This window comes from Actinomadura sp. NPDC047616 (genome assembly GCF_040642915.1).
In the GTDB taxonomy this organism is placed as follows: domain Bacteria; phylum Actinomycetota; class Actinomycetes; order Streptosporangiales; family Streptosporangiaceae; genus Spirillospora; species Spirillospora miaoliensis.
This window is the reverse complement of the sequence record NZ_JBEYTB010000013.1, coordinates 168065-224966: the sequence shown is the minus strand read 5'-3', so window position 1 is coordinate 224966 and position 56902 is coordinate 168065. Positions and strand designations below refer to the sequence as shown.

51 protein-coding genes, 2 tRNA genes and 2 pseudogenes (2 of these 55 cut by a window edge) are annotated in these 56902 nt (G+C 72.1%); 23 read left to right on the top strand and 32 right to left on the bottom strand.

Annotated features, from left to right (window positions below; translation table 11 throughout):
* The 8 genes from ABZ801_RS28955 to ABZ801_RS28920 all read right to left on the bottom strand — a co-directional run.
* Positions 1 to 221: the 5' portion of a DUF3054 domain-containing protein gene (locus ABZ801_RS28955; RefSeq protein ID WP_360703603.1), read on the bottom strand. The gene continues 139 nt to the left of window position 1, outside the view; only the first 221 of its 360 coding nucleotides appear in the window; its start codon is at positions 219 to 221; its stop codon lies beyond the left edge, outside the window.
* A gap of 215 nt (positions 222 to 436) precedes the next feature.
* A tRNA-Met gene (locus ABZ801_RS28950) sits at positions 437 to 513 on the bottom strand.
* 97 nt (positions 514 to 610) lie between these two features.
* Positions 611 to 1165, bottom strand: a complete 555-nt coding sequence (locus ABZ801_RS28945; protein WP_360703600.1) for a DM13 domain-containing protein — start codon at positions 1163 to 1165, stop codon at positions 611 to 613.
* 285 nt (positions 1166 to 1450) lie between these two features.
* A complete protein-coding gene (locus tag ABZ801_RS28940) occupies positions 1451 to 2596 on the bottom strand; it encodes an MBL fold metallo-hydrolase (RefSeq protein WP_360703597.1) in 1146 nt (381 codons plus the stop codon).
* Between the two features lie 86 nt (positions 2597 to 2682).
* On the bottom strand, positions 2683 to 4599 hold the full coding sequence (locus ABZ801_RS28935) for an acyl-CoA synthetase (RefSeq protein WP_360703594.1): 1917 nt from the start codon (positions 4597 to 4599) through the stop codon (positions 2683 to 2685).
* A gap of 17 nt (positions 4600 to 4616) precedes the next feature.
* The gene (locus ABZ801_RS28930) at positions 4617 to 6272 is read right to left on the bottom strand and encodes a bifunctional 3-(3-hydroxy-phenyl)propionate/3-hydroxycinnamic acid hydroxylase (protein WP_360703591.1); all 1656 of its coding nucleotides are present in this window, start codon (positions 6270 to 6272) and stop codon (positions 4617 to 4619) included.
* Entirely contained in the window at positions 6269 to 7231 is a 963-nt protein-coding gene (locus tag ABZ801_RS28925) for a fumarylacetoacetate hydrolase family protein (RefSeq protein ID WP_360703588.1), read from the bottom strand. Before ABZ801_RS28925 ends, ABZ801_RS28930 begins: the two co-directional genes overlap by 4 nt.
* On the bottom strand, positions 7228 to 8364 hold the full coding sequence (locus tag ABZ801_RS28920) for a VOC family protein (protein WP_360703585.1): 1137 nt from the start codon (positions 8362 to 8364) through the stop codon (positions 7228 to 7230). The genes ABZ801_RS28925 and ABZ801_RS28920 overlap by 4 nt, the downstream gene beginning before the upstream one ends.
* A 121-nt stretch (positions 8365 to 8485) precedes the next feature.
* Here ABZ801_RS28920 and ABZ801_RS28915 point away from each other — a divergent pair, with 121 nt between their 5' ends.
* Complete coding sequence (locus ABZ801_RS28915; RefSeq protein WP_360703582.1) at positions 8486 to 9208, top strand: TetR family transcriptional regulator; 723 nt, start codon at positions 8486 to 8488, stop codon at positions 9206 to 9208.
* Here the strand turns inward: ABZ801_RS28915 and ABZ801_RS28910 are convergent.
* Positions 9192 to 9470 (bottom strand): MMPL family transporter, encoded by a 279-nt coding sequence (locus ABZ801_RS28910; RefSeq protein WP_360703580.1) that lies wholly within the window; start codon positions 9468 to 9470, stop codon positions 9192 to 9194. The two genes, ABZ801_RS28915 and ABZ801_RS28910, sit on opposite strands and share 17 nt — an antisense overlap.
* Positions 9471 to 9490: 20 nt before the next feature.
* Between ABZ801_RS28910 and ABZ801_RS28905 the strand changes: the two genes are divergently transcribed.
* Positions 9491 to 9781, top strand: a complete 291-nt coding sequence (locus ABZ801_RS28905) for a hypothetical protein (RefSeq protein WP_360703577.1) — start codon at positions 9491 to 9493, stop codon at positions 9779 to 9781.
* A gap of 63 nt (positions 9782 to 9844) precedes the next feature.
* On the top strand, positions 9845 to 10012 hold the full coding sequence (locus ABZ801_RS28900; RefSeq protein ID WP_360703575.1) for a hypothetical protein: 168 nt from the start codon (positions 9845 to 9847) through the stop codon (positions 10010 to 10012).
* On the opposite strand, the pseudogene ABZ801_RS28895 reads toward ABZ801_RS28900, so the two are convergent.
* A pseudogene (locus ABZ801_RS28895) lies at positions 9955 to 10806 on the bottom strand (LmeA family phospholipid-binding protein); the annotation flags it as partial. The gene ABZ801_RS28900 and the pseudogene ABZ801_RS28895 sit on opposite strands and share 58 nt — an antisense overlap.
* Before the next feature lie 65 nt (positions 10807 to 10871).
* On the opposite strand from ABZ801_RS28895, the gene ABZ801_RS28890 reads away from it, so the two are divergent.
* Positions 10872 to 11474, top strand: coding sequence for a TetR family transcriptional regulator (locus ABZ801_RS28890; RefSeq protein ID WP_360703573.1), 603 nt, complete (start codon positions 10872 to 10874; stop codon positions 11472 to 11474).
* 105 nt (positions 11475 to 11579) lie between these two features.
* Positions 11580 to 12092 carry a nuclear transport factor 2 family protein gene (locus tag ABZ801_RS28885; protein WP_360703570.1) on the top strand — a complete coding sequence of 171 codons (513 nt, stop codon included), beginning with the start codon at positions 11580 to 11582 and terminating at the stop codon, positions 12090 to 12092.
* A 190-nt stretch (positions 12093 to 12282) separates the two neighbouring features.
* Here ABZ801_RS28885 and ABZ801_RS28880 read toward each other — a convergent pair whose 3' ends face one another.
* The 3 genes from ABZ801_RS28880 to ABZ801_RS28870 form a co-directional block, all read right to left on the bottom strand.
* Entirely contained in the window at positions 12283 to 15372 is a 3090-nt protein-coding gene (locus ABZ801_RS28880) for a M14 family zinc carboxypeptidase (protein ID WP_360703567.1), read from the bottom strand.
* A gap of 608 nt (positions 15373 to 15980) precedes the next feature.
* A tRNA-Met gene (locus tag ABZ801_RS28875) sits at positions 15981 to 16057 on the bottom strand.
* Between the two features lie 207 nt (positions 16058 to 16264).
* The gene (locus ABZ801_RS28870) at positions 16265 to 17098 is read right to left on the bottom strand and encodes a sigma-70 family RNA polymerase sigma factor (protein ID WP_344954126.1); all 834 of its coding nucleotides are present in this window, start codon (positions 17096 to 17098) and stop codon (positions 16265 to 16267) included.
* A 68-nt stretch (positions 17099 to 17166) separates the two neighbouring features.
* Here ABZ801_RS28870 and ABZ801_RS28865 point away from each other — a divergent pair, with 68 nt between their 5' ends.
* On the top strand, positions 17167 to 17877 hold the full coding sequence (locus tag ABZ801_RS28865; RefSeq protein ID WP_360703564.1) for an NAD(P)H-binding protein: 711 nt from the start codon (positions 17167 to 17169) through the stop codon (positions 17875 to 17877).
* A gap of 121 nt (positions 17878 to 17998) precedes the next feature.
* On the opposite strand, the gene ABZ801_RS28860 is transcribed toward ABZ801_RS28865, so the two are convergent.
* The 3 genes from ABZ801_RS28860 to ABZ801_RS28850 form a co-directional block, all read right to left on the bottom strand.
* On the bottom strand, positions 17999 to 19045 hold the full coding sequence (locus ABZ801_RS28860; RefSeq protein WP_360703561.1) for a PDZ domain-containing protein: 1047 nt from the start codon (positions 19043 to 19045) through the stop codon (positions 17999 to 18001).
* 120 nt (positions 19046 to 19165) lie between these two features.
* Entirely contained in the window at positions 19166 to 19591 is a 426-nt protein-coding gene (locus ABZ801_RS28855) for a molybdenum cofactor biosynthesis protein MoaE (RefSeq protein WP_360703559.1), read from the bottom strand.
* A gap of 81 nt (positions 19592 to 19672) precedes the next feature.
* Entirely contained in the window at positions 19673 to 20203 is a 531-nt protein-coding gene (locus tag ABZ801_RS28850) for a PPA1309 family protein (RefSeq protein WP_360703556.1), read from the bottom strand.
* 200 nt (positions 20204 to 20403) lie between these two features.
* On the opposite strand from ABZ801_RS28850, the gene ABZ801_RS28845 reads away from it, so the two are divergent.
* The gene (locus ABZ801_RS28845) at positions 20404 to 23334 is read left to right on the top strand and encodes a UPF0182 family protein (RefSeq protein ID WP_360703554.1); all 2931 of its coding nucleotides are present in this window, start codon (positions 20404 to 20406) and stop codon (positions 23332 to 23334) included.
* A 79-nt stretch (positions 23335 to 23413) separates the two neighbouring features.
* Here the strand turns inward: ABZ801_RS28845 and ABZ801_RS28840 are convergent, their stop codons facing one another.
* Positions 23414 to 24445 carry an NAD-dependent epimerase/dehydratase family protein gene (locus ABZ801_RS28840; protein ID WP_344954114.1) on the bottom strand — a complete coding sequence of 344 codons (1032 nt, stop codon included), beginning with the start codon at positions 24443 to 24445 and terminating at the stop codon, positions 23414 to 23416.
* Between the two features lie 140 nt (positions 24446 to 24585).
* Between ABZ801_RS28840 and ABZ801_RS28835 the strand changes: the two genes are divergently transcribed.
* The 3 genes from ABZ801_RS28835 to ABZ801_RS28825 are packed head-to-tail and all read left to right on the top strand — an operon-like array spanning position 24586 to position 26784.
* Positions 24586 to 26022 carry a zinc-dependent metalloprotease gene (locus ABZ801_RS28835; RefSeq protein ID WP_344954113.1) on the top strand — a complete coding sequence of 479 codons (1437 nt, stop codon included), beginning with the start codon at positions 24586 to 24588 and terminating at the stop codon, positions 26020 to 26022.
* Positions 26019 to 26216 carry a hypothetical protein gene (locus ABZ801_RS28830; RefSeq protein ID WP_344954111.1) on the top strand — a complete coding sequence of 66 codons (198 nt, stop codon included), beginning with the start codon at positions 26019 to 26021 and terminating at the stop codon, positions 26214 to 26216. Before ABZ801_RS28835 ends, ABZ801_RS28830 begins: the two co-directional genes overlap by 4 nt.
* Positions 26217 to 26226: 10 nt before the next feature.
* Positions 26227 to 26784 carry an NUDIX hydrolase gene (locus ABZ801_RS28825; protein ID WP_344954109.1) on the top strand — a complete coding sequence of 186 codons (558 nt, stop codon included), beginning with the start codon at positions 26227 to 26229 and terminating at the stop codon, positions 26782 to 26784.
* Here the strand turns inward: ABZ801_RS28825 and ABZ801_RS28820 are convergent.
* Entirely contained in the window at positions 26774 to 27433 is a 660-nt protein-coding gene (locus tag ABZ801_RS28820) for a hypothetical protein (RefSeq protein ID WP_360703549.1), read from the bottom strand. The two genes, ABZ801_RS28825 and ABZ801_RS28820, sit on opposite strands and share 11 nt — an antisense overlap.
* A complete protein-coding gene (locus ABZ801_RS28815; protein WP_360703546.1) occupies positions 27430 to 27969 on the bottom strand; it encodes a M48 family metallopeptidase in 540 nt (179 codons plus the stop codon). Before ABZ801_RS28815 ends, ABZ801_RS28820 begins: the two co-directional genes overlap by 4 nt.
* Before the next feature lie 1082 nt (positions 27970 to 29051).
* Here ABZ801_RS28815 and ABZ801_RS28810 point away from each other — a divergent pair.
* Complete coding sequence (locus tag ABZ801_RS28810) at positions 29052 to 30425, top strand: AarF/ABC1/UbiB kinase family protein (protein WP_360703544.1); 1374 nt, start codon at positions 29052 to 29054, stop codon at positions 30423 to 30425.
* A gap of 324 nt (positions 30426 to 30749) precedes the next feature.
* Here ABZ801_RS28810 and ABZ801_RS28805 read toward each other — a convergent pair whose 3' ends face one another.
* The 3 genes from ABZ801_RS28805 to ABZ801_RS28795 all read right to left on the bottom strand — a co-directional run bounded on the left by ABZ801_RS28805 (position 30750) and on the right by ABZ801_RS28795 (position 31791).
* A complete protein-coding gene (locus tag ABZ801_RS28805; protein ID WP_344954101.1) occupies positions 30750 to 30920 on the bottom strand; it encodes a hypothetical protein in 171 nt (56 codons plus the stop codon).
* Between the two features lie 119 nt (positions 30921 to 31039).
* On the bottom strand, positions 31040 to 31318 hold the full coding sequence (locus ABZ801_RS28800) for a WhiB family transcriptional regulator (protein WP_285492367.1): 279 nt from the start codon (positions 31316 to 31318) through the stop codon (positions 31040 to 31042).
* 122 nt (positions 31319 to 31440) lie between these two features.
* The gene (locus tag ABZ801_RS28795; RefSeq protein ID WP_360703541.1) at positions 31441 to 31791 is read right to left on the bottom strand and encodes a hypothetical protein; all 351 of its coding nucleotides are present in this window, start codon (positions 31789 to 31791) and stop codon (positions 31441 to 31443) included.
* A gap of 430 nt (positions 31792 to 32221) precedes the next feature.
* Here ABZ801_RS28795 and ABZ801_RS28790 point away from each other — a divergent pair, with 430 nt between their 5' ends.
* A complete protein-coding gene (locus tag ABZ801_RS28790; RefSeq protein ID WP_360703538.1) occupies positions 32222 to 33202 on the top strand; it encodes a hypothetical protein in 981 nt (326 codons plus the stop codon).
* A 32-nt stretch (positions 33203 to 33234) separates the two neighbouring features.
* On the opposite strand, the gene tesB is transcribed toward ABZ801_RS28790, so the two are convergent.
* Together tesB and ABZ801_RS28780 are read right to left on the bottom strand one after the other, a co-directional pair.
* Entirely contained in the window at positions 33235 to 34098 is an 864-nt protein-coding gene (tesB, locus tag ABZ801_RS28785; protein ID WP_344954096.1) for an acyl-CoA thioesterase II, read from the bottom strand.
* A gap of 39 nt (positions 34099 to 34137) precedes the next feature.
* Positions 34138 to 36249 carry an ATP-dependent DNA helicase UvrD2 gene (locus ABZ801_RS28780; protein WP_360703535.1) on the bottom strand — a complete coding sequence of 704 codons (2112 nt, stop codon included), beginning with the start codon at positions 36247 to 36249 and terminating at the stop codon, positions 34138 to 34140.
* Between the two features lie 166 nt (positions 36250 to 36415).
* On the opposite strand from ABZ801_RS28780, the gene ABZ801_RS28775 reads away from it, so the two are divergent.
* The gene (locus tag ABZ801_RS28775; protein ID WP_344954092.1) at positions 36416 to 36703 is read left to right on the top strand and encodes a mycoredoxin; all 288 of its coding nucleotides are present in this window, start codon (positions 36416 to 36418) and stop codon (positions 36701 to 36703) included.
* A 54-nt stretch (positions 36704 to 36757) separates the two neighbouring features.
* On the opposite strand, the gene nudC is transcribed toward ABZ801_RS28775, so the two are convergent.
* The gene (gene nudC, locus ABZ801_RS28770) at positions 36758 to 37675 is read right to left on the bottom strand and encodes an NAD(+) diphosphatase (RefSeq protein ID WP_360703532.1); all 918 of its coding nucleotides are present in this window, start codon (positions 37673 to 37675) and stop codon (positions 36758 to 36760) included.
* A 56-nt stretch (positions 37676 to 37731) separates the two neighbouring features.
* Positions 37732 to 39114, bottom strand: coding sequence for a dipeptidase (locus tag ABZ801_RS28765; protein WP_360703529.1), 1383 nt, complete (start codon positions 39112 to 39114; stop codon positions 37732 to 37734).
* Between the two features lie 74 nt (positions 39115 to 39188).
* Between ABZ801_RS28765 and ABZ801_RS28760 the strand changes: the two genes are divergently transcribed.
* Positions 39189 to 39452 (top strand): DUF4031 domain-containing protein, encoded by a 264-nt coding sequence (locus tag ABZ801_RS28760; RefSeq protein WP_360703526.1) that lies wholly within the window; start codon positions 39189 to 39191, stop codon positions 39450 to 39452.
* An 8-nt stretch (positions 39453 to 39460) separates the two neighbouring features.
* Here ABZ801_RS28760 and ABZ801_RS28755 read toward each other — a convergent pair whose 3' ends face one another.
* Complete coding sequence (locus ABZ801_RS28755; protein ID WP_360703524.1) at positions 39461 to 40069, bottom strand: HD domain-containing protein; 609 nt, start codon at positions 40067 to 40069, stop codon at positions 39461 to 39463.
* Between the two features lie 106 nt (positions 40070 to 40175).
* Here ABZ801_RS28755 and ABZ801_RS28750 point away from each other — a divergent pair, with 106 nt between their 5' ends.
* The 7 genes from ABZ801_RS28750 to ABZ801_RS28720 all read left to right on the top strand — a co-directional run bounded on the left by ABZ801_RS28750 (position 40176) and on the right by ABZ801_RS28720 (position 47521).
* Entirely contained in the window at positions 40176 to 41342 is a 1167-nt protein-coding gene (locus tag ABZ801_RS28750; protein WP_360703522.1) for a siderophore biosynthesis protein, read from the top strand.
* Positions 41339 to 42916 (top strand): IucA/IucC family protein, encoded by a 1578-nt coding sequence (locus ABZ801_RS28745; RefSeq protein ID WP_360703520.1) that lies wholly within the window; start codon positions 41339 to 41341, stop codon positions 42914 to 42916. The genes ABZ801_RS28750 and ABZ801_RS28745 overlap by 4 nt, the downstream gene beginning before the upstream one ends.
* Positions 42907 to 44571 (top strand): IucA/IucC family protein, encoded by a 1665-nt coding sequence (locus tag ABZ801_RS28740; RefSeq protein ID WP_360703517.1) that lies wholly within the window; start codon positions 42907 to 42909, stop codon positions 44569 to 44571. The genes ABZ801_RS28745 and ABZ801_RS28740 overlap by 10 nt, the downstream gene beginning before the upstream one ends.
* A gap of 28 nt (positions 44572 to 44599) precedes the next feature.
* Positions 44600 to 45745, top strand: a complete 1146-nt coding sequence (locus ABZ801_RS28735; protein ID WP_360703514.1) for a type III PLP-dependent enzyme — start codon at positions 44600 to 44602, stop codon at positions 45743 to 45745.
* A 99-nt stretch (positions 45746 to 45844) separates the two neighbouring features.
* Complete coding sequence (locus ABZ801_RS28730) at positions 45845 to 46246, top strand: NUDIX domain-containing protein (protein ID WP_360703511.1); 402 nt, start codon at positions 45845 to 45847, stop codon at positions 46244 to 46246.
* A 139-nt stretch (positions 46247 to 46385) separates the two neighbouring features.
* Positions 46386 to 46613, top strand: a complete 228-nt coding sequence (locus ABZ801_RS28725) for a hypothetical protein (protein WP_360703508.1) — start codon at positions 46386 to 46388, stop codon at positions 46611 to 46613.
* Between the two features lie 659 nt (positions 46614 to 47272).
* Positions 47273 to 47521, top strand: coding sequence for a hypothetical protein (locus ABZ801_RS28720; RefSeq protein WP_344954072.1), 249 nt, complete (start codon positions 47273 to 47275; stop codon positions 47519 to 47521).
* 372 nt (positions 47522 to 47893) lie between these two features.
* Here the strand turns inward: ABZ801_RS28720 and ABZ801_RS28715 are convergent, their stop codons facing one another.
* Complete coding sequence (locus ABZ801_RS28715) at positions 47894 to 48241, bottom strand: hypothetical protein (RefSeq protein WP_360703505.1); 348 nt, start codon at positions 48239 to 48241, stop codon at positions 47894 to 47896.
* A 148-nt stretch (positions 48242 to 48389) separates the two neighbouring features.
* On the opposite strand from ABZ801_RS28715, the gene ABZ801_RS28710 reads away from it, so the two are divergent.
* Both ABZ801_RS28710 and ABZ801_RS28705 read left to right on the top strand, forming a co-directional pair.
* Entirely contained in the window at positions 48390 to 50123 is a 1734-nt protein-coding gene (locus ABZ801_RS28710; RefSeq protein ID WP_360703502.1) for an AMP-binding protein, read from the top strand.
* Positions 50124 to 50262: 139 nt separating this feature from the next.
* Positions 50263 to 50400 (top strand): annotated as a pseudogene (locus ABZ801_RS28705) (DUF4253 domain-containing protein); the annotation flags it as partial.
* A 24-nt stretch (positions 50401 to 50424) separates the two neighbouring features.
* On the opposite strand, the gene ABZ801_RS28700 reads toward ABZ801_RS28705, so the two are convergent.
* From ABZ801_RS28700 to ABZ801_RS28685, 4 genes are all read right to left on the bottom strand, one after another.
* On the bottom strand, positions 50425 to 50793 hold the full coding sequence (locus ABZ801_RS28700) for a hypothetical protein (protein WP_344954057.1): 369 nt from the start codon (positions 50791 to 50793) through the stop codon (positions 50425 to 50427).
* 174 nt (positions 50794 to 50967) lie between these two features.
* Complete coding sequence (locus ABZ801_RS28695) at positions 50968 to 51747, bottom strand: methyltransferase domain-containing protein (RefSeq protein WP_360703500.1); 780 nt, start codon at positions 51745 to 51747, stop codon at positions 50968 to 50970.
* Positions 51748 to 52041: 294 nt separating this feature from the next.
* Positions 52042 to 55452, bottom strand: coding sequence for an ATP-dependent DNA helicase (locus tag ABZ801_RS28690; protein WP_360703497.1), 3411 nt, complete (start codon positions 55450 to 55452; stop codon positions 52042 to 52044).
* Between the two features lie 130 nt (positions 55453 to 55582).
* On the bottom strand, positions 55583 to 56902 hold the final stretch of the coding sequence (locus ABZ801_RS28685) for an ATP-dependent DNA helicase (protein WP_360703494.1). It continues 1806 nt past the right edge of the window; 1320 of the gene's 3126 nt are visible here — the last part of the coding sequence; the start codon falls outside the window, past its right edge — the gene reads right to left on this strand; its stop codon occupies positions 55583 to 55585.

The window sequence follows — 56902 nt, the reverse complement described above, 5'->3', positions numbered from 1 at the left end:
GCCACGGTCGACACCCAGATCCCCACACCGGCGGGGACGAACGCCTCCGGCCGCCGCCACGCCCGCGTCACCAGCCAGCCCACCGCCAGCCCCACCAGGAACGGCCACGCCGTGCCCGCGAACCCGGCCAGGCTCGCCGCCTCCTCATGCGACGCCCGCCCGATCGCCACGAACACCAGCACACACGCGACATCCAGCGCCGCCGCCCCAAGATTCCGCACGTCCCCCAGCATAAGAAGCCCCCACCGCTCCCCCATACACACCCTCTCGGACGGCACACACGACAAGCCCCGCGTTCCAGCTTGTGATCCGGACCACGGCCGACTTGTCCAGGCCGCAAGAAGGGCCGGACGGGGGTTCCAAGGGGTCGCCCTCCTGGGAGAAAAGCGAAAAGGTCCCGGGTGCAAGCCGAAGACTTACACCCGGGACCTCTACCTGGTAGCGGGGGCAGGATTTGAACCTGCGACCTCTGGGTTATGAGCCCAGCGAGCTACCGAACTGCTCCACCCCGCGGCGACGCCTTAACTCTATGGGTCCTGGGGGTGGCGCGCAAACCAATTCGTCCGTGCCGCGCGGGACGGCGGGTGCGGGACCCGCCCGGCGGGGACGGTCAGGCCCGGAGTTCGGCGGCCCCGAACGACACCTTGAACCGCTTGCACCAGATGCTCACGCTGGTGAGTTCGTCCAGGTCGGCGTCGGCGGGGATGGCGTAGTTCTGGTCGCCCTTGTTGCCCTTGAGCTTGCCGAGCTCCACGTAGGCGCCGTCGTCGAACACGCCCCACCCGGCGGTGCCGCCCTTGACCGGCTGGTCCGACAGCCACACCCGCAGGTCGGGCCCGTTGGAGGTGTCAAGCTCCTCCAGCCGCAGCACCCGCCTGCCGTCCGCCAGCCGGATCACCTTCACCATGCCGGACGTCTCGTGCTCGTGCGAGATGAACGCCCCCGACGCCAACACCCGCGGCCCCACGTCCTGCCCCTGAGCCTGCCCGGTCGCCGTCGGCGTCGCGGCCGCCCCCGGCGAACTCACCACCGCCGGCCCGGCCTCGTTGACCTCCTCGTCCACGAACAGCAACCACGGCTGGAACAACGCCAGTCCCACGGCCGCCCCGACCACGAGCACCCCGCCTACGACCCACACCACCGGCCTGCGCAACAACGTGCCCATCGTTCCTCCCGCAACGAACGACCCCGTCCACGATCTCCGTCACGGCCCATCCCACCGGAAAACAGCCCGCCCAACCCTTACCAACCGATGACGCTTCCCGCGAGCCTCGGCACCGCGGCCTTGGCGGCATGCCCAGCGAGCCGCTCAGGGCGCCGTGCACTGGTGGAGCACAGAGGTGTGCCCCTCGTCCCGGGGCCGGTCACAGCCCCGCCCGACGGTGTCAGACCGGCCACGCTGACCATGCCCAGCACACGGCCGCCCCGAAAGGCCACCGTCCGGCGGCGGTCAGACGCGGATGCGCATGCCGTCGTTTCCGACGATGACACGGCCGTCGTAGCCCTTGCTCGCCTTGAGCTTCCACACCGCGTCCGGGACGAGCCGCTTGTCGCCCGGGGCCAGGTGGCTGAGGACGAGCCGCTCGACACCGGCCTTCTGCGCGACCTCCCTGCCGACCCGCGTCACGTCGCTGTGGCTGTTCATGTGGTGCTCGATCTGGTCGGGCGTGAGGCCGGGGGCGGCTTTGACGATCTGCAGGTCGATGACCTCGTGGACGAGGATGTCGGCGCCGCGCGCCAGGGTGACCGTGTTGGGGGTGATGGTGGTGTCGCCGCTGAAGACGACCGATCCGTGCTCGGTGTCGAAGCGGAAGGCGAAGGACGGGAACACCGGCGGGTGCTGGACGAGGATGGCGCTGACCTTGACGTTGTCGTCGGACATCACGGTGAACGGTCGCATCGGCGGGGCCATCGGGCCGTGCGGTCCCGCGCCGACCGGCGGCACGGCGATGTCGTGGGGGCGGACCAGGCCGCGGATGTCGGGCCAGCCCTCGTCGCGCATGCGCAGGTTGAGGTCGTAGGCGGTGGCGGCGATCTGCCCTCTGATCAGGTCGGTGAGGCCGGGGGTGGGGTTCTCCGGGTGGATGACGGGGTGCCTCTCGTCCGTTTCGGGCAGGGCGCCGGCACGTCCGGGACCGTAGATGTGGACAGGGTGGGTCATGGGGTTGATGCCGCCGAACCGCAGGAACGGCAGCGTGTACAGGTCGGCGATGTGGTCCGAGTGCAGGTGGGTGATGAAGATGGCGTCCAGGTTCCTGATGTTCAGCCCGGCGCGTTCGAACTGGTCGAACGCCCCGTGGCCCAGGTCGATGACGTAGACGCGCCCGTTGACGACGAGCGCTGAGGCGATCCCGGTGCGTCCGTGCATGGGCACCGGCCCGGCGGCGGTGCCGATGAGGACGAGTTCGGTGGTGCCCTTGCGGAACATGGGCGTCCGGGTGGGGAGCGGGGCCGCCTGGGCGGGGGACGCGGCGGCCGCGCCGACGAGCGGCAGCGCCGCGACCGCCCCCACGGCCGTACGCAGGAGCCGTCGGCGTGCGGGGCCGTGTCGTCGGTCGTTGCCGTGTGGCGGCTCGGGCTGGGTGTGGCGGTTCATGAGCGATCCTCCGGTTCGCGGAGCAGCGGAAAATGACGCGGGGACGCGGGAGGGAGCGGTCCGACGCGGAGCCTCGGACGGGGCCGTCAGGCGAAGGAGTGCGTGAATGGGTAGCCGGCCAGTGCACCGGCGAGCGGGGCGACGTCGCCCGCTTCGGCGTGGATCGTGGCGTGCGGCCTGCCGTCGCGGGTGGTGACGGTGACGGTGCCGGTGAGCCCGGCCGTCTCCATCTCGGCGCGGACGACGCGTTCCACGGCGTCCTCGACGAGCCGTGGCTTGAAGACCTTGCCGATGGCGGTCAGGGGCAGCGCGTCGATGACGTGGACCGTCTTGGGGGCGGCCGCCGGTTCCGGTGCCCGCTCGGCCGCCCAGGCGTGCAGGTCCCCTTCGGTGACCTGGGCCGCGGGACGCAGGGTGACGTAGGCGACCGGGACCTCCCCCGCGTGCGGGTCCGGACGGCCGACCACCGCGGCGGAGGTGACGGCGGGGTGCGCGAGCAGGACCTCCTCGATGGGCCGGGGGTCGATGTTGTGGCCGCCGCGGATGATGAGGTCCTTGGCCCGGCCGGTCAGGTAGACGTGGCCTTCGGCGTCGACGTGGCCGAGGTCGCCGGTCAGCAGCCAGCCGTCGACGATCTTCCCGGACGGGTCGGGAACGGGCCGCCCGTCCGGGCCGCGGCGCAGATAGCCGGGGAAGACGTTCGGTCCCTTGATCGCCAGCATGCCGGTCTCGCCCGGGGCGAGGTCGGCGACGGGCATGCCGCCCGCGTCCACCTGGACGGCCTTGACCTGCTGGTAGGCCATCCGGAGGCCGACCGAACCGGGGCGCGGCGCGAACGCGGGCATGGTCGCGGTGGCGCAGGTTCCCTCGGTCAGCCCGTATCCCTCCAGCATCGGCACCTTCGCCGACGACTCGAAGGACGTGCGGACTCCGGCCGGCAGCGGCGCGGCGCCCACGACCCCGGCCCGGAGGCTGGAGATGTCGGCGTCGTCCGGCACCGGCGGCAGCGCGCCGTAGACGGTGGGCACGCCGGAGAACGTCGTGACCCGGAAGTGTTCGACGATGCGCCAGAAGTCGCGCATCAGCCGCCGGTCGCGGAAGCCCAGCGGTCCGAGGCTCACGACGGGACGCCCGTGCATGAACGGGGCGAGCCCGGTGACGTGGACGGCGTTGACGTGGAACAGCGGCAGGCCCCCGAGGATCACCGAGTCGTCCAGGAAGCCCCCCGAACAGCCCATCGCCCAGGCCATGTAGACCTCGTTGGCGTGGGTGTGTGGGGCGACCTTCGGCGTGCCGGTCGTACCGCCGGTGTGGAAGTAGGCCGCCAGGTCGTCGGGGCGGGGCCGGTGCGGCGTCCGCAGACGGTCGCCGGGCTGGCCGGCCGCCATGCGAACGAAGTCCCCGACGGCCAGAGCGGCGGCGTCATGTCCGGCCACGGCGTCGTGCCGTGCCGCAGCGTCGTGTCCGGCCGCGGCTCCGACGGAGAGCAGCGCCCGCAGCCCCGGCAGCCGCTCCGCGACCTGGACGGCCTTCTCCCATATCCCCGGCGCGAGGGAAGGGCCCGCCGCCACGAGGACCTCGGCGCCGGTGAGCGCGAGGATGCCGGTGACGTGGTCGGCCGCGAGCAGGGGGTTGATCGGGTTGGCGATGCCCACGGCCTGCGCCCCCAGCAGCGCGGCGTAGGTGGCGCCGGTGTTGGGCAGCAGCAGGCCGATCACCCCGCCGGGCCGTACGCCCAGGGAAACGTAGAGGTTGGCGGCCTGGTGGACGTGCCGCAGCAGGTCCCCGTACGACCACGTCAGGGGCCGGCGCCAGTCGGCGCCGCCTTCGGTGAGCAGGTGGAGCGCGGGGGCGTGGGGGACCTTGGCCGCCGTCCTGGCCAGCAGGTCGTAGGTGCTGGACGGCAGGTCGCGTTCGGCGAGCGGTACGGCCTCCACGGCGGCCAGGTCGTCCGGTGTGAGGACCAGGGGGCGGTCGCCCTGGGTGTGTGGGGCGGGATGCATGCGGATCTGCCCTTCGGTCAGGTCGGGTCGGGGTGGGCGTAGGCGTGGCGCGGTACTGGGGAAGGCGCCGGGCGGGTCCGATCGGCGGGCAGGAGGGGAAGCCAGGTCGCGGCGTCCCGGACGATCTCCGCCCCGGGACGGCCGCGACGCGGCGGCACGGGGGCGGTCGCCATCACGACCCGGTCGGGACGGACGAGGACGGCGCCGACTCCGGCGCGTCGCATCCACCGAGCCTGGGGTCCGGCGCTCACGTCGATGACCGGTGCGCCGAGGCGCCGTGCCAGGGACGCCAGGGCGGGATGAACCGGCCCGTCGCCGAGGACGGCGAACGATTCGCCGAGCAGTTCGTCCAGGCGCCGCCGCCGTCCGTCCACCGTCAGCCACGGCTGGGGGACGAGCGTCCCGGCGAGGTCGCGGCAGCCCCCCACGCGCGGGCGGCGGACGAGCGGACCGGCGGGGAGCCTCGGTGAGGTGGTGCGCAGGGCGGCGTCGGTGAGCCCGGGCACCCGGCAGGCCCCGGCGAGCAGGAGCCGCCGCAGGGACGCGGCGCGGTCCTGTCCGCCCGTCATCGCGAAGCCGACGGTGACCGCCAGGCGGATCATCCGGGTGACGTGGTGGCGCCGTTCGGCCTGATAGGTGTCCAGCAGCCGCTCGTCGGCCCCTTCGCCGAGCACCAGGGCGAGCTTCCAGGCGAGGTTGGCGGCGTCGCGCAGTCCCGCCCCCAGGCCCTGGCCGATGAACGGCGGCGTCAGGTGCGCGGCGTCGCCGAGGATGAACACCCGTCCGCGTCTCCACCGGTCGGCCACCTGGGCCCGGAAGGTGTACTCGGCGTGCCGCAGCAGGTGGAGCCGTTCCCAGGGGACGTCCCGCGTCCACGGCGCCAGCAGCCGGGACAAAGCGTCGGGGGCGGTGAGGTCGGCCTCGGCCTCGCGGGGACGCATCCGGAACTCCCAGCGGTGCCGGTCCTCACCGACGCGCATGTAGGTGGCGGCGCGGTGCGGGTCGCATACCTGCTGGACGCCGTCCCAGTCGCTCAGCCGGCCGGCGTGGCGGACGTCGACGACCAGCCAGCGTTCCTCGAAGCGCAGGTCGAGCATGCGCGCGCCGACGGCCCGGCGGGTGGTGCTGTTGGCGCCGTCGCATCCGAGGAGGGCGTGCGTCCAGACCGTGTACGTGCTTCCGCTCGCGAGGTCGCGCAGCAGCACGCGGACCGGTGCGGGACGGCCGTGCGCGACCTGCTCGATCCGCACCACCTCGGTGCCGCCGCGCAGTTCCGCGAGGGGATGGCGGCGCAGGTTCGACCGCAGCAGCCATTCCAGCTCCGGCTGGTCGAACAGGTTGGCCTGGGGCCATCCGTTGACGCCGCCGATCCGGTCGCGGCGGAACTCGGCGATGGTGCGCAGCGCCCCGTCCACCAACCGCATGCCCGGCACGGGACGGCTGATGGCCGCGAATTCCTCGGCGACGCCGAGACGCTGCAGGATCCGCGCCACCTCATCGTCCAGATGCACGGCGCGCGGCCGAGGGTAGACGTCGTGATGCGGATCGACCGTAAGGCTCCGCACGCCGTGCCGGGCGAGCAGTGTGGCGGCCGTCACCCCGGTCGGGCCCGCTCCGGCGATCAGCACCGGGACGAGCGTTCCGGGCTCGGGTGGCGTGTCGTCACCGGTCACGCGGCGTCCCCGGCGAAGACGACGGTGGTGCACTGGGTGCCGAGGTCCAGGGCGCCGTCCGCGGTGCCGATGTGGGCCGTGACGACGTCGCCGTCCCGCAGGTACGCCGGGTTCCCGGCCTCGCCCGCGAAGAAGATCTTCCACTTCGTGGCGGGCGGCAGCAGCGCCCCGATCCTCTCCTTGAGCTTCCCCGGCGCCTTCAGCGCCGTCCCGCCGGGCGTGCCGGTGAGCAGCAGGTCGCCGGGCCGCAGGGACTGGAACCGGGCCAGGGCGGTGAGGGCCTCGGCCGGACGGACGATCATGTCGGCGAGGGTGCGGTCCTGGCGGAGCACGCCGTTGACCGACAGCCGCAGGCGCAGGTCGTCCAGCCGGGCGAACTCCTCCGGCGTCGGCAGCACCAGGCACGGCCCGGTCGGGGTGAACGTCGGATAGGACTTGCTCTCGTAGAACTGTCCCTTGGTGAGCTGCACGTCGCGCGCGGACACGTCGTTGGTCACCACGAGCCCGGCCACGTAGGAGGGCAGCTCGTCGTCGGTGACGGTGGTGCCGACGGGCAGTTCGGCGCCCATGACCAGGCCCAGCTCGATCTCGTAGTCCAGCAGCCGGACGTGCGGCGGCTTGACGACCGGGTCGCCGGGGCCGCTCACCGAGCCCGAGGACTTGCGGAAGAATGTCGGCTGCACGGTGGCGGGGTCGAAGCCGGATTCCCTGGCGTGCGAGCGGTAGTTCACCATCTGCGCGACGACCCGGCACGGCGTGGTGACCGGCGACAGCGGCGCCAGGTCCGCGACGTCCACCACGTCGTCGCCGTCGCGGGCCGAACGGGCGGCGGCCTTCTCCACGGCGGCACGGTCGGCGAGCAGTTCGGCGGTCGTGCGGGCCTCGGTCACGACGGGCACCGCGCGCCCCTCGGCCTCGACCCACCACGCCCCGTCGGTGCGCAACACGCGGATGCTCATGTGCTCATCGCTTTCATCAGGCCCGCCAGGCGGGCGGTGTCGATCTCGTTGTCGTCGCGCAGCGCCCGCAGAACGGTGCGGACGAGGGCGGGAGAGGGCCGCGTGCCCAGGAAGTCCCGGGTGACCGGCGGGCCCCACTGCGCCAGGCCCGTGGCCGACATGGGCGCCCATCCGGCCTCGACCGAGGCGTCGAACAGGTCCCCGTCGGTGAAGTGCTCCAGCATGAGCCGGTCGGGGTCGCGCCAGTAGTCGAAGATCTGGCTGCCCTGGATGTGCCGGCCGATCCCCCACGCCCGCCGGTAGCCGCGTTCGGCGAGGTACTCCCCGCCCGCCGCGAGCGCGTCGAGGTCGGCGACCTGGTACGCCGAGTGCACGTAGCCCGTGCCGGGCCCCAGGTGCATCGCCAGGGTGTGGTGGTCGGCCGGGTCCGCGCCCCGGTCGCAGCGGATGAACGCCATCGTCGGGCCGCGCTCGCGCTGACCGTCCAGGAACAGGAAGTCGCTGACGATCATGCCGAGGTTGTCGAGGTACCAGTCGAGCGCCCGGTGGAACACCGGCGTCTCCAGCACCACGTGACCCAGCCGCTGGACCCGGGCGGGTTCCCGGGGCGGACGCTGCGGCGCGTTAGTGCGGCGCGTCGTCGTGCCGGAGTTGAGGGGCAGCGGGGTCTGCTCGGGCAGCGCCCCCAGTTGTTCCGTCCCGTGCACGACCCGGACCGGGACACCGCTGGGGTCGCGCAACGCGACGACGCGTCCGCCGCCCGGCCCGTCCAGCTCGCGCACGTCCGTCCCGGCGGCCCGGGCCAGCCGGGACAGGTCCGACCTGTCGGCCGCGGCGAACACCGGCCCCACGAACCGGGACATCGGTCCGCGACGGACGACCAGGCAGTGCGTGCCCGGCAGCGTGCCGCGCAGGTACAGCGCGTCGGGCCTGCGGGTCGCCACGGCGAAGCCGAAGTCGCGGGCGAACACCTCGGCGCGGTGCAGGTCCGGCTTCTCGAACTCCAGCCACGCCAGGTCGGCGACCTTGATCACCGGCTTGCGGGACCGCCCGGGATGCTCCCCGCGCGACGCGCCCCGTGGGCTGTGCGTGATCTCCGCCGCGCCCGCCGGGCGGGGCGTCGTCTCCTCCATCGTTCTCCCCTGCCGTCATCGCTACTGATGAAATCATCAGTCCTGATCCTAGCCAGATCAAGAGGAGATGAGCATCAATGGTGATGAAATCATCAACACTGCGATCGCCTAGGATTGCGGCATGACCTCGGCTGCGACCGGCGCGAACCCGGATGCGTCCACCACGGGTGACGACGGCCCCGGTGACGACGGCGCACGACGGCCGCCACGGCCCTCACGACCGTCACGGCTCGATCGGCGCAAGGCACGCACCCGGCAGGCGCTGATCGACGCCGCCCGCGCCTTCCTGGCCGAGCACGGCACCGCCGAGGTGAGCATCCAGCAGATCACCGACGCCGCCGACGTCGGCTTCGGCTCGTTCTACAACCACTTCAGCAGCAAGGACGAGCTGTTCCGCGCCGCCATCGCCGACGTGCTGGAGGAGCACGGGCGGCTGCTGGACGAGCGCACCGCCGGCCTCGACGACCCCGCGGAGATCTTCGCCGCGTCCTGGCGCCTGACGGGACGGCTCGTCCACACCCATCCGCAGATCGCGCGCATCCTCGCCCGTACGGGTCTGTCCTACCTGGACTCCGACCACGGCATCGCGCCGCGGGCGCTGCGCGACATCCGCCGCGCGGCCGAGGCCGGCCGCTTCCACGTCGACAACCCCTACGTCGCCCTCGCGGCCGCCGGCGGCTCGCTCCTGGGACTGCTGCACCTGTGGCTGGAACGCCCCGACCTCATCGACGACGGCGCCTGCGACGAGCTCGCCGAGCAGGTCCTGCGCATGTTCGGCATGAGCCGCGAGTCCGCCCGCGCCATCGCCCACCGTCCCCTGCCCGACCTCACGACGGACGGCTGACCGGGACGGTCTCGGACGCCCGCACCTCCGCGCCCTCCCCGGACTGGCCGGCGCCGCGCAGGCGTTCGCCCTCGATGTCGAGGTGGGGCAGGGTCCGGTCGAGAATCCGCGGCAGCCACCAGGCGCCGCGTCCGGCCAGCGCCAGCACCGCCGGGACGAGCGTCATGCGGACGAGGAAGGCGTCGACCAGCACCCCGAACGCCAGCGACAGCGCGATCGGCTTGATGGCGGCGTCGTCCACGGCGACGAAGCTCGCGAACACCGCGATCATGATCAACGGAGATGCCGGCGCCGGTGCGGGCACCGATGGCGTCCGCACGCGACCGCACGTCCTCGACCAGGTCACCGGTGGCGGGGTCGTCCGGCGCGCTCCTGGGCACCAGCTGGATCACCGCGTTGCCGGTGCGCGCGTTGTACTGCGGCGGGGAGACGGACGCGACGCCGGGCAGGGCGCGCAGCTCTCCGCTCACCTCGGCGGCCGCCTGCCGTCCGGTCTCGCCGCCGCGGGTCTCGGCGAGGATCAGCAGCGGCCCGTTGAACCCCGGCCCGAACGCGCGGGTGACCTGGTCGTAGGTCTCCCGCGGCGCGCTGCCCTCGGCGGCCGAACCGTTGTCGGGCAGCGCCAGGCTCAGGCCGGTGGCCGGGATCGCGACGGTGACCAGCACGGCGGTGACGGCCGTGACCATCAACCGCGGCCTGCGCACGACGAACGACGTCCAGCGCTCACCCGCCCCGGGACGCGCCCGCACCCCCGCGAGGGCGCGGCGAGCGGCACGCGACCCGGCCCGCGGTGTCAACCGGTGACCGGCGAAACCCATCAGGGCGGGCAGCAGAGTGATCGAGACCAGCACCGCGAACAGCACCGTCACCACCGCGCTCAGCCCCATGACGGTGAGGAACGGGAAGGTCGCGCGCTGTCCCGCGAGCCGCAGACGCAGCCCTTCCTGCGTGACGTTCACGGAGGTCGGCACCAGCCCGAACGGCAGTCCGGACAGGTCCACGGCGCGGCCCTGCGAGGCGAGCCGGCCGGCGAGGTCCCCGAGCGGCCGCCCGGCGATCGACGCGTCGACGGGTTCCAACGCGACCTTGGCGCCGTCCAGCCGGGGCCGCATCGACACGGCCACCATCCCCGCGGGGCCGGTATGGACGATCAACCTCCCCGCCGTCACATCGGCCGTGACCCTGGCCGTTGCGCCCGTCTGATCGGCGACGAGCCGGCCGAGGGTCTCGCTGGGCACCTCCGCGCCGACGCGGGACCCCGCCACGCTGACCCGGTCGCCCGCCCGCCTGACATCGCGCAGTTCCGCCTCGAACGACACGCCCGCCACACCACGGACCGTCGCGTCGTCGGCGCTCACCCGCACACGCGCCAGCCCGCCCTGGGCCAGTTGCACCAGCACCGGCGTCGCGCCGAGGCGGACCTCGGGACGAGCGTCGACCGTCCGCCGCAGCCCGACGGCGAACCGCCCGGCCGCCTGGTGCCGGACCAGCACCTCAGCGGTCGCCGCGCCCGCCAGCACCGCGCCCGCCGCGACCACGGCGATCGTCCGCCCCTTCGGGCCCCTCCGGCGCGCAAACCACCCTCCAAAAAGTGTCATGACTGACACGTTAGCTAGAATCCTGTCAGTCATGACACTTTCCGGGCGAGGAGACGAAGATCACAATGGGACGGCGTGAGGAGCACAAGGCGGCGACGCGGAAGACCCTCCAGGACACGGCGCGCCGCCTGTTCGCCGAGCACGGCTACACCCGGACCACGGTGCGCGACATCGCGGCGGCCGCCGGAGTCACCGAGCGGACCTTCTTCCGCTACTTCCCCTCCAAGGAGGACCTGGTCCTGGGAGAGATCCTCGACCTGATCCCCGAGTTGCAGGACGCGGTGCGGGCGCGTCCGGACGCGGAACCCCCCTACACCGCGGTCTTCAACGCCCTGCTCACCCTCGCGGACAAGCGGGATTCGGGCCTGGCCGTCCTCTTCAGCGGACCACCCGCCCGGTTCCTGTCCCAGCCGACCCGCCCGGCATGGCCCGTCCTGCTGGAACTCGAGACGGGCCTGGCCGATGTCCTGGCCGACCGCCTGCGCGCGTCGGGCGAGGACGACGACCACCTCGACCTGAGAGCCACCGTCCTCGCCCGCGCCTGCGTGGCGGCGATGCGCAGCACCGTCTTCGCCCTCTCAACGCTCCCCGAACAGGAGCGCTCCCTGGACAAGGCCCTCCACCTCGCCCACCGGGCCTTCACCGCCCTCGGCCACGGTGTTCGGTGACGGCCGGCGTGTAGCCTGCGGACCTCAAGATGATCGATCGCATTTATCGGAGCTTTCCGCCTTCCTCGATCTACTGGCGTCCGACACCCCAGAGGAAGGTACGGAATGACCGATCTCAGCCGAAGGACGATGCTCGGGCTCACCGGCGCGGCCACGGTGACGTTCCCGGCGACGCAGCTTTTGCCGTCTGGAGGGGTACGGCGAACCGCCGACCGGGCCATGGACCGGTTCGACCAGGGCTGGCGCACCGGCCAGTGGGAGCCGTTCCTGGCGATGCTGGCGCCGCGTTTCTCGTTCTGGTTCCCCGAGGGACAGTGGCGAGGCCGCCACGAGGGCGAGAGCGGCCGTCGCGCCGTGGAGGAATGGGCGCGGTTCCACGCCTCGAACGGGAACCGGGTCATCGGTGAGCGCCGTTCGACCACCCGGATGGGTGACAGGGTCCTCTACGAGTACGACTCCCGGGGCGGTTCCCCGTCGACGGAGGGCTACCTCAACTGGGAGGTCATCATCGTCCGAGTGAGCGGCGACCGAATCAGCGCCCTCCACGAGTACTGGGGCAACGTAGAAGACGCACACGTAGCTCGCAGTCGAGGGATCGCCACCTGTCGGATCACATGACGGGACGGCGGCGCCGTGTCCTCAAAGGAGAAGGCATGACGGGCCGACGTTGGGCACGGCGGCGCCGCATGCATGCGGATCTTGCCGACGGCGTCGACGCCTAGAGACGCGCCCCGAGAACAGGAGGGTGCGGCGGACGTGAAGCGGCCCGTCCGGACGAGGTCGGACGGGCCGCGTTCACATACGAGGGTTACAGGAGGTGTCCCATCGCCCGCTTGACGAAGTCGTTGCGGGCCGTGGTGGACAGTCCTTCGAGGCCGAAGCCCAGGTAGACGGTGTCCTTGGTGACGAGCCCGGCGCCTTCCTCGAAGGCGCGCTGGCTGCGCGTCCAGTCGTTGGCGGCCGGGGCCGAACCCTCGGGCGGGCCGGCGACGGTCCAGCCGCCGAGGTCGGTCTCGAAGGACGTCTCGGCGAGCGTCTCCGAACCAGAGGTGATCTTGGCGTCGTCCAGGAACACGCCCAGGCCCTGGGTGCCCCAGTCGCTGACGTAGGAGATCGACAGCTCGACCTTCTTACCGGCGTACGCCGACAGGTCGATCGACCATTCCTGGTAGCCGTTGGACTTGCCGCTGGCCGCGTGCCAGGTGCCGGTGGTGCCCTTGGGCGAGCAGTCCTGGCCCTGGTAGTGGTTCAGCTGCGGGTGGAGCGCCCGCCACCCCGAGGCGCAGCTCTCGCCGGTGGCCTGCTGGGTGTGGCCGTTGGCGTCGGGAAGGGTCGTCCAGTCGTCCTGGCCTTCCGTGCGCGCCTCGACGAAGAGGAAGTCCCAGTCGGCTTCGGTCTCGTACGAGGTCTGGAAGGTCAGCCTGCCGTCGCTCTTGCCGGTCAGGTCGACCGTGCGGGTGAGCCGCTTGTACGACACGTCGGCCTGGCCGCTGTAGGCGTACCAGCTGCCGGTCCGCGGGTCGTACGGGGCGCCGCCCGGCCGGTCCCACTTGATCGGCGCCTCGGCGGCGAACTGCGGGAACTTGTCCTTCGGCAGGAAGCTGGACGTGCTCAGGAACGAGGCGGTGTGGTCCTGGTTGTTCGCCGAGTCCCCGCCGTTCAGCGGGGCCTGGAACCCGTTGAACGAGCCGCCCGCGCCCTTGACCGGGTACGGCTTGCCGTCCTGGCCGGTGCCGCCGTCGCTCACGTAGCTGTAGGCACCCAGGTAGTACTGCAGGAAGTCGTTGAACAGCGGCAGGCACGGCGGGTCGGAGGGCTGCGCGCACTCCGGCTGCCCCGGGGCGTCCGGCTCGTAGTAGTACGAGCCGTCGGCGCCCTGGGCGAACCCGGCGTACTTGCCGGTGAGCAGAAGCTTGCCGCCCTCGTTGAGGTAGTCGCGGACGCTCAGCTCCAGGTCGAAGGCGAGCTTGGCCGCCGTACCGGCCGGCTGGCCGGACGCGCGCGGGATGACGTCGTCGCCGGTCTCCCACACCACGGCCTTGTAGTGGCTCAGCACGCCGAGGTGGTGCGGTGCCTTACGGCCGTTCTTGTCGACGTCGTACACGTCGGGCCTGTGGCCGGCGGCCTTCAGGGCGTTGGTGTACGCGGCGGCGTACTTGGCCTCCGTGGCGCCCTGGGCGGGGCTGGCGCCGGTGACGTCCTCGGCGGCGAGCACCAGGACGTCGCCGCCGATGTCCTTGGCGACCGTGTAGGTGAACTTCTGGCTGGAGACCTTCGTGCGCTGCTTGCGGGCCTCGAACCAGACCTCGACCTTGTCTCCGGGCTTGGTGCCGCGGACCGTGCCGCGGTACTCGCCGTAGTAGAGCCGTCCCTCGTCGCCGTACCGCTCGCCGCCCTTCCACTCGCGGACGGAGCCGGACTGGGTGCGGCCGCCGTTGACGCGGTAGCGCAGCGCGAGGCCCTTCAGCGAGCGGCGGGCGGTGACCGCCACCGGCTGGGTCCTGCCGTGCGACACCTCGAAGGCGTCGGCGACCAGGTCCGGGGTGGTGACGCCGGTCACGGAGACGGGCCGGTCAGGGGTGTGCGCCGACCTGGCCGTGGCGAGCGCCAGCGGGAGGTTCTTGGTGAACTCCTGCTGGATCAGCTTCTCGTCGTCCGGGAAGTGGAAGACGCTGGCGCAGTCCTCGGGCTTCCACTGGTCGTCGGGGTCGGCGGCGCTGGCGGTCTGGCAGGTGGCCATCTCCGGTGTGAAGGTCAGCGTCCCGTGCCGCTCGGTCATGTGGCCGTCGGTGTCGCCGTTGGTGATGTACAGCTCGGCGGCCAGGTCCGGGTCGTAGCCGGGCACGGCGGGCTTGTCGTCGTCGCCGAGCAGCGCCCGGAAGATGTGGTCGTCCGGGCTGGGCGTCTGCTGCTGCCAGCCGACGCCGTACAGCAGCAGCTCCGCCGCCGAGTGGTAGTTGATCAGGTACTTGGGGCGGAGCCGCTTGACGAAGGCGTCCTGGAGCTTGGTCTCCGGCTCCGACCCCGGCGCGGCGCCGCGGTAGGTCTGGCTGTCGGGTGACGGCGAGGACCCCTCGTTGTCGTAGCCCCACTTGTGCGGGAAGTTGCGGTTGATGTCGACGCCGTCCGCCGTGGTGAGCTTGCCGTCCCCGTCGTTGTCGCGCGCGTTCTTGCGCCACATCCGGTTGTCGGGGTCGAACGTGAGGTCGTAGCCGTCGACGTTGACGACCGGGATGAACCACAGGTCCGTGGTGTCGACGAGCTTGGTGATCTCCGCGTTCTTCCCGTAGTTGTCCAGGAAGTAGTGGAGCTGGCGGCGCACGGTCTCGGCGGTGATCCACTCCCGGGCGTGCTGGGTCGCCTGGTAGACCACGGCCGGACGCGGGCCGCGCGTGGGGTACGTGCGGGCGCCCTTCGTCACCCGGACGGCGGTGATCGGCTTGCCCTTCAGCGATGTGCCGATGTCGACGGCCTTGGCGATGTTCGGGTGGGCGGCGGCCGCCTTGACGATCTCCTCGCGGAGGTTGCCGGCCCCGGAGTAGGGCCGGTACACCTTGCCTTCCGCGGCGAGCGTCCGGGCCCGCTGGCTCGCCGTCTGACCCTTGACCGTCTTGAGCCGGAGGGGGACGCCCTTGGCCCGCAGCGCCTCGCCCTGCGCCCGGCTCATGGTGACCTCGATCGGGATCTTGCCGCCCGACGGCCTGCCGTGCGCGATGTCCTCGTGGTCGAGCCCGAGGGCCTTCAGCTGCTTGAGCTGACCCGCGGTGAGCTCGCCGGCGAAGACCTCGATCTTGTCCTGGTCGCGCGTCCGGCCCGGTGCGGCGGCCGCCGGTGTGGCGACCAGCAGTCCCGCTCCAAGGGCCAGCGCTGCTACCGCAGAGATGGTTCTGCGCCTCACTGCGCCTCCAGAAAGGTGGGGGTTCTCGAGGAGCCCCCGCTCGGGCGGGACGCGCGCGGCTCTCCCCGAGCAGCGAGGCGATCGTCATATGAGGCTTATGAGGAGGTCAATGCGGATCTTGAGCTTTGTTTACATCTGCCAGATAAGGCAGAAGAGATCCATGCAGCCACATCTGGCCAACCCCTGGAGATCCCCCCACCCATTGGCTCCCGCCGCCCCAGGCACCCCCCAGAGGCCACCGCCCAGCGAAAGCGAGCGGAGCCCCCGAACCGCAAGCGAAACAAGCGGGAGACTTCAAACCGAACGCAAAGCGAGCGGAGGCCCCGCGCCACACAAACCGGGAACAAGATCCTGAGCCACGAGCGAAGCGGGCAGGCCACAACCGCACGCGAAGCAAGCGCAAAGCCCCGAGCCGAAGGCGAACCCCCGAACCGAACGCGGAGCGGGCGGGAAACCCTGAGCACGCGAGCGCGTGGGCAGGAGGCCAGGAGCCGCGAGTGAAGCGGGTGGCGAGGGGGCGGGCGGGGGTTCCAGGGCGGTCGCCCTCCGCAAGAAAGCGAAGAGGCCCTGGGAAGTGAACCGAAGGTTCGTTTCCCAGGGCCTCTGCCTGGTAGCGGGGGCAGGATTTGAACCTGCGACCTCTGGGTTATGAGCCCAGCGAGCTACCGAACTGCTCCACCCCGCGGCGACGTGTTAACTCTAGGGCATCCAGGAAGATCGGCCAAATCGGCCGACGCGAGTGGCGGCGCGGCGTCATGCGGATGGCGCGAGGTGTCCGTCGTGCCGCCTGCCGCGACCTGCGCGCCGTCCTGCGCGTCGACGTCCGCCTCGACGGACCCCATGGAGGCGGGTGAACAAAGCTCCGGGGTGGGGCGAGCCGGGTGTACGGGGGTCAGGGCTGGGCGTTGGCGGTGACCGTGGGGAGGCGGTCGGGGTCGGCCAGCACGTCGATGGCGACGATGCGGTCGCCGGAGACGGTGAAGGCCATCACCGAAATCGGCCGGTCGTCCGGCTGGACGACGACGCCCGGCAGGCCGTTGACCAGCACCGGCCGGACGTGGGGCGCCAGCGAGCCGAACGTGACCGCCTGCGACGCGACGGTGTGCGCGCCCTGCAGCAGCTGGGTGAGGCCGGGGCGGGCCGTGCCGCCGTCGGAGCGCAGCACCACGTCGGGGTCGAGCAGGGTGAGCAACGCCTCGAAGTCGCCCTCGCGGGTGGCGGTGAAGAACGCGTCGACCGCCTTGCGCTGGACGGCCGGATCGGGGTCGGGGACGGGGGCGTGCCCCTGCACACGGCGGCGGGCCCGGCTGGCGAGCTGACGCGTCGCCGCGGGGCTCTTGTCGATCACCGGGGCGATCTCGTCGAACGGGACGGCGAACATGTCGTGCAGCACGAACGCCAGACGCTCGGCCGGAGCCAGCGTGTCGAGCACCACCAGCAGCGCGAGCCCGACCGAGTCGACCAGCTCCGCCTCGTCCTCGGGGGTGGTCGTGACGATCGGGTCGGGGATGTGGATCTCCGGCGTCTCCCTGCGGTCGCGCAGCATGTTGAGGCACACCCGGCCGATCACCGTGGTGAGCCACGCGCCGAGGTTCTCCACGTCGCGGGTGTCGGTGCGGTCGAAGCGCAGCCAGGTCTCCTGGACCGCGTCGTCGGCCTCGGCCAGCGACCCGAGCATCCTGTAGGCGACCGCCCGCAGCCTGGGCCGATGCTCGTCGAAGTCCACGCTGTCACGTTCCTTCCGCCTGCCGGGTCGTCCAGGTGAAACAACCTATCCGGCAGGGAGAAGAGACCATGATTCTGGTGACCGGTGGCACGGGCAGGCTCGGGCGGATCGTCGTTCCCCTCCTCCGTGAGCACGGCGAGGTGCGCACCCTCGGGCGCGGCAGCGGCGACATCCGGTGCGACCTGACCAAGGAGGAACCCGCGCTGGACGGCGTCGAGGTCGTCGTGCACCTGGCCGGTGGCGCCAAGGGCGACGACGTGGCGGCCCGGAACCTGGCGCGGGCCGCCGGGAAGGCGAACGTCCGTCACCTGGTGCACATCTCCGTCATCGGGGCCGACCGGGTGCCGCTCGCGTGGATGCGCGCACAGGCCGCCGCCGAGCAGGCGATCATCGACTCCGGCGTGCCGTACACGATCCTGCGCGCCGCCCAGTTCCACTACCTTGCCTGGGATCTGGCGCGCACCCTGGCCAAGTCCCCCGTCGTCCCGGTCCCCGGCATGCGCTGGCAGCCCGTGGACGCCCAGGATGTCGCCGAACGCCTGGTGGAGCTGGCCCTCGGCGCACCCGCGGGCCGTGTGCCCGACCTCGCGGGGCCCAAGGTGTACGGGATCGCCGACCTCGTCCGCGACTACCTGCGCGCCACGGGGAAGCGCCGTCTGCTGCTGCCCGTCCCGCTGCCGGGCAAGGCCGGTCGCGCCTACCGCGACGGCGACAACCTGTCACTGGACGCCGACACCGGCAAGCGCACCTGGGAGGAGTTCGTGGCGGACCAGCGTTGACGAACCGGGCCGCGGGTCCCGCAGCCGCTCACCGACATGAACCGCGCTCCCGCCCCGGCTCACGGTCCCCGACCCGACGTGCCGTAGCGCGTTCGGCGGCGGGGCGGGGGCCTGGGCGGGGTCAGCCGCAGGTGGGGACCTGCCCCTTGCCGGTGTTGATGGCGTTGAGGGCCTGGATGGCGCCGTTCAGCGTGTCGGCGCGGACGAGGCGCAGGCCGTCGGGACGGGCCTTGGCGGCGTCGGGGCAGTTGTCGGCGGGGGTGAGGAAGACGGTGGCGCCGGCGCGGCGGGCGGCGATCATCTTCTGCTGGATGCCGCCGATGGGGCCGACCTGCCCCTCGGCGGTGATGGTGCCGGTGCCCGCGATGAACTTGCCGCCGGTGAGCGAGCCCGGGGTGAGCTTGTCCACGATGGCGAGGGAGAACATCAGGCCCGCGCTGGGCCCGCCGACGTCGCCGACGCTGATGTCGACCTTGAACGGGAACTTGTACTGGTCGGACAGCACGATGCCGACCACGGGACGGCCGTCGTCGCTGGCGGCGGTCGTCAGCGTGACCCGCTGCTCGGCGCCCGAGCGGCGGACCGTCACGGTGACCTGGTCGCCGACCTTCCGGTTGCCCATCAGCTCGGTGGCGGCGCCGACGCGCTCGACCCGGGTGCCGTCGACGGCGACCAGCTCGTCGCCGGGGCGCAGCCGGCCGTCGGCGGGACGGCCCTTCTGCACCGCGTCGACGACGACGCGGGTGGAGATCGGGATCTTCAGCTCGCGCAGGGCGGCGGCCTGGGCGGTCTCCTGCGAGTCGCGCATCTGCCGGGTGTTCTCCTCGTCCACCTGCTTCTGCGACTCCTTCCGCGGGAAGATCGTCTCCTCGGGGACGATCGCCACGTCGCCGTCCAGCCAGCCGCGCAGGGCGGTGAACAGGTCGAGACGGGAGCCGGGGCCGCCGCGGTAGGTGACGGTGGTGAAGTTCAGGTGCCCGGCGTCGGGATACACCTGACGGCCCTCGATCTTGATCAGCTCCTCGCCCTTGTCGTTCTCGCCGAGGGTGTTGCTGGTGGGGCCGGGCATCAGCGCGACGTACGGCACCGGCATCAGCGAGCCGACCAGCGCCAGCACCAGGACCAGCACGCTGGCGACGGCGAGGGTGACCGCGCGGCGAGACGACATGTGCGGCTCCTAGGCTCCTAGGTCAAGCGGCCGCCGGAGGGGCGGTCAGGTGGTCGGTGGGGCGTGGTCCGGGAGACGGCGCCGGGGCCGCGGGCACCGGCGCGGGGCTCCGCCGCCCTGTCAGCAGGCCCCGACCCATTCGTCGCCGCCGTCGGCGAACGTCTGGTGCTTCCAGATCGGCACCTGGGCCTTGAGGTCGTCGATGAGCCTGCGGCAGGCGTCGAACGCCTCGCCCCGGTGCGCGCAGGACGCGGCCACCACCACGGCCAGGTCGCCGATCTCCAGGTCGCCGACCCGGTGCACGGCGGCCAGCGCCTTCACCGGGAAGTCGGCGGCGACCTTCTCCATCACGGCGCGCAGTTCGCGTTCCACGGTGGGGTGGGCGCTGTACGACAGGCGGCTGACCGCGCGGGCGTGATCGTGGTCGCGGACGGTGCCGACGAACACGGCCGTCCCGCCCGCCGCCGGGTCGCCGACGGCGTCGAACACCTCGCCGACCGACAGTGGGGCGTCGCGGACCGCGACCAGCCTGATGACGTCGCTCACGCTCCGCAGGTTACCGTCCGCGGGACACGCCCGGTTCGCCTGGAGTGCACGCCCGCCCCCGCGCGGGGCGCTCGCCGCGGCTCAGGCCGAGCCGGGCTCGTCGGGTTCGAACGTGGCGACCAGGGCGTCGGCGAGGCCGGGGACCAGGTCGGGGCCGACCAGGACCTCGTCGTCGGTGTCGTGGCGGCGCAGCCGCAGCGCCGAGTGGCGGGTGCCGTCGCGCAGGACGCCGACCACCATGCGCACGTCCTCGCGGCCGGGGTGCTCGGCGGCCCAGGCGGCGGCCTCGGTCTCGTCCTCGGGGATGTCCTGCTCGGCCTCGGGCGGCAGCACCATCCGTTCGATCACCAGGGCGCAGCCCTCGACCGCGTCCGGCCAGGCGATGGCGGCCAGCGACTCCTCGACCGTGTCGCGGTCGGGCAGCCGGTCCTGTTCCAGGGCGGCCAGGGTCTCCACGTCGGGCGCCAGGCCGAGCTGGTCGGCCAGGTCGGGCTCGGCGCGGCGCAGATCGGAGCTGCGCACCAGCGCGTACAGCTTCGGCGGGGCGTCCCATCCCTCCTGCGCCGAGTGACGTTCCAGGTCCAGGACGACTTCTTCGAGAAGACTGCTCACGGGTCCATCTTCGCGCGAGCGCGGGGTGCTCGCGCCCACGGCGAACGCCGCTCACACTCCGCGACCGCGCGGGCACGAGGCGCGTTTTCCCGGACGTACCTCGCGTACACGTGCGGGAACCCGCGGCCGACTCGATAAGTTGCATAGACAGCACCGGCAGGCCGCCGGTGGGGACGACACCTTGAACGGAGGGGCCGCCCTTGACGTTCCGGACACCCGGGTTCGGGCGACGGCTCGGCACGGGCCGGACCCGGCTGGTGCTGCCGGTCCTGGTGACGCTGGCCGTGCTGCTGGTCGCGTACCTGATCTTCACGTCGGTCTACACCGACCTGCTGTGGTACCGCTCGATCCACTTCTCGAAGGTCTACACCACCCAGCTGTGGGCCAGGGTCCTGCTGTTCGTGGGATCGGGCCTGCTGGTGGCGCTGGTGGTGGGCGCCAACATGGTGATCGCCTACCGGCTGCGCCCGCCGTACCGGCCGCTGTCGGTGGAGCAGCAGGGCCTGGAGCGCTACCGCACGGTGGTGGACCCGCGGCGGCGGCTGATCACCGGTGGGCTGCTGGGGCTGCTGGGTCTGCTGGCGGGGTCGTCGGTGGCCGGGCAGTGGCCGGTGGTGCTGGCGTTCCTCAACCGCACGCCGTTCGGCGTGGAGGACCCCCAGTTCCACCGCGACGTGTCGTTCTACGTCTTCACTTATCCGTTCGTGCGGCTGGTGCTGGGCGTGGTGTTCGCCACCGTGATCCTGTCGTTCCTGGCGGCGGTGGCCGTCCACTACCTGTACGGGGGGCTGCGGCTGCAGGGGCCGGGCGACAAGGCCAGCCCGCCCGCGCGCGCCCACCTGTCGGTGCTGGTCGGCCTGTTCGTCCTGCTGAAGGCGGTGGCGTACTGGTTCGACCGGTACGGGCTGGTGCACTCCGAGCGGGGGGTGACGACCGGCGCGTCGTACACCGACGTCAACGCGCTGCTGCCGGCCAAGACGATCCTGGCGGTGATCGCGCTGATCTGCGCGGCGATGTTCGTGGGGAACATCGTGCGGCGCGGGATGATGCTGCCGGGCGTGGGCTTCACGCTGCTGGTGCTGTCGGCGATCCTGGTCGGCGGGGTGTACCCGCTGCTGATCCAGCAGTTCCAGGTGCGGCCGGACGAACTGGCCAAGGAGCGCCAGTACATCCAGCGCAACATCGAGTTCACGCGCAAGGCGTACGGCGTCGACACGGCGCAGGTCGTCCCGTACGGCGGGCAGCCCGAGAGCGACGCGGGCAGGCTGCGCCAGGCCAAGGACGACCTGCAGGGCGTGCGGCTGCTCGACCCTGCCGTGGTCGGCCCGACGTTCCAGCAGTTGCAGCGGGTCCGGCCGTTCTACCGGTTCCCCGACACGCTTGACGTCGACCGCTACAAGATCGGTGACCGGACGGTGGCGGCGGTGGTGGCGCTGCGCGAGCTGTCCAGCGCACCGGCGGGCCAGCGCAGCTGGGTGAACGACCGGATGGTCTACACCCACGGCTACGGGTTCGTGTCGGCCTACGGCGACCGGTTCGCGCAGGGCGGTGCGCCGGACTTCGTCACCACGGACATGCCGGTCAACCCCAACTCGCAGATCAAGGTGAACCGGCCGGAGATCTACTTCGGCGAGTACTCGCCCCTGTACTCGGTGGTGGGCGGCCGCGGCCAGCAGGAGCTGAACTACCCCGACAACAGCCAGGACGGGCAGGCCAGCACCACCTACGCGGGCCGCGGCGGGGTGTCGATCGACTCGTTCTTCCACAAGCTGCTGTACGCGACCAAGTTCCAGGAGAAGAACCTGCTGCTGTCCGGGGGGATCAAGGACAACGCCAAGATCCTCTACAACCGGACCCCGCGGGAGATGGTGCAGCGCGCCGCGCCGTGGCTGACGCTGGACGGCGACCCGTACCCGGCGGTGGTGAACGGCCGCATCACCTGGATCCTGGACGGCTACACCACGTCCAACAACTACCCGTACTCCGAGCGCATGAGCCTGGGCGACGCCACCCGCGACACCATCACCGACACCCGGTCGGCGGTGGCGCGGCAGGCCAACGACCGGGTCAACTACATGCGCAACTCCATCAAGGCGACGGTGGACGCCTACGACGGCTCGGTGACCCTGTACCAGTGGGACACCAATGACCCGGTCGCCAAGACCTGGATGAAGGTCTTCAAGGGGACGGTGAAGCCGCGCAGCAGCATCCCGGCGGAGCTGGAGAGCCACTTCCGCTACCCGCAGGACCTGTTCAAGGTGCAGCGGCAGGTGCTGGCCAAGTACCACGTCAACGACCCGGCGGCGTTCTACAACGCCGAGGGCTTCTGGGAGGTGCCGGAGGACCCGTCCGCCAAGGGACGCCGCCAGCCGCCGTACTACCAGAGCCTGCGGATGCCGGGCGGCACCACCGAGGAGTTCGCGCTGACCACGGTGTTCAACCCGCGCCGCAACCCGAACCTGGCGGCGTTCATGTCGGTGAACTCCGAGCCCGGCCCCAACTACGGCAAGATCACAATCCTGCAGACGCCGCGCACGCCGCCGACGCAGGGCCCCGGTCAGGTGCAGAACTCCTTCGAGACCGACCAGTCGGTCAAGGAGACGCTGAACCGGCTGCGGCTGGGCAACACCCGCACCGTCGCGGGCAACCTGCTGACGATCCCGTTCGCGGGTGGCCTGCTGTACGTCGAGCCGATGTACGCCATGGCCGCGGGTGGCGAGGAACAGCAGCCGTATCCGCTGCTCGGGCAGGTGCTGGTGCGCTTCGGCGACCGGATCGCCTCGGCCAACACGCTGCCGGAGGCGCTGGACAAGCTGTTCGGCGACAGCACCGCCCCCGCCTCGCCGCCCTCCGGCCAGGGCGGCGACAACAAGCAGCAGGGCAACGTGCAGCTCAGCGCCGAGGCCCAGCGCGCCATCAGCGAGCTGCAGGACGCCGTCGCCGACTTCGACAAGGCGCAGCGCGCCGGCGACTTCGCCGGGATGGGCGAGGCCTACAAGCGGATCCAGGCCGCGCAGCGGACGCTGTCGGAGCAGTCCTCCGCCGGTGCCCGCCCGTCGGCGTCGCCGTCGCCGTCCGGGAGCCCGTCCCCGTCGGCCTCTCCGTCGGCCTCGCCGTCGGCCGGAGGCTGATCCGCGCCGGTCCACGCGAGCAAGGGCCCGGGTGCCCGCCCCTGGGGGCGGCCCCGGGCCTCGTGTTTCACAGGGACGCTCAGCGGCGGCGGCGCCGGGCGCGGCGGATGGCGGCCGCGGCGCCGATCGCGGCGACGGTGGCGCCCGCAGCGGTGGCCATGGTGGCCTCCCGGCCGCCCACACGGCGGCCGACGACGGCGTGCCGTCCGGCCGTCTCGTCCAGCAGGACGCGCAGCGCCGTGGCGTTGTCGTAGACGGGTTTCCAGCCCGCGGCCCGCAGCCGGGCGCAGTCGACGACCCAGGGGTAGGCGACGTAGTGCAGGTCGGTGGCGGGCGCGGGGGTCATGCCGAGGCGGTGCAGCCGCTGCGCCATGCCGAAGGTGACGGCGGCGGGCAGCTCGAAGCGCCGCTTGCCGGTGATCTCCTGGACCTCCTCGGGGCCCAGCCAGCCGTCGCAGCCGACCGCCAGCGGCCCGTCCAGGTCCTCGACGACGACCAGCTCCAGCGCGGCGGCCAGGTCCTCGATGTGGCAGAACTGCCAGCCGGGGGCGCAGCCCTTGACCGACAGCAGCCGGGGCGCCTCGAAGTGCCGGGTGATGACGGTGTCGACGCCGGGGCCGACCAGCGCGGCGGGCCGCACCACCGTGACGCGCAGCCCGGGGTGGCTGACGGCGGCGGTCCCGGCCAGCTCCTCCATCTCCAGGTAGTCGCCGGCGACGCTGGTGTTGGCCTCGGCCGTCAGCGGGGCGTCCTCCGGCAGCGGCACCGGGTTGTCGGGCGACGCCCCGTACACCATGGCGCTGGTGACCAGGACCACGCGGCGCACGCGGGCGGCCGCGGCGGCGGTCACCACGGTCTGCGCGCCGCGGACGTTGTGGGTGCGGCGCTCGCGCGGGTCCATGTCGGGGGACGCCTCGACGTCCAGGTGGACGAGCACGTCCACGTCCGACAGCCGGTGCGACAGCAGCGGGTCGCGGACGTCCACGACGCGCCAGGTGGCGCCCTGGACGTCGCCGCGGTGCCCATCCACCGCCACCACCTTGCGCACCTCGGCGCGCTCGACCAGGCGGGCGGCCAGCAGCCGCCCCGTCCCGGCGGCCGCCCCCGTCACGGCGACGACCGGGCCCGTGCTACGCCGAGGGCGAACCTTGCCCGTTGCCACGGAGCTGCCCCCTTCCCTGTGTACGCGAGTTCGCCGGGACCGGCTAACGTTGCGGATATGAGCCCATCATGCATCCCAGGGGCGAACCGATGAGCAACACTCCCTTCGGCTTCAACCGTCCCGACGACGGTGACGACGACAGAGGCGACAAGGACAAGCCCCAGGATCCGTTCCAGGCCATGGGCGACATGCGGCAGTTCGCCGACATGCTGCACCGCTTCGCCGACATGATCGGCAGCGCCCAGGCGGGGGCCGGGGCCGGCGGCCCGCTGAACTGGGATCTGGCCAAGAACATAGCCCGGCACACCGTGGTGGAGCAGGGCGACCCCTCGGTTGTGGACGCCGAGCGCCGCCAGGTCGAGGAGGCGCTGCGGCTGGCCGACCTGTGGCTGGACGAGGGCACCACGCTGCCCGCGGGCGTGCAGAAGCCGCAGGCGTGGAGCCGGTCGGAGTGGATCGAGCAGACCCTGCCGGTGTGGGCGAAGGTGTGCGACCCGATCGCCGAGCGGATGGTCGACTCGATGGGCGGCGCGCTGGGCTCGGGCGGCATCCCCGCCGACGTGCAGGCGATGGCGGGCCCGCTGATCGGCATGGTCAAGCAGATGGCCGGGGCCATGGTGGGCGGCCAGGCCGGGCAGGCGCTCGGGGGGCTGGCCCGCGAGGTGGTCGGCTCGTCCGACGTGGGGCTGCCGCTGGCGCCGGACGGCGTGGGCGCGCTGCTGCCGGCCGGGGTGGCCGCGTTCGGCGAGGGCCTGGAGCTGTCGGACGACGAGGTGCGGCTGTACCTGGCGCTGCGCGAGGCCGCGCACCAGCGGCTGTTCGTGCACGTCCCGTGGCTGCGGTCGCACCTGCTGGGCGCGGTCGAGGAGTACGCGCGGGGCATCACCGTCGACCTGTCGGGCATCGAGCAGGCCGTGCAGGGCCTCGACCTGAGCGATCCGGAGGCGATCCAGCGGGCGCTGGGCGGCGAGCTCCAGCTGCAGCCGGAGGAGACGCCGCGGCAGAAGGCGGCGCTGGCCCGGCTGGAGACCACGCTGGCGCTGGTCGAGGGCTGGGTCGACACGGTGGTCAACGAGGTGGCCGGGGGACGGCTGCCGAACGCGGTCAAGCTGGCCGAGGCGGTGCGGCGGCGCCGCGCCACCGGCGGCCCGGCCGAGCGGACGTTCGCCACGCTGGTCGGCCTGGAGCTGCGGCCGCGGCGGCTGCGCGAGGCGGGGGCGCTGTGGCGGACGCTCACCGAGGTGCGCGGGGTGCAGGGCCGCGACGCGGTGTGGGAGCACCCCGACCTGCTGCCGACCGCCGACGACCTGGACGACCCCCAGGGCTACGTGCACGGCCGTCCGGAGGTGGAGGGCCTGTCCGATCTGGACATCTCGGCCTTCACCAAGCACCTGCCGAAGGACGCGCCCGAGGGGCCGGAGGGCCGGGCCGACGCCGAGAAGGCCGACGAGAAGGACGAGGACAAGGACGACGGAGGCCCCGGCGGCACGGGCTCCGGCGACGACGGCTCCGGGTCCGGCTCGTGAGGTTCGGGTTCGGCCACGGCTTCGGCGGCGGTCAGCGGGTCAACGGATGCGTGTACGCGCCGGGATCGTCCACGGCCATGATCAGGCGCCGGGCGGCGCGGGCCGCCGGGCTGTGCTGGCAGCGGCCGCTCGACCAGGAGCGACGGCGGCGGCACCCGGCCAACTCCCGGTACCCGCGCGTGGGCAGGACGTGACCGGCGCCCCATGACCTCCGTCTCCCCGGGCACCGCGTTGCGCGCCGACGCGATGCGGATGCTGGACGCCTGGCGGGCGCCCGACCCCCAGCAGGACCGGTTGCGGCGCGAGTTCCTGCGGCACCTGGAGAGCCACCCCGACGGCATGTGGCGGGAGTGCGCGGCCGGTCACCTCACCGCCAGCACGATCGTGCTGGACGCCACGGCCACGCGCGTGCTGCTGACCCTGCACCGCAAGATCGGCGGGTGGCTGCAGCTCGGCGGGCACTGCGAGCCGGGGGACGCGACGGTTGCGGACGCGGCGCTGCGCGAGGCGACGGAGGAGTCGGGCATCGCCGGGCTGCGGCTGTCGCGGCCCTGGCCCGTCCAGCTCGACCGGCACGCGGTGCGCTGCCATCGGCAGGGTTCGTGGCATCTGGACGTGCAGTACGCGGCGGTCGCCCCGCCGGGCGCGCGGCACAGGATCAGCGAGGAGTCGGCGGATCTGCGGTGGTTCCCGCCGGACGCGCTGCCCGAGTCGGCCGACGACGTCGTCCGCCGCCTGGTCGCCAAGGCTCTCAGGTTCTGAGGGGGCGGCCTTCGAGCAGGGCGCGGGTGTTCTCCCAGCCTTCCAGGCCGGGGTCGAGGAAACCCAGGTCGTCGAGGGTGCGCAGGCGGTGCCAGGCGGGCCCCTGCGGGACCAGGCCGGGACGCGGCGCGGCGGCGCGCAACCGGGCCAGCGCGTCGGGGGTGTCGAGGCCGACCTCGCGCAGGGCGCCGTCCAGCCAGTCCGGCAGCGGCAGCCGGGCGGCCAGCGCGACGAGCCCGCCGCCGTCGGCCTGGCAGGCGGAGGCCGGGGCGTGCCCGAGGGCGCGGAACAGCTTGCCGATGTGCAGCCCGGGAAGGTCGGGGGCGTCGGCGGCCAGCAGCACCGCCTCGGTGGCGCCGAGCGCGTGCAGCGCCGCGAACGCGCCGGTCAGGGTGGTCTCGCGGACGACCGGCGTGCCGGGCCAGGTGATCGCCTCGGCGTCGGGCTGGTCGGGCGGATCGAGGACCAGCGCGGGGGTGACCAGGTCGAGCCCGGCCGCGATCTCGTAGGTGTCCTCCAGCAGCGCCAGCCGGAACTCGTCGGGGTCGACGCCCGGCGGGACCGCGGCGGCGTCGTCTCCGTCGTCGTCCTTCCGCGCGGCCAGCACCGCCACGTACAGGCTGCGCCGCGCCACGGTCGCCTCGCTCACCCGGCGACCTCGCGAAGCTCCTCGTCCTCGGCCTCCAGCGGCAGGTGGGCGGCCGCCGCGACGCCCTCCAGGTAGCCGCGTGCCCGTTCCGCCTTGGGGTAGTTGGCGACCAGCTCCCAGAAGCCGGGGCCGTGCCCGGGGACGATCAGATGGGCCAGCTCGTGCACCAGGACGTAGTCGACGACCCAGCCGGGCATGCCGCGCAGCCGCGTGGACAGGCGGATGGTGCCGTCGTCCGGCGTGCAGGAGCCCCAGCGGGTGCGCTGGTTGCCGACCCACCGCACGCTGGCGGGCTCGACGCGTCCGCCGAGGTAGCGGCGGGACAGTTCACGGGCGCGCGTCTGGAGGTCGGCGTCGGTGGGACGGCGGCGGCGTTCCTTCTCCGCCAGCCGTTCCAGAATCGTGGCGATCCACTGTTCCTCCTCCGCCTTGGAGAGCCGCGAGGGGAGCATCACCACGACCTTGTCCCCGTCACGGTAGGCGGACACCGTCCGCCGGCGTCGGCTGCTGCGGCGGACCTCAACATTTGGCGGCACGCCAGAACGGTACCTAAGTTTTTGCGTCCTCCACAGGGGGTGTTTGACAACGCCGCAGGTCAGAGCCCTTGTTTTTAACAAACCACGCCGTGTATCCACAGCGGAAGACGATCTTGTCCACAGGGCCGCGCCGCGTGGTCCCCACGAGGTTCCACAGCCTTTCCCCAGGGACGCGGGGGCGGTGTTGACCGTGACGAACCTCACTCCTACCGTCGGAGATCGGGACGCCCCGAGCCGCCGCGGGCCGCTCGACGGGGAAGGCGAGCCGTCCGCCGCGGCCGGGGCATTCCGCCGTGATCGACTGGGTACGTAACGGAACGGTCGCAGACGGTAGGGGTCCCGGCCGTGCGGATCCTTCCACCGGACCGGACTTCGGGGGGCACAGTGATCAGGTACAGGCGAAGAAAACGGACGGCCGCCGGGCGCGACGTGCCCGGGACGGCGAGAATGCCGCGGCACGGGGCCAACGGTTCGCACGCGTCCGCCCGTAAGGGCGCGCGGCACGCGGACGCCCGGCCGAGCGCGCGGACTACGGACACGCGGGCGACGGGCGCGCGGGCGACGGGCGCGCGGGGGACGGTGGCGCGGATCGGAGGCGGCGTCGCCGGGGCGGCGCTGGGCAGGGTGGCGGGCCGGATGCTCGCTCCGCTGTCGCGCAGGACGGCCCGGCGCCTGGGGCTGCCGCCCGAGGCCGTCACGTGGCTGATGCAGACGGCGGCGCCGGTGGTGGCGTCCCTGGCGGCCGAGCGCATGGCCGTCCGCAGGAGTCTCCGCGGCCGCGACGCGGGCCGTTCCCCCGGTGGACGCGCGGCGCCACGGCACGGGACGGGCCATCGTCACCACAGGTCCCGCGCCGGGGCGGGGTACGGGCCGCGACGCGGTGGCGAGCCGCCCGGCCCCGTCCGTCTCAGCGGTCACGGCGACCCGTCCCGGGGCGGTGGCCGCCGCACCTGGGCCGCCAAGGTGAGAAAGCGCACACTTACTTCATCGGCGCAGCTCGCGCGGGGGTGAGGGGTTCCGGTGGGCGTTCGGCCCGCCAATCGTTGTGGCGCGAACGACCGCCATCCCTGACAATGGTCACCGTGAGCGATCTCCCCCGCCGCGCGGTGACGCGGTCCGCAAAACTCGCGACCCTGCCCCTCGGCTTCGCGGGACGCACCGCGCTCGGGGTGGGCAAGCGCACCTTCGGCAAGCCCGCCGAGGCGGTGGCCGTCGAGATCCAGCAGCGCACCGCCGAGCAGCTGTTCAAGGTGCTCGGGGAGCTCAAGGGCGGGGCGATGAAGCTCGGCCAGATGCTGTCGATCTTCGAGGCGGCGCTGCCGCCGGAGATCGCCGGTCCCTACCGGGCCACGTTGACCCGGCTGCAGGAGGCCGCGCCGCCGCTGCCCGCCGCCACCGTCCACCAGGTGCTGGCGAACGCCCTCGGCGAGGACTGGCGCGACCGCTTCCAGGAGTTCGACGACACCCCCGCGGCCGCCGCGTCCATCGGGCAGGTGCACCGCGGCGTGTGGGAGGACGGCCGCGCGGTCGCCGTCAAGGTGCAGTATCCGGGGGCGGGCAAGGCGCTGCTCAGCGACTTCAACCAGCTGTCGCGGCTGGCCAAGCTGTTCGCCGTGCTGATGCCGGGCCTGGACGTCAAGTCGATGCTGGCCGAGCTGCGCGAACGCGTCGCCGAGGAGCTCGACTACACCGTCGAGGCCGAGTCGCAGCGCATCGTGCACGAGGCGTACGCCGACGACCCCGACTTCTCCATCCCCGCCGTGGTCGCGCAGGCCGGCGACGTGCTGGTGACCGAGTGGATGGACGGCGTCCCCCTCTCGAAGATCATCACGGACGGCGATCAGGAGGAACGCGACCACGCGGCCCTGCTGTACTGCCGTTTCCTGCTGTCCGGCCCGCGCCGCTGCGGCCTGCTGCACGGCGACCCGCACCCGGGCAACTTCCGCGTCCTGGACGACGGCCGGCTCGGCGTGATGGACTTCGGCGCCGTCGACCGCATCGCGCCGGAGTTCCAGTACCGGATGGGACGGCTGCTGCGCATCGGCACCATGGCCGGGATCGACGAGATCGAGGACGCGCTGCGCCGCGAGGACTTCATCCGCGAGGGCGTCACCATCGACGCCGAGGCGCTGCACGCGTTCCTGGCCCCGATCACCGAGCCGTTCGTCACCGACACCTTCAAGTTCACCCGCGAGTGGCTGCGCGACATGGCCGCCCGCGTCACCGACCTGCGGCCGACCAACGTGGTGCGCCAGCTGAACCTGCCGCCCGAGTACGTGATCGTGCACCGCGTCCTGTCGGCGGGCACCGGCGTGCTGTGCCAGCTGGAATGCGAGATCCCCGCCCGCGCCGAGTCCCTGCGCTGGATCTCCGGCTTCGCCGACGACCCCGACACGCCGGACGCCCCCGACGCGGCGGACGAAGACCGGCTGGACGACGACGAACTCGCCGGCTGACTGCTCCCTCCCTCCGACCACCGAGACTCTCCCAACGCGCGAGCGGCTCGCGAGGATTCTTCGACGGGAGCCGCTTTCCCCGAAGACGCAGAGCGGGGCCCCGCGCACTGATGAGATGCGCGGGGCCCCGCTTCGCGGAACGCCCGGCGGAGGCGTAGGGCCGCCGGACGCTCCCTCACCCGCCGGGAGGCGCGCCGCCCGTCAAACCATCCAAGAAGAACGGGCGGTCGAGCGCCTGCCACCGGCGGGCTCCTGAAACGCATTGTGCTGTCAACGTCGCCCTTGGCTCCGGCCGCCCGGATCCGCGGGCATCGGCTCACGCGGTCAGCCGAGCAGGGCTCGGCGGACGCGGGCCGCCCGGACGCGGGCGTCGCGGCGGGCGCGGCGCATGGCCCGCACGCGGGCGGCGGTCTGGCGGCGGGCCGCCTCGTCGAGGGCGAGGGTCCGGTCCCGCAGCGCGGGAGCGGGGGTCCGCTCCCGGCCGTCCATGGTCATGATGTTCTCCCTGACGGCCGGGGGGTGCGGCCCCCGGGCGGGAGCCGCACTCCCCCGGTCCGCGCGGCTGAGTGTCGGCATTGCGATCTTCGTTGGCCCGATGCGTGACGCCTCAGGCGTCACACCCCGGCGCCGTCCGGCAGCGGGTTCTTGCGCGGACGTCCCCGCGGCCGCTTGCGCGGCACGACGACACCGCGGACGAACAGCTCGCCGCCCCACACGCCCCAGGGCTCCTTGCGCTCCAGGGCTCCGGCCAGGCACGCCTTGCGGAGCGGGCACTCCAGGCAGAGCGACTTGGCCAGTTCGACGTCGGCGGGGTCCTCGGCGAAGAACAGCTCCGGGTCGGTCCGGCACGGAAGCGTGAGGTCCTCCTCGCTCATCGCGAGCGCCCCCTGCATCACGGTCACCCTTGCTTCCTCTCGTTGGATCTCAACGGTCGTGTCGGTGGGTTGTCTGGGCAAAAGAGAAGGGCCGCGGATCCGGTGTGTGGATCCGCGGCCCTGGGGGCTTGCCGGTGCTTCTAGACCGGTCGCCTCCAGGGGTACGGACCCGACACGCCACCCTTCATCTCGATGAGGGAGGCGCCCACGTGGGCCGTGGCCGGAGCCATGAGGTCGTTGCCTTCGAAGAGCCGTCCGAAGACACTCCGCCCCTGCTCGTTCTGGACACGCTGCGCGCGGCACAGATCACGCGGATCGGCGAACGCACGCAGTCGCAGGGACCACGTGCCACCGCTGATCAGAGCCGCTTTGCCGCCGAGGACGGACCCCGAGGCGGCGCCGGCGAACACGCCGGAATACGCCGGCACGGCGCCAGGACGCAGCGTGGCCCGGGTGTTCGGCTTCGCGATGCGGGAAGTCGTCGAGATCACCGGACTGCACACCACCTCTCTGGCTCCTCGGGGCCCCGACCCGGAACACGATCCGGTCGGCAGGGCCGTCTGAATGCTCGCGTTCGAGCGTACGGGTACTCGCTCGAACCAATCAAGGTATTTTTGACCTGCGGTTTTGTGGGTGAATTCACCCGATCCGGACAGAACCAGCGCGGGACGGCGGTCGTCTAAGGGAAGCCGAAGGCACCGCACGGGCCGGGCGCGGTCCCTGCCCCGTCCCCAGTATCCGCCATTGGCGCGATCACCCAGTCGACCTGTTCCCCCTGGCCTGGGACCTCATGCGCCGGCACCCCCGCCCCAGCGACCCGGCCGCGAAACTCGGCCCGGACCTGGTCGTTCCGTCATGGAACCGGCACACGGGCGCCGTTCGTCTGAAGATCACCCAATCCCCGCACGACTCGGAGCTTCGGTGTACTACAAGGACGACGGCTCGATCGACTACAAGGACCTGGCGAACGAACTGGCCAACATGCTCCACGGCTACCCGTACGGCGAGCCGCCGGAGACGCTGGGGATGATCGCCGGCGAGCTGAGGACCGCCCCCGGCAGCCGGCACGGGCGCGCCATGCTGGTCGCGGCGTACGCCAGCCGCTGGTACGCCAAGTGGCAGATCACCGACGTCTCCGTCTTCGACGACCTGATCGATGCCGCGACCCGGGCCGAGGAGTTCTACGGGACGGCGGTCTGCCCGGCTCCCGGCGAGCACGAGCACCCCGAGATCGACGCGGCCGACCCCGAGGGCGCGGCCGAGATCATGGCGTTGATCGGCGACCCGGAGGGGTCGGCCGCCGACTCGTTCCGCGACGCGGAGCACCTGGACCTCGACGCCATGAACTGCCCCGGCTACCTGCGGGAACTGGCCGCCGAGACGGTGCGGGACCTCACACAGGCCCGGCGGGAACGGTTCGAGGTCCCGCCCGCCGATGCCGAGCTGGACGAGCGCTACCTGACCGAGGACGGCCGGGCCGACCTCGACGCGCTGCTCTCCGACATCGAACGGCAGAAATACAGCAGCATCGATCCCGCCGCCGAGAAGGCCGCCGTCTGGGCGTCCCGCAGGTTGCTGGGGGACGCGCGTCCCGAGGAACGCGCGCCACTGGCCCTGGCCGTGGCCCACCTGGCCCAGCACTGCTACTGGGGGTCGGCCGCGCCGTCCGTGGCCGCCCTCTACAACGAGGCCCTCAGGACGTTCGACCTCGCCGCCCTCGACCGGCCGTGCCCGCATACCGATGGCCATTCCGTCCAGATCCGGGACACCCCGCGCCATGCGCGCGCCCTGGCCTTCCCGCCGGAGGATGCCGACGACAACGGCGAACGATGCCCGCGCCGCGTAGCCGCGTACGTCCAGGAAATGATCGACTACACGGCGCAGTACATGTCCCGCGCCTGAGGGCGATGACAGGGCGACAGGGGCGGTCCTGGTCAGAAGTCGCTGACCCGGACCAGCCCCTCCTGCATCACCGACACGACCAGTTCCCCGGAGCGGGTGAAGACCTGCCCGCGGGCCAGGCCGCGCGCGCCGCCGGCGAACGGGGTGTCCTGGTAGTACAGCAGCCAGTCGTCGGCCCGGAACGGGCGGTGGAACCACATGGCGTGGTCCAGGCTGGCGCCCATGGTGCGCTTGTCGCCCCAGGCCAGGCCGTGGTTGAGCAGGACGGTGTCCAGCAGCGTCATGTCCGAGGCGTAGGTCATCAGGCACACGTGCAGCATCGGGTCGTCGGGCAGCTCGCCGTCGACGCGCAGCCAGACCTTGGACTCGGGGGTGGCCAGCGCCGGGTCCTTGGCCGCCTCCCAGGTGAGCGGCGTGGCGTGCCGGACGTCGAACGGGCGCCGGCCGACGAACTCGGCGGCGGCCCGCTCACCGAAGATCGGGGTGAGCCGGTCCAGCGCGTGCGGCAGCGTCTCCGGATCGGGCGCCTCGGGCATGGCCGCCTGGTGGGCCGGCCCGTCCTCGACGATCTGGAACGACGCCGACAGGCTGAAGATCGCCTTGCCGTGCTGGATGGCCAGCACCCTGCGGGTGGTGAAGGACCGTCCGTCCCGGACCCGGTCCACGGTGTAGACGATGGGCACCAGCGGGTCGCCGGGCCGGATGAAGTAGGCGTGCAGCGAGTGCACCGGCCGGTTGACCGGGACGGTCCGTCCCGCCGCGACCAGCGCCTGGCCCGCGACCTGTCCGCCGAACACCCGCTGCTGGCGCTCCTCGGGACTGCGGCCGCGGAAGATGTCGTTCTCGATCTGCTCGAGATCCAGCAGGTCGAGCAGCTCCTTCAGGGACTCCTTCACGGCGGATAGTCTTCCAAACCACCCGGTGTGGCAGGGATCTCACCCCGTACTCGCCGGATCACCCCCGGGCGGCGGGGCGCCCTGGCAGAGGGCCAGGACGTCGGTGCCGTAGCGCTGGAGCTTCACCCGGCCGACGCCGGGGATGCGGGCGAGGTCCTCCAGGGACTCGGGGTCGTGTTCGGCGATGGCCTGCAGGGTGGCGTCGGTGAACACCACGTACGGCGGGACGCGCTGCTCGCCGGCGGTGCGGGCGCGCCAGTCGCGCAGGGCGAGCAGGAGTTCCTCGTTGATCTCGACGGGGCAGTCCTCGCAGCGGCCGAGCTTGCGTTCGATCGCGGCGGTCAGCGGACGGCCGCACACCCGGCACGGCTGCGGGCCCCGGCCGCCGCGCCGTTTGGAGCGGTCGGCGCGCGCCGGGGTCGGCGTCTGGGTACTGGGCGTCAGGCCGTCCAGGAAGCGGGACACCCGGCGGCGTCGCGCGCCGCCGGGGGAACGCGCCAGCGCCCAGGACAGGGTGAGGTGCTCGCGGGCGCGGGTCACCCCCACGTACAGCAGGCGGCGCTCCTCCTCGATCTGCTCGGGGGTCTCGGCGTAGACGATCGGCAGCGTGCCCTCGACCAGGCCCACCAGGAACACCGCGTCCCACTCCAGGCCCTTGGCGGCGTGCAGGGAGGCCAGCGTGACGCCCTCCAGCGCCGGGGCGTGCTGGGCCGCGGCGCGTTCCTCCAGCTCGGCCACGAACTGGGGCAGCCCGGCGGCCGGGTCGGCGGCCGCCATGTCCTCGGCGAGCTGGGCGAGCGCGGCCAGCGACTCCCAGCGCTCGCGGGCCGCGCCGGTGCCCTCGGGCGGCCGTTCGCTGAAGCCCGCGCCGGTCAGCACGTGCCGCACGGTGGCGACCAGGCCCATGCCGTCGGTCTCGGCGTCGGCCCCGGCCCGGGCCGCGCCGCGCAGCCGGATCACCGCCTCGCGGACCACGGGCCGTTCGAAGAACCGCTCGGCGCCGCGCAGCACGTACGGCACGCCCGCCGCGGCGAACGCCGCCTCGTAGGTCTCCGACTGGGCGTTCACCCGGTACAGGACGGCGATCTCGCGGGCGGGCACGCCCTCGTCGATGAGCTTGCGGGCGCGGCGGGCCACGTCGTCGGCCTCGGCGACCTCGTCGTCGTAGGACACGAAGACCGGGTCGGGCCCGTCGGGACGCTGCGCGACCAGCTCCAGCCGGTACCGCTTGGCCGCCTCGCCCGACGCCCGCCCGATGACGCCGTTGGCCAGCCGCACCACCTGGGGCGTGGACCGGTAGTCGCGCACCAGCTTGACCACCTTGGCGCCCGGGAAGCGCCTGGTGAAGTCCAGCAGGTAGGAGGGGGTGGCGCCGGTGAACGAGTAGATCGTCTGGTTGGGGTCGCCGACCACGCACAGGTCGTCGCGCTCGCCCAGCCACGCCTCCAGCAGCAGCATCTGCAGCGGGTTGACGTCCTGGAACTCGTCGACCACGAAGTACCGGTACTGGTCGCGGACCTGCCGGGCCACCTCGGGATGCTCGGTGAGCACCGCGGCGGTCAGCTCCAGCATGCCCTCGAAGTCCAGCAGGTTGCGTTCGCGGCGCAGCGTCTCGTACATGTCGTAGACGCCGGCGATGTCGGCCACGTCGGCGGGGGGACGGCGCGACGCGGCGGCCACCGCGGCGGCGTAGTCCTCGGGACGGGTCTGGGTCACCTTGGCCCACTCGATCTCGCCGGCCACGTCGCGCAGCTCGGTGCGGCCGTAGGACAGCCGCAGGGCCCGCGCCGCGTCCGCCACCAGCGCGATCTTCGACTCGATGATCTTGGGTGGTTCGCCGCCGACCACCCGCGGCCAGAAGTACGACAGCTGGCGCAGCGCCGCGGCGTGGAAGGTGCGGGCCTGCACGCCCGGCGCGCCGAGCCGCCGCAGCCGCGAGCGCAGCTCGCCGGCGGCGCGGGTGGTGAACGTCACCGCCAGCACCCGCTGCGGCGTCACCACGCCGGTGAGCGTGGCGTAGGCGATCCGATGGGTGATCGCCCTGGTCTTGCCGGTGCCCGCGCCCGCCAGCACGCACACCGGGCCGCGCACCGCCTCGGCCACGGCGCGCTGCTCCGGATCGAGCCCTTCCAGAACCCCGTCTGCCAACATGCCTTCCATCGTGACAGCCGCGGGGGACCGGATGGCCCTTCCGCACGGCCTGTGGATAACCTCCGGAATGCGGCGCCGGAGCGCGGTGTTCGCAGTAGGGGCGTCCGGCGCGGGCACCGCGTCCGGACGAGCCCGGACAAGCCGACCGAAGGAGACGGAAGCACCGATGGCCACCCCGACCGCCGACCAGGCCCCCCGGTCCACCGGGCAGCTGACCATGTACACCACGTCGTGGTGCGGCTTCTGCCGGCGGCTGAAGAGCCAGCTCGCCCGGGACGGCATCGAAATGGTCGAGATCGACATCGAGCGCGACCCGGCGGCCGCCGAGTTCGTGATGAGCGTCAACGGCGGCAACCAGACCGTCCCGACCGTGACCATCGGCGACAGCGTCGTGCTGACCAACCCCAGCGCCAAGGAGGTCAAGCGCCACCTGGCCGAGCTCAACGGCCAGTGAGCGCCCGCCCCTGACCGGGCGCCGGGCCCCTGAGGCGCGCTGCGCCCCGGGGCGTCAGAACTCCGGCGTCCTGGGCAGCGGCCCGCCGTACCAGCGCATGATGAGCTGCGCGGCGATGGACAGCGGGCCGGGCGGCACCACCTCGCCCGCCTCTATCGCCGTCCGCAGCTCGTCGCGCGTGTACCAGGCGGCGTCCAGGATCTCCTCCGGGTCGGGGCGCAGCGGACGGTCGCCGTCCGTGCGCGCGAAGAACCCGACCATGAGGCTGCGCGGCAGCGGCCACGGCTGGCTGCCCAGGTAGCGCACGTCCCAGACGGGCAGGCCGACCTCCTCGCGCACCTCGCGGGCCACGGCCTGCTCCAGGGACTCCCCGGGTTCGACGAATCCGGCGAGGATCGAGCGCCGGTCCTGCGGCCATGCGGGGGCGCGGGCCAGCAGCACGCGGTCCCGTTCGTCCCGCAGCAGCATGATGACGGCGGGGTCGACCCGGGGGAAGTGCTCGCTGCCGTCGGCGGGGCACACGCGGACGTGACCGGCGGCAGCCAGTTCGGTGGGGCCGCCGCAGCCGGGGCAGTACCGGTGCGTGGCATGCCAGTGCTCCAACGCGACGGCGTGGGTGAGCAGCCCGGAGTCGCGGTCTTCGAGCACAGCCCCCACGCGCCGCAGCCCCGCCGGCCGGGCGCCTTCCACGACGGGCAGGGGCGCGGCCACGGCGAAGTAGGCGACGCCGTCGTCATCGACCCCCAGCAGGTAGCGGTCCCCCTCGGGCGCCGCCTCCGGGGTGAGCAGCAGCAGCCGGAGTTCCCCGTCGTCCCGTACGAGCGTCTTGCCACGTTCCACGACGAGCACGCGCGTCCCCGGGTCGGCCCACACCTCCCGCAACCAGGCGTCGTCGCGGCGGCGTTCGGCCACGCGGTCGACGTCACCGCGCGCCAGCGCCAGCCACTCCAGGGTTTCGTACGGCTCCGGCAACGAGTGCGTCCTTCCAGCAGACAGGTCGGCCGGGGCCAGGGGCCCCGATGGCAGCGCTAACGCAGGGCGGTGGCCAGCTCTTCCCACAGGTAGGCGGACGCCTCCGCCCCCTTGAGCAACAGCGGCATCTCCACCTTCTCATTGGGGGCGTGGATGCGGTCCTCATCCAGGCCGACCGCCAGGAAAATCAGCGGCGCCCCCAGGATGTCGGCCAGGTCCGCCTCAGGGCCGCTGCCGCCCTCCCGGGTGAACAGGATCGGCTTCCCGAAGGCCCGTTCCATGGCGCGCCGCGCCGCCCGCACTCCGGCGGAGTCGATCGGGGAGAAACAGGGCCGCACTCCACCGCCGGGGATCGTCACCTCGGCCTTGATGCCGGGCGGGGTGCGCTCGGCCACCCACGCGCGGAACGCCTCCTGCACCTTGCGCGGCTCCTGGTGCGCGACCAGGCGGAACGAGATCTTGGCGTGCGCCTCGCGCGGCACGATGGTCTTGCCGCCGTGACCGGTGTGCCCGCCCCACATGCCGTTGACCTCGGCCGTCGGACGCGCCCACACGCGCTCCAGGGTGGTGTAGCCCTTCTCCCCGTGGGCGGCACGGCTGCCTCCGGCGGTGCGCAGCCAGGCGGCCTCGTCGAACGGGAGCTGGGCGAACAGCTCCCGTTCCTCGTCGGTGACGGGCACGACGTCGTCGTAGAACCCGGGCAGGGTGACGCGCCCGTCCTCGTCGTGCAGGGCCGCCAGAAGGTCCGCCAGCGCGTGCAGGGGGTTGGGCACGGCGCCGCCGAACGACCCGGAGTGCAGGTCGGTGTCCGGCCCGTACAGCGACAGCTCCGCCTCGGTGAGCCCCCGCATGCCCGTGCAGATGGACGGAACGTCGGCCGACCACATGGTGGTGTCGCTGATGACGATGGCGTCACAGGCGAGCCGGTCGCGGTGCTCGCGCAGCAGCTCGGCGAAGTGCACCGAGCCCGACTCCTCCTCCCCCTCCACCAGAAGCTTGATCGTCACGGGCGGGGCCGTGGCGTCCCCGGCGGCCATGAGCGCGCGCAGGCCCAGGGTGTGGAAGAACACCTGCCCCTTGTCGTCGGAGGCCCCTCGCGCGATGAGCTGGTCGCCCTTCTCCACAGGGGTGAACGGGTCGGTCTCCCACTCGTCCAGGGGCTCGACCGGCTGGACGTCGTGGTGCCCGTAGACGACGACGGCGGGAGCGTCCGGATCGGCCGCCGGCCACTCCGCGAAGACCGCGGGAAGGCCCTTGGTCTCCCACACCTCCACGGTGGGGAACCCCATGGTGCGCAGATACGTGGCGAACCAGTGCGCCGAGCGCCGCACGTCCCCCGTGTGGCCCGGGTGCCCCGAGATGGAGGGGATCGCCAGCCACTCCTTGAGGTCGGCGAAGAATTCGGCCTTGTTGGCCTGGATGTACGCGGCTACGTCCATGGGCCATGCTCCCTTGCAGGTTGTTCCGTCTGGCACTGTAGGGGATCCGCCCGCCGGCACACCGTGGAGGTGTTTTGATCCTCATCGACCCGCCGTTGTGGCCCGCCCGGGGCCGGGTGTGGTCCCACATGGTCAGCGACGTGTCCTTCGAGGAACTGCACACGTTCGCCGCGGACCTGGGCCTCCCGCCCAGGGCGTTCGAACGCGACCACTATGACGTCCCGTCCGAACTCTACGAGGCCGCGGTCGCCCTGGGAGCCAGCCCCGTGGGCTGCCAGGAACTCCTGCTGCGTCTCACCCGCGCGGGCCTGCGCCGCCGCAAGACCGCCCGTACCTGAGCGTCCCCTCACCCGTTCAGCAGCATCAGTTCCGTCCTGATGTTCTGCCGGGCACGGTCCTCGAACCGTCCGCGCGCCTCCGGGGTGTGGAACAGCGCGGGCAGGTCGAGCAGGCTCCGTAGCACCTCGGCGCGGCCCGCCTTGAACAGCTCCTCCGGGACGAAGGCGTACTCCTCGCGTACGGCGGCGGCGTAGGCGGCGTAGCGCTCGGGATCCGAGCCCAGCACGGCCAGGTCCGCGTCGCACAGGACCTGGCCGTTGCGGTCGTCCTCGTCGGGGGCGTGCGACTCGGTCAGCTCCACGAGACGGGCCACCTCGGCGACGGCGTCCGGCGCGAGGTCGGTGTCGGCGAGCATGCGACGGGCCAGACGCGCGCTGCGCATCTCGTTGTCGGCGCGGGCGGGGTCGTAGACGGCGTCGTGGAACCACGCCGCGAGCCGTACCAGGTCGGGGTCGGCCGCGTAGGGCGCCAGCTCGTCGACCAGGTCGAGGACGGCGGTGAGGTGGTCGCGGGTGTGGTAGCGGCGGTGCTCCTCCGCGTACCGGGCGGCCAGCCGTTCCCCGATCGTGCGGGTCTGCGGCCCGGCCAGCGCGGTCCACCGGTCCAGGAGTTCCATGCGCCCATCTTGGGGCCGTGACGGCGTTTCTCGCACGCGGGGTACGGCCCCGCCGCTATGGTGATCAACGAGTTAGGCAAGGCTTACCTCACCTGGAAGGGGCGCCGTGGCCGCCTCGCTCTACCTCGTCGCCGGCAAGACGACCGACTCGGTCACCCACGGGTTCCTGCCCGCGGCCGTACACCTGGCGAACGCGTACGACCTGGACGTCGTGCTGCTCACCGACCGTCCCGCCGAGCACGCCGGCGTCCACCCGGGCCGGATCGTGGAGTGCGACGTCACCGACTACCGGGAAATCGTCGCCCGCATGGCCGCCCTGGACGGCGCGCCTCGCGCGGTCTTCTCCAACAGCGACTTCCTGCAGGCCCCCACCGCCTTGGCCGCGGCCTACTTCGGGCTCCCCGGCAAGGACTGGCGCGCCGCGACCCGCGCCAAGAACAAGGCGCTCATGCGCCACCACCTGGCCGGGGTGGACCCGGTGTTCTCCGCCGACGCCGACCACGTCCCCCCGGACGCTCCCTACCCGCTCGTCCTCAAGCCGCGCGAAGGCGTGGCCAGCGAGGACGTCTACCTCGTGGACGGCCCCGAAGAACTGGCGGCACGCCGTGCACAGATACGGGCACGCCGTTCCGACCCCCTGGTGGCCGAGGAGTACCTGCCGGGACGGCTGCACACCCTGGAGACCCTCGGCGACGGCCGAGAAATCCGAGTGCTGGGGTCGTTCCGCACACGGCTCTCCCCGCCCCCGCACTTCATCGAGGAACGCCTGGAATGGGCCCCGCCGCCCCCTGAGACCGACCAGGTTCTCGCGCAACTGGACGCCCTGGGCATCGGCTTCGGGGCCTGCCACACCGAGTTCGTCGTGCACCAGGGGCGAGCCCGCCTGATCGAGGTGAACTACCGGCTCATCGGCGACCACTGCGACTTCCTGCTGGCGGACCTGCTGGGCGTCCCCCTGCACGAACTGATCCTCCGGGTGCACCTGGGCGAACCCCTGCCCGCCACCCCGGCGACCACGGGCGGCCACGCCGTGGCGGACGTCGTCATCGCCGAACGCGCCGGCACGCTCACGGCCGCCCCCAGCGCCGTCGAACTGACCGACGGCGCGGTACGCCTGTCCTACCTGCCTCAGCGCGCCGTGGGCGAGACGTTCGAGCTGACCCGCACCAACCGCGACTACCTGGGCACCATCCGGGCCATCGGCCCCGCCCAGGACGACGTCGAAGCCGCCATAGCCCGTTTCCGCGCCGCCCACACGTGGACGATCACGTGACCGAACAGGCACTCGCCACACGCGTCCTGGACACCCTGCTGCGCGAGGACTACGGCAACCTGCGCCGCTTCATAGACACCGGACAACGGACCCTGGCGCTGCCAGGCGCACCGGCCATAAGACTGCGCCGCGACCGCTTCCTCCACGACCTGGCCGTGGAACCAGGCCAGCCCCTGAAGCTCGACGACGTCCTGCGCATAGCCCGCCACGTGGCGGACCCACGCGACGACATCTCGGCCTTCGAGCGCGAGTGCCGCGAGGCACTCGCCACCCTGCGCCTGCACAAGCGCGCACGCCCCGAAGTCATGGCCCGGCTGTCCCGTGTACCCGACGAGCAACGCCGGGGCCCCGGCACGTATTACGACACGCTGGCCGCCTACAACGACCACCCCGTCTACCCCACGGGCCTGGCCCGGACGGGCCTGACCGAAGAGCAGCAACGCCAGTACGCCCCCGAATTCGCCCCGTCCTTCCCCCTGCGTTGGGCCGCGATCCCCCACGAACTCACCACAACCACGGGACCGCACCCCTCGTGGTGGCCGACCCCGGAAGAGGTAGGCCTCAACGCGGACACCGCCCTGTTCCCGGTGCACCCCCTCTCGGTAGGTCACCTCTCCGACCACAAGGACGTGACCATCGCTCCCCATCCGCGGATAGAGGCCGCCCCCACCCTGTCGATGCGCACGGTCGCCGTCGGCCCGCTCACCCACGTGAAGATGCCGCTGCCGACCAGCACGCTGGGCCTGCGCAACCGGCGCACCATCGTCCCCCGAACGTTGCCGGACGGGGCACTGGCCGAACGCCTGCTGCGCCGAGTACTCGACCACGAACCCGACCTGCCGGTGCTGCTGGCCGACGAGCAGACGTTCGGTCACGCCGGCTCCCCCATGCTCGGCTACCTGGTCCGCCGCTTCCCCGAAGCCACGGCGAGCGCACACGTGGTGCCCGTAGCGGCCCTGCTGGCCAGGACACCCAACGGCGAGCACGTCATCGAACGCTGGGACGTCCCAACGCTGTTCGGCGCCTACCTGAACGTGCTCCTGCGCTGGAACGTCACCCTCTTCCGCTACGGCATCGCCCTTGAGGCTCACCAACAGAACGTGTCCTTGGTCATCACCGGGGACGACCAACCGTCCCTGCTGCTCAAGGACAACGACGGGGCTCTCTTCGACCCCGACCGGCTGGCGGGCACCCTCGGCCCCGCCGCCGCCGACGCGGCCACCGGTTTCGCCGACCCGCGCATGACCACGCGCGACCCCGAGGCCCTCGCCCGCGTCTTCGTCACGATCACCCTGCACCTGTGCGCCGCCGCCCCCGCCTTCGGGCTGGCCGAACGGGGGCTGCTGCCGCTGCGGACCGGCCTGGCCATTATCCGGGACCGGCTGGACGCCGCTCTGGGCCCGGACGACGCGTTCCTGCGCTCCCGCACGCTCGACGCCGACCGGCTGCCCACCAAGGCGATGGTCACCGCAGGGACGCTCGTGGACAAGGCCCGTACGGGGGCCGCCGACATCAACAAGCACTACGGCCCGCCCGGGCCCAACTACCTCCGGGACAACGAACCGTGCTCCTGACACGAACGACGACGTTCACCGCCGACGACGCCACGGCGACCGCGCTGCTCAACTGCCTGGTGCGGGAGGTCTGCGCGCCCGAGCAACAGATATGGCCGGACGGCGCGCACCTGATCGTCCGCCTCCCCCGGGTTGGGGTCGTCCTGCGCGCACGCCTGGCACGTCCCCCGGCCGGACCCACATACCGGCTCGTCCCCCCGTACGAGGAACGACGCGACGACGACTGGATCGCGGCACCCTGGGACCGGCTCAGCAACCTCGTGGCCGGAGAACTGGAACTCGCCACAGGCCAGGCCAACCCCGAATTCACCGCCCAGGTCGCCGACAGCCACACCGCCCTGACCGCCATCCTCAAGACCCGAAGTGACTCCTCCCCCGGCGAACTGCCGTCCGAGGCCGTCCGCCGCTATGTGGAGTCGGAGCAATCCCTCGTCGCCGGACACCGCTTCCACCCGTCCCCCAAGGCACGCCAGGGCGCCCCGGAGCAGTGGCTGCCCTACGCCCCCGAAACCCGCGCCCGCTTCCAACCCCACTGGCTGGCGGTCCGCGAGGAACTCCTCGCAGAAGAAGGAGAACCGAACGCCTTCGACCCTCTGGAGGCCCTCGGCCCCGCCGTTCCCCCCGGCTACCGGGCACTCCCCGCCCACCCCTGGCAACTGTCCCTGCTCGGCGACCACTCCGCACTCCAGCGGGCCCTGCGCAAGGACCTCGTCCGTGACCTGGGCCCCTGCGGCCCGGAGGCCATACCGACCTCCTCCGTCCGCACCGTGTACGTCCCGGCCGCCGACCTGTTCTGCAAATTCAGCCTGGACGTGCGCATCACCAACTGCGTCCGCAAGAACGCCTGGTACGAACTGACCGGCGCCACCGTCCTCAACCGCCTGCTGCGCCCCGTCTTCGCCACCCTCAGCGCCCGCTTCGACGCCTGCGTCCTGCTCGCCGAACCCGCCTACCGCACCGTGGCACTCGCCGACCGCCACCTCTACGAGGGCCTGGGCGTCATCCTCCGGCAGGGCATAGGCGACCTGCCCGGCACCCCGCTCCTCGCAGGCGCCCTGGCGGACCCCTACGGAACGCTTCTGGCTCAACTCCCCGCGATGGCCTCCCCTGACAGCGCCCTCACCTGGTGGCAGCAGTACGTGAAACGGGTCGCACTCCCCGTCCTCCACGCCTACCTGGATCACGGCGTCGTCCTGGAGCCGCACCTACAGAACGTCCTCATCACCGTGAACGACGAAGGCATGCCCGTCCGCGCGGTCTTCCGCGACCTGGAGGGCACCAAGCTCGTCCCGGGCCACGGCCTCCTCGACGAACTGGCGGACCTGCCTCCACGCATCCGCCAAGCCCTCACCTACGACCCCGAACGCGGCTGGAACCGCGTCGTCTACTGCCTGCTCGTCAACCACCTGGCCGAGATCGCCGCAGCCGTCGCCGACCTGCACCCCGAACTCGACCCCGAACTGTGGACGACCGCCCGCAGCCTGCTCTCCGCCTACGAAGGCGCACGCCGCCCAGAGCTCAGGGCACTGCTCGCAGGCGTACCGCTCCCCGCCAAGGCGAACCTGCGGGCACGCTGGGCCCGCACCGCTGATCGCGGCGCCGGATACGTGACGGCCCCCAACCCCCTGGCGACCCAGGCGCCGCTCTGCACGTGAGCCGGACGCCCATCGGAAGGCACATCGGATGAAGATGCCATCGCACGTGCTGTCGTACGTCCGCCGGCTCGAACGGTTCCCGGCCTACGTGTACGACCTTCCCGGCCTGCGCTCGCACGTCGAAGCCCTCCACAGCGCCCTGAAATCGCCGTCAGCAGGCCGCGGCCCGGAGCTCTACTACGCGGCCAAGGCCAACCCCGACGCGCCCCTCCTGCGCGCCCTGGACCCGTTCGTGGACGGCATCGAGGTCTCCTCAGGAGGCGAACTCGTCCACGTGCGCCAGGTGCTGCCGCACGCGCGGCTGGCCTTCGGCGGCCCCGGCAAAACCGACGAAGAACTGCGCCTGGCCCTTGACCTCGACGTCCACCGCCTGCACGTCGAAAGCCCCCACGAACTCCACCGGCTGGCCTCCTTGAAGCGCCCGGCCGAGATCCTGCTACGCGCCAACCTGCCGGTCGCGACATCCGGCGCCGCCCTCTCGATGAGCGGCCCCTTCGGCATGGACGAAGACGCCCTGGACACGTGCGCCAAGCTCATCGCCGACCGCCCCTGGCTGCACCTGCGCGGCATCCACGCGCACCTGGCCTCCGGCCTGGACGCCCCAGCCATGCTCGACCTGGCCTCCCACATCCTGGGCTGGGCCGTCCCCTGGCTACGCGACGTCTGCGGCATCACCGACCCCGAGGTGAACGTCGGTGGCGGCATGGCGGTGGACTACACGACCCCCGGCCGGCTCTTCGACTGGGGTTCCTACGCTGAGGGGCTTGCCTCCCTGACTGCCCCCAACGTCCGCCTACGCATCGAACCGGGCCGCGCCGTCACCGCCTACCACGGCTGGTACGTCACCGATGTGCTGGACGTGAAGACCACACATGGCGAGACCTACGTGGTGCTACGCGGCGGCACACATCACATGCGCACGCCCGTCACCAAGGGCCACAATCAGCCGTTCGTCTCCCTCCCGTCCAGAGGCGCCCGGGAGCCGACGCAGCGAGCGACGCTGGTGGGCCAGTTGTGCACGCCAAAGGACGTCTTCGCACGCGACGTCCCCGTCCCCCCATTGCAACCAGGGGACGTGGTGGCATTCGCCATGGCGGGCGCCTACGCCTGGAACATCTCTCACCACGATTTCCTCATGCACCCGAAACCGGAGTTCCACTACCTGGAGCAGTAGCGGCCCTACGCTCCGTCCACCGGGGAGCGCAAGCGGTTCGCCTCGGCGATACTGCCGTCCTGGGCCGCCGGGCCCGCCGTAACCAGAAAGCATGAAGCGATGACCACGACCATCGACAAAATCGCCTGGATCCACCTGAAAGACGGCAGGATCCTCAGCACCCGCTCACACGGCAAGGACGTCTACTACATCCCCGGCGGCAAACGCGAACCCGGCGAGACCGACCTCGACACCCTGGTCAGGGAAATCGACGAGGAACTCGCCGTCGCCATCGTCCCGACCACCGCCACGCACCTGGGCACCTTCCAGGCACAAGCACACGGCCACGCAGACGGCGTCACCGTGAAGATGACCTGCTACACCGCCGACCATCAAGGCCAGCCGACGCCGAACAGTGAAATCGCAGAACTCGTCTGGCTGACCTATGCCGACCGTGACCGGGTATCCCCCGTCGACCAGATCATCTTCGACCACCTGCACCAGGTCGGCCAACTTCACTGACACACCGACGCACGAACCCGTATTGACTGTTCCTCCGGGTAGGGATCGGGACGCACCACGTACCACTGCCCCGCAGGAGTCACCCACAGCAGGACACCCGCACTGAGCTGGTGCAGCACCCAGTTCTCAACTTGCCCTCGTGCCCGACACCCTCGTCTCGGCCGTCACCCGGCACCTGTTCATCCCACCCGTCGCCATGGTCGGCGCGGGTCGTAGACGACCCCGACTCCTGGATCGATCGGACCGCCGCCCCGGCCGACATGCCCACCTGCTCCTGCTCGGCCCCAGCCTCGTGCAGCGGATGCTCGAACTGCTGGAGACGGGCCCCGGGTACAAGGTGCTGGAGCTCGGCACCGGAACCGGGTGAACCGCCGCGCTGCCCCATCGACGTCGGCGACGGCAGCCGCTTCCGCACCGCCGCCCACCGCGGTCTGGGAGGACAGGAGCGCGGGGGTCTCTTCTGCACCGCCGAACCATTGAGCAGACACGAGCGTCTTTCTGAGGGACGATGAAGCCCTCACCAGCCAGGTTGGGCAACCCCTTGGAGGCCGGCCTTGGTGGAACCGCTCGTTCCCGGCGACCCACGGCAGCTGGGAAGTTTCTATCTCGACGGACGGCTTGGTGCGGGCGGACAAGGGGTGGTGTACGAGGGCTGCGGTCCTGACGGCGAGCGGGTGGCCGTCAAAGGCGCTGCACGGCCTGAGCGACCGTGATCGGGAGAAGACTCCGCAAGGAGGTCTGGGCCTGGCGGCAGGTGGCGGGCCCCGATTCTCCGGGAATCGTACGAGGGCTCGCCTTCTCACCTGACGGATCCACGATCGTCAGCATCACAGAAGACCATCTTCGCACCCACCTGATCGGATCCTCCCGATCAAGAAAATGCTGTGCACGGAGGTCGGTCCTCTGTCCAGAGCGGACTGGAAGACCTACATACCTGAGCTTCCCTATCGCATCACCTGCTGCCCCCCGAACAGAGCACCCGGCGGGCCGACCGAGTGAGGCCCTCGTAAAGCTAAGGAGGCCGTCGTGCTCATGCGCGTGCGCGTTGTAATCCTGGCGCTGATAGCCGCTGTCTTCCTTTACGTCGCGGCCAACCCGGAGAAGGACGGCCCCGGAGCCCTCGCGCTCGTTGTCATCCTGGGTTTCCTGCTCGCCGCCACCTTCGGCTGGGACGACCCACCGAACGGTGGCGGCGGCGGATACGGTGGCGGCGGCGGAGGATATGGCGGATACAGCGGCGGAGAAGGGGGATGCGGAGGCTGCGGGGGCGATTAAGGTCTTGACTCACGGCCCGTACTAGGTCACCGAGTTCAGCATGCGCTGCATGTTCTGAGAGGCATCAGGCGGCCGGCCCGGGTTGCTTCTCAGCGAGCCGGCGGAACCATTCGGCGGCGGCGCCCCTCGGCGCCCGTAGGCGCCCGCTCTGACCGGGGCGACGGCATGGGCGCATCGGCCAGGCTTCACAGAGAAAAAGAGACGGCAGGTGGGGCACTTCATCTGCCCAGAGCCCCCACATCGCGCACGTCCATCATGCGCTCAGCGCCTCAGGACTAGGCCGGCTTGGAGAGGCAATAGTAGAGCGAGACGTGCTCTGGGGCATGGAGTCTTTATTCGCCGCCCGCGTACTTCGCCATGCGCTACTTGATATCAGCCCGAAACGCCGCCGCCGAGCACCCACCAAGCCAGTTCGCCGGCTCGTCCGGGTCGTCGGCGCGCCTCGGACGGCGATTGCGTCACGGGCTTGGCGTCTCCGTCACGCGCGGGTGTCCGTTCGGCGGAAGCGGGGTGTCGTCCGGCCGGGCTGCCGTCGGGGGAGCGTCGGCGGGAACGGCGTCGGGGAAGGCTACTGGTGAGCCGGGTGATGTCGGTGACGAGCTGGTGGCTGAGGACATTGACGCGGTTGTAGCCCTTGACGTGCCCGCTGCGGGCGGCGCGGGTGTACCAGGTGGCCGCTTCCCTGATTCTGCCTTGATTTTCGTAGCTCACGAGGCTCACCGTTGCGGTGAGATGCTCCCTGAGCCTTATGGATCACCAGGTCCGCAGCGCCGCACGCCTGGGGACAGCACGGCCCGCCGCCACATGTTCGCTCGTGGGTGGGTATGTCATTGACCTGATTGACGGGTTGGTCAGGAGGAGAACGGCTGTGGTGCTCGACCGTGTGCGGACGGTGGCGAGTCTGGGAGCGCGGGCTACGCGCGCGGTGCGGGACGTGGGCGTGCTGCATCCGGTCCGGCCAGACCGGGCGGTGCGGCTGGTGTTCGCGGGTGCGCGGTTCGGTCCGACGCCCGCGACGTTGGGAGCGATGGCGGCGCTGCGGTTTCCCACCCGGACCGCGCTGCACGACGAACGCGGCGCCCTGACGTACGCGGAGCTGGAGCAGCAAGCAGCCGCAGTAGCCACCGCCCTGCACCAGCGCCTCACCAACGCCACTCCATCCCGAAACAAGAAGTCAGCCGCCACCCCCACCACCACCGAAGAACCCACTGCCACGACCCGCACACCCACACGACCTGGCGAAGCAACTCCCAACCAGCAGGACGCCGGGAAGCCGGAGGCCCGCATAGGGGTGCTGTGCCGCAATCATCGCGGGTTCGTCATCTCGCTGCTGGCGGCGTCGCGGCTGGGCAATGACGTGGTCCTGCTCAACACCGACTTCTCCGCAACGCAGCTGGGGGACGTCACCGAGCGCGAAGGCGTCCGGCTGCTGCTGCACGACCAGGAGTTCGACGAGGTGGTGGAGCAGTCCTCCTTCGATGGTCAGCGCGTCCATGCGTGGACGGATCATCCGAGCGACTCTCGCCTCCCCACGATCGAGGAGCTGGCGGACACAGAGCCCGTTGCGTACAAGCCGCCGCGCCCCAGCCGAGTGGTCATACTCACGTCCGGCACCACCGGCACCCCCAAAGGAGCACGTCACGATGTCTCGCTCGCGGCAGTGGTTCCGGCGGCGCTGAGTCATCTGATGCGGGTTCCGGTGCGTTCGGGGACGCCGATCCTGGTCGCGCCTCCGCTGTTCCACGTCCTCGGTATGGCGTACATGCTGGTCGCACTGGGCATGGGCATGCCGCTGGTGCTGCTGCGCCGGTTCGATCCGGGCAAGGTGCTGGACGCCGTCGACGCCTACCGGGTGGAGGCGCTGGTCGCGGTCCCGGTCATGCTCCAGCGGATCCTGGACGCCTCACGCGGACGGCCGCTGCCGGACTCGCTCCGGGTAGTGGTGTCCGGCGGGTCGGCGCTGCATCCGCACCTCTCGGAGGCGTTCATGGACGTCTTCGGGGACGTCCTGCACAACGTGTACGGGGCCACCGAGACCGGATGGGCGACCATCGCGACCCCGCGAGATCTGCGCGAGGCACCGGGCACGGTGGGCCGACCGACCTTCCGCCTCACCATCAAGATCCTGGACGAGGACGGGCGGGAACTCCCCTCCGGAGAGATCGGGGAGATCTACACCGGAGGCGGGTTGCGGTTCGCCGGCTACACCGGTGGCGGCGGCAAACGGGTCCACGAAGGCCTGGCGAGCAGCGGTGACCTCGGCCACTTCGACTCGGCGGGACGACTGTTCGTCGACGGACGCGCCGACGACATGATCGTCTCGGGCGGAGAGAACGTCTTCCCCGGAGAGGTCGAGGACCTGCTCGGCCGCCACCCCGATGTGGCCGAGGTCGCGGTCGTCGGGGTGGAGGACGCCGACTTCGGGCAGCGGCTGGCCGCCTACGTGGTCCGTGAGCGGGGCGCGTCGATCGACGAAGAGGACGTCAAGCGGTACGTCAAGGAGAACCTCGCGCGCTACAAGGTGCCTCGTGACGTGTACTTCGTGGACGAGCTTCCGCGAACCAGTAGCGGAAAGGTAAGACCCCACGCCCTCCCGAACTGACCGCCGGCCCAGGACACAGCCCAACCGGCAACGCCCCACCCCCGACACGACACCGCACCGTCGAAACCAGCCGCAGCAGCGCGACGAGACCTGCCCCGGCCAACGCCCAACTCGCCGAGCTCGACGCAGACCGGCACCGACACGCGAGCACGCACGGGCCGTGGCGGCCGAGCACTACGCCTTCTGCCCGGACAACATCGACCAGGGAACCGGGGACTTCGAGGAGTACGCCCGGGAGCTGGTCAACGCAAGCACATGGTCGTTCTGGTGGGACTGATCTCCGAACCGCCCCGTCCCTCGGTCAGGCGGCTCCCGCGCGGGCTTTGGCCGCCAGGCAGATGCGGGCCAGGTCGTTGAGGGCGTCGGCGCGGCGCTCGTCCAGGGTGCGGCCGTCGCCCGCGTGCGTCTCGGCCAGGGTGTCGATGACCAGGGAGAAGATCGGCCATTCGGCGGGGCCGATGGCCCCTTCGAAGTCGACGTCGCCCTCGGCGAGTTCGTCCAGGTCGATGTGGCGCGCGAACGTCGCCAGAGCCGCCTCGGCGGCGACGACGCCGATGCGCATGGCCAGCGCGGCGGGCTCACGCTCCGGACGCCGCTCCGAACGCTGCTGCTCTGAGTGCTGCTCCGGACGCCGTACGGGGGAAGAGGCCAGAGCACTGCTAGAACTCATGTTCGACAACATAGAGCACTCAAGTCACACGCGTCGAACGTTTGCTCGAAGTCACCAGGCACATATCCACCCTCACCGCAAGAATCCGCCCCCCGAACGCGCCGCCCCCCGCACGGAGCACCTCCGCACGAAGCATGTACGGCGCGAAGCACGCGCGAAGCGCGCGCAGGGCGCTCACGGTGCGCAGGCGTGGACGAGCAGGTTGGTGTGGGTGAAGCACAGCTCCCCGTCGACCATGGAGGGGCGCATGCCGGTGGCGGGGCCGCCGGACAGTTCGGCCTCCAGTTCCTTGCGGATGCCGACGGCGACGTCGTCCGGGGTGTGCGACTGCTCCAGCCAGGGGTCGAGCGGCCGGACGTAGTCGAAGGTCTCGGCGCGCTTGACCTCGGCGCCCGCCGCCTCGACCAGCTCGGTTATGCGCTCCCGGGTGAGCAGGGTGTTGTGGGAGGGGTCGCGCAGCCGTTCGATGCGGTCCGGGTCGGCGGTGACGCCCTCCGGGCGGATGATGTCCTGGACGAACAGCGCCCCGCCCGGGCGGCTGACCCGTGCCATCTCGCGCAGCACGGCCTCGGGGTCGGCGACCTGGTGCAGGGCGAAGCGGGAGACCACGAGGGTGAACGAGCGGGACAGATAGGGCAGGTCGGCGGCGTTGCCGCGGGTGAAGGTCACGTTGGTGACGCCGTCGCGGTCGGCCTCGCGCTTGCCCTGTTCGAGCATCGCGGGCGTGAGGTCCAGGGCCGTCACGTGCCGGACCCGGTGGGCCAGCGCGCGCGACACCAGGCCGGTGCCCGCGGCGACCTCCAGCACCACGTCCTCCAGGTCCAGTTCGGGCTCCATGTACTCGACCAGCCGCGCCAGGTGGCGCGTGTACGCCACGTTGAGGCGCGTGTCACCGAAGGTGGCCGCCTGCTTGGAGAACTCCCGTACCACCGTCTCGTCGTGCCGCTTCGCCAAGCCCCTGCCTCCGCTCGTCGCCTAGCCGTACCCGGCCGTGGCTAACCGCCGCCTGGCCGCCGGCTGGCTTCACCTAGCCGCCGCGCCCAGCCTTCGCCTAGCCCCTACCTACCCCTCGCCCACGACGTCGCCTGCGCGTCGCCTGCGACATCGCCGCCGCCGTAACCCAGACCCGCCACGCCGGGTAACGGCCACGGTGAGTGCATACCTACATACCCGTCCTGCCAGTCATACCCGTCCTGGACGTTGTTGCCCGGATCATCCCTGAAATGACGCACCGTGACCAGAGGCAAATCACAGTGGTTTGGCGGCGACGGGGATTTTCTCCAGCAGGGCGGCCAGGCCGGCGGCGTCGAGCAGGTCGGCCGGGCGGACGGTGCGGTTGTCGGGGACGTAGTGGAAGGCGGCGCTGACCTTCTCGACGGGGACGTTCGCCAGCTCGGCCCAGGCCAGGCGGTAGGCGGCCAGCTGCACGGCGGCGGCGTCGGCGTCGGCGCCGGTCGGGGGCCGGCCGGTCTTCCAGTCGACGATCTCGTAGCCGCCGTCGGCGGTGCGGAACACCGCGTCCATGCGGCCCCGCACCAGCCGGTCGGCGATCACGGTCTCGAACGGGACCTCGATGTCCAGGGGCCGGCGGGCGGCCCAGGGCGACTCCTCGAACCGTTCGCGCAGCCGGTCGAGGAAGGCGTCGTCGGCCGCGCCCTCGTCGGCGGCGCCGGGCAGCTCGTCGGGGTCGATGAGGCGCTGCTGGCCCCAGCGGCTCTCCAGCCAGGCGTGGAAGGCGGTGCCGCGGCGCGCGTAGGGGGCGGGTGGGCGCGGCATGGGACGGCGGATCTGCCGGGCCAGGGCCTCGGGGTCGCGGGCGAGGGACACCAGCGCCGACACCGACAGGTGCGCGGGCAGTTCGACCTGCATGCCGTCGCCGCCGCGGCCGCGGTCTCGTTCGGCGAGCAGCAGTTCCACGTCCCGCGCCCAGGCGGTCATGCGGGACCGGTCGGCCGGGGTGAGCCCGTCGTCGCCGGCCCAGTGCAGGTTGCGGCCGGTCATGGCGTCCTCGACCATGCGGGCGCCCGCGACGATCGCGTCATAGCGTTCACGCGCGGACGCGTCGCCCCGGGCGGCCCGCTCGGCGGGCGACAGCGGCCAGGGCGCCTCGTCGCCGCGTTCGAGCAGCGGGTTGGTGACGTCCTCGTCGGGCGGCGGCGTCCAGACGGCGACCGTGCCGGCGCCGGCCACGCACACCTCGCGGATCTCCTCCAGGAACGGGGACGGGCCGAGGGGGCGGCCGGACGACCCCCACCAGTAGCCCGTGGCGATCAGCAGGTGGGACGCGCGGGTGACCGCGACGTAGGCGAGCCGCCGTTCCTCGCGCAGGTCGCGTTCGGCGCACGCCCGGTCGAACGCGGCCAGGTCGTCCTTCTCCAGGCCGCGCAGGTCGGGCAGGTCGGCGCGGTCGCCGCGCAGCATGAACGGCAGGACGCGGGGGTTGGCGGTCCAGCGGGTGGCGTTCTGCGGCGGGGACGGGAAGATCGATCCCTTGGCGGGGCCGCCGCTCTTCTGCGGGGTGAAGGACAGGCCGGGCACGATCACCACCGGCCATTCCAGGCCCTTGGACGCGTGCACGGTGAGCAGCTTGACGCTGTTGCTCTCGCCGACCCGGCCCGCCTCCAGGCCGAACTCCTCGGACTCGGCGGCCTGCAGGTAGGCCAGGAACGCGCCGAGCGTGGGGTCCTCGGCGTCCCCGGCGAAGGTGGCGGCGGCGTCGATGAACGCGTCCAGGTCGGCGCGGGCGGTGACCGGGTCGAGACCGGCGCGCGCGGCGACCTCGATGTCGAGCCCGAGGACGCGTTCGACCTCGGTGACCAGGTCGGGCAGCGGCAGGCCGACCTGGCGGCGCAGGGCCCGCAGTTCGTCGCGCAGGCGCCGCAGCCGCGCGTACCCCTCCGGCGAGTACTGCTCGGTCGGGCCGAGGTCGTCCAGGGCGTCGACGAGACCGCCGGTCTCCTGGTTCAGCTCACTGACCAGTTGCCGCAACGGGTCGTCGGGCAATTCCGGCGCGGCGGACTCGGCCCCGGAACCGGCCTCAGCCCCTGCCCCGGGTTCGGCAGGAGCGTCGGCGGCAGGCGGAGTGACGTCACGGGCGGCCTCCTGCGCCAGCGCACGGGCCCGGCGTCCGAGCGCGACGAGGTCGCGCGGGCCGAGCCGCCAGCGCGGCCCGGTCAGCAGCCGCGCCAGGGACGCCCCGGCGGTCGGGTCGTGCATGACCCGCAGCGTCGCCACCACGTCCTGCACCTCGGGGACGGTCAGCAGGCCCCCCAGCCCCACGACCTCGACCGGAATGCCCCGGCTCTCCAACGCCTTGCGGATCAGCGGGAACTGGGAGCGCTTGCGCGCCAGCACCGCGACGTCCGAATACGTCAGGGGCTCGCCGTCGTCCCAGACGCCGCCGTCCGGCGCGATGGCCGGATCGCCGGCCAGCAGACGGGCCACGCGCGCGGCGATCCGCTCGGCCTCGTCCTCCACGGTCTCGAACAGCGCGCACTCGACACGGCCGCGCTTCTCCCGTCCCGCACCCGGCACCAGACGCGGCACCGCCGAGGTGTCGGCGCGCAGCTCCTCCTGGACCCGCGCCGCCGCCTCGAGAATGCGCTCGCCGTTGCGGAAGCTGCGGCTGAGCTGCACGACCGGTGCGGGCACCGCCCGCTCGCCGGGCCGCTGCGCGGGCCGCAGCGGAAAGTCATGGGCGAAGCGCAGCAGGTTGCCGGCGGACGCGCCCCGCCACCCGTAGATCGACTGGCAGGGGTCGCCCACGGACGTGACGGGATGGCCGCCGCCGAACAGCGAACGGAGCAGGACCAGCTGGGCCTGGCTGGTGTCCTGGTACTCGTCCAGCAGCACGACCGAGAAGCGCGACCGTTCGATCATCCCGACCTCGGGATGCCGGTGGGCGATGCGGGCGGCCAGCGCCATCTGGTCGCCGTGGTCGATGACCTCGCGGTCGGCCTTGGCCCGCCCGTACGCCTCCACCAGCGGCATGAGCTGCTCGCGGACGGCCTGCCTGGCGAGGATGTCGCGCTGGGCCTTCAGCGGCTTGCGCACCGCGGCGAAGCGCTCCTCCAGCCAGGCGCCGACCTTGCGGATGTCGTCGGGGCCGCGCAGGTGCTCGGACAGGTCGCCGGACAGCTCCATGACGGCCTTGGTGACGGTGTCCGGCGACCATTCGATCTTGTCCATGGGGCCGTCGTAGGCGTCGACGACGCGCGAGCAGATCTGCCAGGCGACCGCGGGCGAGATCAGCCGCATGGTGGGCTCCAGCGCCTCGCGCAGCGCGTGGTCGCCGAACAGGCGGGCGGCGTAGGAGTGGTACGTCGACACCATCGGCTCGCCGTCGAACACCGACTCGCCGCCGAGGCGGGCCAGCTCGTCGGCGGGCAGCGCCTCGCGCAGCCGGTCGAGCCGCTTGCGGACGCGGGCGCCCAGCTCGGCGGCGGCCTTGCGGGTGAACGTCAGCCCCAGCACCCGTTCGGGCCGGACGAACCCGTTGGCGACCAGCCACACCACGCGGGCCGCCATCGTCTCGCTCTTGCCCGACCCGGCCCCGGCGATCACCGCCATCGGCGCCAGCGGCGCCTCGATCACCCGGGCCTGCTCGTCGGTCGGCTCCGGGATCCCCAGCAGCCGGGCGAGCTCCCCCGGTGTGATCAAGGACACCTCCCATCGCCGGACGCGGGACCGATCCGCACGGGCCCGCCTGCCCGCACTCCCCGCCGACCGGTGCGCCCGGGTCCACCCCCGGCGCCGACGCCGACTCCGGCGCCGGCCGCGATACCGATCTTCATGGGCCTACCTGCCCGCCCTCCTCGTGCACCGGGCAGCAGGACCGTACCGGGCAGGTCCGACACTTGTCGTTGGCGCGGGCCTGGAACACGTCGCTGGCCATCCCGGCGGCGACCAGGTCGACGAGCTTCTTCGGCCAGTCGGGCTCGGGGTCCTCGGTGGGCGGCGGCTGCTCCTGCTCGCGCGCGCGGGCGGTGAAGGCGGCCTTGCCGACCTGGACGAGCTTGGCGCCGCCCGGCTCGATCAGGCCGTGCCGCTCGAACGCGCCGAGCATCACCGCGTACTGGTAGACGCCGAGCTGCGGGTGGCGCGCCAGCTCGTCCTTGGGGACGGCGGTGGTGGAGGTCTTGATGTCGATGATCACGGCGCGGCCCTCGGCGTCGCGTTCGGCCCGGTCGATCCGGCCCTTGATCACCACGCGGCCGAGGTCGACCTTGAACGACTCCTCCAGCGCGACGATCTCGTTGGGGTTGTCGCGGTGCCAGGTCAGGAACCGGTCGACCATGGTGGCGGCCTGCTCGCGCTGCTTGTCGGAGTACCAGGCGCTGCGGAAGTCCAGCTCGTTCCAGATCTCGTCGAGGCGCTTGGCCACGTCGACCTCGGTGATGCCGTCGTCGGCCCCGGCCATCTCGGCGACCGCGTGGATGACCTTGCCCATGGTGCTGAACTCGCCGGGACCGCCCTCCTGGGCGCCCACCGCCGAGGCCAGCAGCCAGCGCAGGCCGCAGGTGGTGAACGTCTCCACCTGCGACGGCGACACGGTGATCTGCTCGTCGTCGCCGAACGCGGGTCCGGGGTCGGACAGCGCGGTGATCGCGTACCAGTGGTCGGGGCGGGCGCCGCGCACCCCGGCGCGGGCCAGGCGGGCCAGGTGCGCGGCGGCGGCGCGGCGCAGCGGTTCGGGACGGGACGGGTCGGCCACGACCGAGCGCAGGTCGGCGACCAGCGCGGGCAGCGACAGCCAGCGGGTCTTCTCGTCGAGCTGGGCCTGCTCGGCGGCGCCCGGCAGCAGCTCGTTGAGGAACCGGGACGGGCGTTCCTCGGTGTCGTCACCGCCGACCGCCGTGACGACCAGCCGCCGCCGCGCCCGGGTGACGGCGACGTAGAACAGGCGGCGCTCCTCGTCCAGCATCTTGGCGGCCATGGACGCGCCGGCGGCCTCCTCGCCCGGCACGTCGCCGCCCGCCGCGTGCTCGACCAGTTCCTCGACGCCCAGCAGGGAGCCGCGCAGCCGCACGTCCGGCCACATGCCCTCCTGCACCCCGGCGACGACGACCACGTCCCACTCCAGGCCCTTGGAGCGGTGCGCGGTCAGCAC

What these genes read in the sequence shown, in the direction of transcription:
- ABZ801_RS28765 (WP_360703529.1), bottom strand. Translation starts at nt 39,114, where the DNA reads ATGGACGTAGCCGCGTACATCCAGGCCAACAAGGCCGAATTCTTCGCC.
- ABZ801_RS28890 (WP_360703573.1), top strand. Translation starts at nt 10,872, where the DNA reads ATGGGACGGCGTGAGGAGCACAAGGCGGCGACGCGGAAGACCCTCCAG.
- ABZ801_RS28780 (WP_360703535.1), bottom strand. Translation starts at nt 36,249, where the DNA reads ATGTTGGCAGACGGGGTTCTGGAAGGGCTCGATCCGGAGCAGCGCGCC.
- ABZ801_RS28935 (WP_360703594.1), bottom strand. Translation starts at nt 4,599, where the DNA reads ATGCATCCCGCCCCACACACCCAGGGCGACCGCCCCCTGGTCCTCACA.
- ABZ801_RS28945 (WP_360703600.1), bottom strand. Translation starts at nt 1,165, where the DNA reads ATGGGCACGTTGTTGCGCAGGCCGGTGGTGTGGGTCGTAGGCGGGGTG.
- ABZ801_RS28775 (WP_344954092.1), top strand. Translation starts at nt 36,416, where the DNA reads ATGGCCACCCCGACCGCCGACCAGGCCCCCCGGTCCACCGGGCAGCTG.
- ABZ801_RS28860 (WP_360703561.1), bottom strand. Translation starts at nt 19,045, where the DNA reads ATGTCGTCTCGCCGCGCGGTCACCCTCGCCGTCGCCAGCGTGCTGGTC.
- ABZ801_RS28915 (WP_360703582.1), top strand. Translation starts at nt 8,486, where the DNA reads ATGACCTCGGCTGCGACCGGCGCGAACCCGGATGCGTCCACCACGGGT.
- ABZ801_RS28835 (WP_344954113.1), top strand. Translation starts at nt 24,586, where the DNA reads ATGAGCAACACTCCCTTCGGCTTCAACCGTCCCGACGACGGTGACGAC.
- ABZ801_RS28865 (WP_360703564.1), top strand. Translation starts at nt 17,167, where the DNA reads ATGATTCTGGTGACCGGTGGCACGGGCAGGCTCGGGCGGATCGTCGTT.
- ABZ801_RS28700 (WP_344954057.1), bottom strand. Translation starts at nt 50,793, where the DNA reads ATGAGTTCTAGCAGTGCTCTGGCCTCTTCCCCCGTACGGCGTCCGGAG.
- ABZ801_RS28805 (WP_344954101.1), bottom strand. Translation starts at nt 30,920, where the DNA reads ATGACCATGGACGGCCGGGAGCGGACCCCCGCTCCCGCGCTGCGGGAC.
- ABZ801_RS28735 (WP_360703514.1), top strand. Translation starts at nt 44,600, where the DNA reads ATGAAGATGCCATCGCACGTGCTGTCGTACGTCCGCCGGCTCGAACGG.
- ABZ801_RS28730 (WP_360703511.1), top strand. Translation starts at nt 45,845, where the DNA reads ATGACCACGACCATCGACAAAATCGCCTGGATCCACCTGAAAGACGGC.
- ABZ801_RS28885 (WP_360703570.1), top strand. Translation starts at nt 11,580, where the DNA reads ATGACCGATCTCAGCCGAAGGACGATGCTCGGGCTCACCGGCGCGGCC.
- ABZ801_RS28825 (WP_344954109.1), top strand. Translation starts at nt 26,227, where the DNA reads ATGACCTCCGTCTCCCCGGGCACCGCGTTGCGCGCCGACGCGATGCGG.
- ABZ801_RS28800 (WP_285492367.1), bottom strand. Translation starts at nt 31,318, where the DNA reads ATGCAGGGGGCGCTCGCGATGAGCGAGGAGGACCTCACGCTTCCGTGC.
- ABZ801_RS28905 (WP_360703577.1), top strand. Translation starts at nt 9,491, where the DNA reads ATGCCGGCGCCGGTGCGGGCACCGATGGCGTCCGCACGCGACCGCACG.
- ABZ801_RS28920 (WP_360703585.1), bottom strand. Translation starts at nt 8,364, where the DNA reads ATGGAGGAGACGACGCCCCGCCCGGCGGGCGCGGCGGAGATCACGCAC.
- ABZ801_RS28755 (WP_360703524.1), bottom strand. Translation starts at nt 40,069, where the DNA reads ATGGAACTCCTGGACCGGTGGACCGCGCTGGCCGGGCCGCAGACCCGC.
- ABZ801_RS28940 (WP_360703597.1), bottom strand. Translation starts at nt 2,596, where the DNA reads ATGAACCGCCACACCCAGCCCGAGCCGCCACACGGCAACGACCGACGA.
- ABZ801_RS28925 (WP_360703588.1), bottom strand. Translation starts at nt 7,231, where the DNA reads ATGAGCATCCGCGTGTTGCGCACCGACGGGGCGTGGTGGGTCGAGGCC.